At 73.7% G+C, this 56,681-nt stretch carries 50 protein-coding genes and 1 pseudogene (1 of these 51 running past the window's edge); 31 read left to right on the forward strand and 20 right to left on the reverse strand.

Annotation, left to right across the window (positions count from 1 at the left end; translation table 11 throughout):
- The first annotated feature begins 164 nt into the window (after positions 1-164).
- The gene (locus FHS37_RS11690; protein WP_229890126.1) at positions 165-1,505 is read left to right on the forward strand and encodes a hypothetical protein; all 1,341 of its coding nucleotides are present in this window, start codon (positions 165-167) and stop codon (positions 1,503-1,505) included.
- 86 nt (positions 1,506-1,591) lie between these two features.
- On the opposite strand, the gene FHS37_RS11695 is transcribed toward FHS37_RS11690, so the two are convergent.
- Together FHS37_RS11695 and FHS37_RS11700 are read right to left on the reverse strand one after the other, a co-directional pair.
- On the reverse strand, positions 1,592-2,926 hold the full coding sequence (locus FHS37_RS11695; RefSeq protein ID WP_184819849.1) for a PH domain-containing protein: 1,335 nt from the start codon (positions 2,924-2,926) through the stop codon (positions 1,592-1,594).
- Complete coding sequence (locus FHS37_RS11700) at positions 2,923-3,435, reverse strand: PH domain-containing protein (RefSeq protein WP_184819857.1); 513 nt, start codon at positions 3,433-3,435, stop codon at positions 2,923-2,925. The genes FHS37_RS11695 and FHS37_RS11700 overlap by 4 nt, the downstream gene beginning before the upstream one ends.
- 31 nt (positions 3,436-3,466) lie before the next feature.
- Here FHS37_RS11700 and FHS37_RS11705 point away from each other — a divergent pair, with 31 nt between their 5' ends.
- Positions 3,467-4,618, forward strand: coding sequence for an NADH-quinone oxidoreductase subunit D (locus tag FHS37_RS11705; protein WP_184819859.1), 1,152 nt, complete (start codon positions 3,467-3,469; stop codon positions 4,616-4,618).
- Between the two features lie 33 nt (positions 4,619-4,651).
- On the opposite strand, the gene FHS37_RS11710 is transcribed toward FHS37_RS11705, so the two are convergent.
- Positions 4,652-5,695 carry an SAM-dependent methyltransferase gene (locus FHS37_RS11710; protein WP_221499723.1) on the reverse strand — a complete coding sequence of 348 codons (1,044 nt, stop codon included), beginning with the start codon at positions 5,693-5,695 and terminating at the stop codon, positions 4,652-4,654.
- Between the two features lie 232 nt (positions 5,696-5,927).
- On the opposite strand from FHS37_RS11710, the gene FHS37_RS11715 reads away from it, so the two are divergent.
- From FHS37_RS11715 to FHS37_RS11725, 3 genes and pseudogenes are all read left to right on the forward strand, one after another.
- Positions 5,928-7,130, forward strand: coding sequence for a sensor histidine kinase (locus FHS37_RS11715; protein WP_184819861.1), 1,203 nt, complete (start codon positions 5,928-5,930; stop codon positions 7,128-7,130).
- Positions 7,131-7,179: 49 nt separating this feature from the next.
- Entirely contained in the window at positions 7,180-7,851 is a 672-nt protein-coding gene (locus tag FHS37_RS11720; protein ID WP_184819863.1) for a response regulator, read from the forward strand.
- Positions 7,852-7,889: 38 nt separating this feature from the next.
- Positions 7,890-8,528 (forward strand): annotated as a pseudogene (locus tag FHS37_RS11725) (ATP-binding protein); the annotation flags it as partial.
- A 31-nt stretch (positions 8,529-8,559) separates the two neighbouring features.
- Here the strand turns inward: FHS37_RS11725 and FHS37_RS11730 are convergent.
- Both FHS37_RS11730 and FHS37_RS11735 read right to left on the reverse strand, forming a co-directional pair.
- A complete protein-coding gene (locus FHS37_RS11730) occupies positions 8,560-9,666 on the reverse strand; it encodes a DUF5937 family protein (RefSeq protein WP_184819865.1) in 1,107 nt (368 codons plus the stop codon).
- A gap of 82 nt (positions 9,667-9,748) precedes the next feature.
- Positions 9,749-11,002 (reverse strand): threonine aldolase family protein, encoded by a 1,254-nt coding sequence (locus FHS37_RS11735; RefSeq protein ID WP_184819867.1) that lies wholly within the window; start codon positions 11,000-11,002, stop codon positions 9,749-9,751.
- 194 nt (positions 11,003-11,196) lie between these two features.
- Here FHS37_RS11735 and FHS37_RS11740 point away from each other — a divergent pair, with 194 nt between their 5' ends.
- From FHS37_RS11740 to FHS37_RS11785, 10 genes are all read left to right on the forward strand, one after another.
- Complete coding sequence (locus FHS37_RS11740; protein WP_184819869.1) at positions 11,197-12,123, forward strand: Rossmann-like and DUF2520 domain-containing protein; 927 nt, start codon at positions 11,197-11,199, stop codon at positions 12,121-12,123.
- 70 nt (positions 12,124-12,193) lie between these two features.
- Positions 12,194-13,192, forward strand: coding sequence for a pantoate--beta-alanine ligase (gene panC, locus FHS37_RS11745; RefSeq protein WP_184819871.1), 999 nt, complete (start codon positions 12,194-12,196; stop codon positions 13,190-13,192).
- 11 nt (positions 13,193-13,203) lie between these two features.
- Positions 13,204-14,958, forward strand: coding sequence for an L-aspartate oxidase (locus FHS37_RS11750; protein ID WP_184820060.1), 1,755 nt, complete (start codon positions 13,204-13,206; stop codon positions 14,956-14,958).
- Positions 14,959-14,963: 5 nt separating this feature from the next.
- Positions 14,964-15,938 (forward strand): carboxylating nicotinate-nucleotide diphosphorylase, encoded by a 975-nt coding sequence (nadC, locus tag FHS37_RS11755; RefSeq protein WP_184819873.1) that lies wholly within the window; start codon positions 14,964-14,966, stop codon positions 15,936-15,938.
- Positions 15,939-15,942: 4 nt separating this feature from the next.
- Positions 15,943-16,740: a type III pantothenate kinase gene (locus tag FHS37_RS11760; RefSeq protein ID WP_184819875.1), complete on the forward strand. Its 798-nt coding sequence runs from the start codon at positions 15,943-15,945 to the stop codon at positions 16,738-16,740.
- Between the two features lie 135 nt (positions 16,741-16,875).
- A complete protein-coding gene (locus tag FHS37_RS11765; protein ID WP_184820062.1) occupies positions 16,876-17,511 on the forward strand; it encodes a hypothetical protein in 636 nt (211 codons plus the stop codon).
- A gap of 42 nt (positions 17,512-17,553) precedes the next feature.
- Positions 17,554-17,730 (forward strand): hypothetical protein, encoded by a 177-nt coding sequence (locus FHS37_RS11770; protein WP_184819877.1) that lies wholly within the window; start codon positions 17,554-17,556, stop codon positions 17,728-17,730.
- A gap of 197 nt (positions 17,731-17,927) precedes the next feature.
- Positions 17,928-18,404 carry a BlaI/MecI/CopY family transcriptional regulator gene (locus FHS37_RS11775; RefSeq protein WP_221499599.1) on the forward strand — a complete coding sequence of 159 codons (477 nt, stop codon included), beginning with the start codon at positions 17,928-17,930 and terminating at the stop codon, positions 18,402-18,404.
- Between the two features lie 9 nt (positions 18,405-18,413).
- The gene (locus FHS37_RS11780) at positions 18,414-18,959 is read left to right on the forward strand and encodes an amino-acid N-acetyltransferase (RefSeq protein ID WP_184819881.1); all 546 of its coding nucleotides are present in this window, start codon (positions 18,414-18,416) and stop codon (positions 18,957-18,959) included.
- A gap of 222 nt (positions 18,960-19,181) precedes the next feature.
- Complete coding sequence (locus FHS37_RS11785) at positions 19,182-19,517, forward strand: histone-like nucleoid-structuring protein Lsr2 (RefSeq protein WP_184819883.1); 336 nt, start codon at positions 19,182-19,184, stop codon at positions 19,515-19,517.
- An 18-nt stretch (positions 19,518-19,535) separates the two neighbouring features.
- Here FHS37_RS11785 and FHS37_RS11790 read toward each other — a convergent pair whose 3' ends face one another.
- Positions 19,536-20,204, reverse strand: a complete 669-nt coding sequence (locus FHS37_RS11790; protein WP_184819885.1) for an SCO3374 family protein — start codon at positions 20,202-20,204, stop codon at positions 19,536-19,538.
- Positions 20,205-20,648: 444 nt separating this feature from the next.
- Here FHS37_RS11790 and FHS37_RS11795 point away from each other — a divergent pair, with 444 nt between their 5' ends.
- A complete protein-coding gene (locus FHS37_RS11795) occupies positions 20,649-23,174 on the forward strand; it encodes an ATP-dependent Clp protease ATP-binding subunit (protein WP_184819887.1) in 2,526 nt (841 codons plus the stop codon).
- A 59-nt stretch (positions 23,175-23,233) separates the two neighbouring features.
- On the opposite strand, the gene FHS37_RS11800 is transcribed toward FHS37_RS11795, so the two are convergent.
- Positions 23,234-26,323 (reverse strand): NACHT domain-containing protein, encoded by a 3,090-nt coding sequence (locus tag FHS37_RS11800; protein ID WP_184819888.1) that lies wholly within the window; start codon positions 26,321-26,323, stop codon positions 23,234-23,236.
- 67 nt (positions 26,324-26,390) lie between these two features.
- Positions 26,391-27,068 carry an HAD family acid phosphatase gene (locus FHS37_RS11805; protein WP_184819890.1) on the reverse strand — a complete coding sequence of 226 codons (678 nt, stop codon included), beginning with the start codon at positions 27,066-27,068 and terminating at the stop codon, positions 26,391-26,393.
- A gap of 562 nt (positions 27,069-27,630) precedes the next feature.
- Between FHS37_RS11805 and FHS37_RS11810 the strand changes: the two genes are divergently transcribed.
- Positions 27,631-28,374: a M23 family metallopeptidase gene (locus FHS37_RS11810; protein ID WP_184819892.1), complete on the forward strand. Its 744-nt coding sequence runs from the start codon at positions 27,631-27,633 to the stop codon at positions 28,372-28,374.
- Here FHS37_RS11810 and FHS37_RS11815 read toward each other — a convergent pair.
- Positions 28,371-28,958 (reverse strand): TetR/AcrR family transcriptional regulator, encoded by a 588-nt coding sequence (locus tag FHS37_RS11815; protein ID WP_229890262.1) that lies wholly within the window; start codon positions 28,956-28,958, stop codon positions 28,371-28,373. The genes FHS37_RS11810 and FHS37_RS11815 overlap by 4 nt on opposite strands.
- 145 nt (positions 28,959-29,103) lie before the next feature.
- Here FHS37_RS11815 and FHS37_RS11820 point away from each other — a divergent pair, with 145 nt between their 5' ends.
- Genes FHS37_RS11820 through FHS37_RS11830 form a run of 3 tightly spaced genes read left to right on the forward strand, consistent with a single transcriptional unit; the run spans position 29,104 to position 31,743 of the window.
- Entirely contained in the window at positions 29,104-30,696 is a 1,593-nt protein-coding gene (locus tag FHS37_RS11820; protein WP_184819896.1) for an MDR family MFS transporter, read from the forward strand.
- 58 nt (positions 30,697-30,754) lie between these two features.
- Positions 30,755-31,237, forward strand: coding sequence for a helix-turn-helix transcriptional regulator (locus FHS37_RS11825; protein WP_229890263.1), 483 nt, complete (start codon positions 30,755-30,757; stop codon positions 31,235-31,237).
- A gap of 59 nt (positions 31,238-31,296) precedes the next feature.
- A complete protein-coding gene (locus FHS37_RS11830; protein WP_184819898.1) occupies positions 31,297-31,743 on the forward strand; it encodes a VOC family protein in 447 nt (148 codons plus the stop codon).
- A gap of 4 nt (positions 31,744-31,747) precedes the next feature.
- On the opposite strand, the gene cseC is transcribed toward FHS37_RS11830, so the two are convergent.
- The 5 genes from cseC to FHS37_RS11855 form a co-directional block, all read right to left on the reverse strand.
- The gene (gene cseC, locus FHS37_RS11835; RefSeq protein WP_184820064.1) at positions 31,748-33,094 is read right to left on the reverse strand and encodes a two-component system sensor histidine kinase CseC; all 1,347 of its coding nucleotides are present in this window, start codon (positions 33,092-33,094) and stop codon (positions 31,748-31,750) included.
- 44 nt (positions 33,095-33,138) lie between these two features.
- Complete coding sequence (gene cseB / locus FHS37_RS11840) at positions 33,139-33,837, reverse strand: two-component system response regulator CseB (RefSeq protein ID WP_184819900.1); 699 nt, start codon at positions 33,835-33,837, stop codon at positions 33,139-33,141.
- 153 nt (positions 33,838-33,990) lie between these two features.
- On the reverse strand, positions 33,991-34,650 hold the full coding sequence (locus FHS37_RS11845; protein ID WP_184819902.1) for a hypothetical protein: 660 nt from the start codon (positions 34,648-34,650) through the stop codon (positions 33,991-33,993).
- Positions 34,638-35,177 carry a SigE family RNA polymerase sigma factor gene (locus tag FHS37_RS11850; protein ID WP_184819904.1) on the reverse strand — a complete coding sequence of 180 codons (540 nt, stop codon included), beginning with the start codon at positions 35,175-35,177 and terminating at the stop codon, positions 34,638-34,640. Before FHS37_RS11850 ends, FHS37_RS11845 begins: the two co-directional genes overlap by 13 nt.
- 281 nt (positions 35,178-35,458) lie before the next feature.
- Positions 35,459-36,394 carry an HhH-GPD family protein gene (locus tag FHS37_RS11855; RefSeq protein ID WP_184819906.1) on the reverse strand — a complete coding sequence of 312 codons (936 nt, stop codon included), beginning with the start codon at positions 36,392-36,394 and terminating at the stop codon, positions 35,459-35,461.
- A 147-nt stretch (positions 36,395-36,541) separates the two neighbouring features.
- Here FHS37_RS11855 and FHS37_RS11860 point away from each other — a divergent pair, with 147 nt between their 5' ends.
- Together FHS37_RS11860 and FHS37_RS11865 are read left to right on the forward strand one after the other, a co-directional pair.
- On the forward strand, positions 36,542-38,131 hold the full coding sequence (locus tag FHS37_RS11860) for a sensor histidine kinase (protein ID WP_184819908.1): 1,590 nt from the start codon (positions 36,542-36,544) through the stop codon (positions 38,129-38,131).
- Positions 38,128-38,793, forward strand: coding sequence for a response regulator transcription factor (locus FHS37_RS11865; RefSeq protein ID WP_184819910.1), 666 nt, complete (start codon positions 38,128-38,130; stop codon positions 38,791-38,793). The genes FHS37_RS11860 and FHS37_RS11865 overlap by 4 nt, the downstream gene beginning before the upstream one ends.
- 6 nt (positions 38,794-38,799) lie before the next feature.
- Here the strand turns inward: FHS37_RS11865 and FHS37_RS11870 are convergent, their stop codons facing one another.
- Positions 38,800-39,453 carry a phosphatase PAP2 family protein gene (locus FHS37_RS11870; RefSeq protein WP_184819912.1) on the reverse strand — a complete coding sequence of 218 codons (654 nt, stop codon included), beginning with the start codon at positions 39,451-39,453 and terminating at the stop codon, positions 38,800-38,802.
- A 175-nt stretch (positions 39,454-39,628) separates the two neighbouring features.
- Here FHS37_RS11870 and FHS37_RS11875 point away from each other — a divergent pair, with 175 nt between their 5' ends.
- A complete protein-coding gene (locus tag FHS37_RS11875) occupies positions 39,629-40,477 on the forward strand; it encodes a hypothetical protein (RefSeq protein ID WP_184819914.1) in 849 nt (282 codons plus the stop codon).
- A gap of 42 nt (positions 40,478-40,519) precedes the next feature.
- Here FHS37_RS11875 and disA read toward each other — a convergent pair whose 3' ends face one another.
- Together disA and radA are read right to left on the reverse strand one after the other, a co-directional pair.
- A complete protein-coding gene (gene disA / locus FHS37_RS11880; RefSeq protein WP_184819916.1) occupies positions 40,520-41,644 on the reverse strand; it encodes a DNA integrity scanning diadenylate cyclase DisA in 1,125 nt (374 codons plus the stop codon).
- A 115-nt stretch (positions 41,645-41,759) separates the two neighbouring features.
- Entirely contained in the window at positions 41,760-43,169 is a 1,410-nt protein-coding gene (gene radA, locus FHS37_RS11885) for a DNA repair protein RadA (protein ID WP_184819918.1), read from the reverse strand.
- A gap of 567 nt (positions 43,170-43,736) precedes the next feature.
- On the opposite strand from radA, the gene FHS37_RS11890 reads away from it, so the two are divergent.
- Entirely contained in the window at positions 43,737-45,479 is a 1,743-nt protein-coding gene (locus FHS37_RS11890; protein WP_184819920.1) for a BACON domain-containing protein, read from the forward strand.
- Between the two features lie 12 nt (positions 45,480-45,491).
- Here FHS37_RS11890 and FHS37_RS11895 read toward each other — a convergent pair whose 3' ends face one another.
- Entirely contained in the window at positions 45,492-46,355 is an 864-nt protein-coding gene (locus tag FHS37_RS11895; protein ID WP_184819922.1) for a DUF3109 family protein, read from the reverse strand.
- Between the two features lie 107 nt (positions 46,356-46,462).
- Between FHS37_RS11895 and FHS37_RS11900 the strand changes: the two genes are divergently transcribed.
- The 4 genes from FHS37_RS11900 (at position 46,463) to ilvD (ending at position 51,072) form a co-directional block, all read left to right on the forward strand.
- Entirely contained in the window at positions 46,463-47,431 is a 969-nt protein-coding gene (locus FHS37_RS11900; protein ID WP_184819924.1) for a Ppx/GppA family phosphatase, read from the forward strand.
- Between the two features lie 177 nt (positions 47,432-47,608).
- The gene (locus FHS37_RS11905; RefSeq protein ID WP_184819926.1) at positions 47,609-48,442 is read left to right on the forward strand and encodes a sugar phosphate isomerase/epimerase family protein; all 834 of its coding nucleotides are present in this window, start codon (positions 47,609-47,611) and stop codon (positions 48,440-48,442) included.
- A complete protein-coding gene (locus tag FHS37_RS11910) occupies positions 48,439-49,086 on the forward strand; it encodes a TetR/AcrR family transcriptional regulator (protein WP_184819928.1) in 648 nt (215 codons plus the stop codon). The genes FHS37_RS11905 and FHS37_RS11910 overlap by 4 nt, the downstream gene beginning before the upstream one ends.
- 132 nt (positions 49,087-49,218) lie before the next feature.
- Positions 49,219-51,072: a dihydroxy-acid dehydratase gene (gene ilvD, locus FHS37_RS11915; RefSeq protein WP_184819930.1), complete on the forward strand. Its 1,854-nt coding sequence runs from the start codon at positions 49,219-49,221 to the stop codon at positions 51,070-51,072.
- 12 nt (positions 51,073-51,084) lie between these two features.
- On the opposite strand, the gene FHS37_RS11920 is transcribed toward ilvD, so the two are convergent.
- Positions 51,085-53,235 carry a serine/threonine-protein kinase gene (locus FHS37_RS11920; protein WP_184819932.1) on the reverse strand — a complete coding sequence of 717 codons (2,151 nt, stop codon included), beginning with the start codon at positions 53,233-53,235 and terminating at the stop codon, positions 51,085-51,087.
- Positions 53,236-53,418: 183 nt separating this feature from the next.
- Between FHS37_RS11920 and FHS37_RS11925 the strand changes: the two genes are divergently transcribed.
- Entirely contained in the window at positions 53,419-53,745 is a 327-nt protein-coding gene (locus FHS37_RS11925) for an SH3 domain-containing protein (RefSeq protein WP_184819934.1), read from the forward strand.
- Positions 53,746-53,794: 49 nt separating this feature from the next.
- Here the strand turns inward: FHS37_RS11925 and FHS37_RS11930 are convergent, their stop codons facing one another.
- A complete protein-coding gene (locus tag FHS37_RS11930) occupies positions 53,795-55,276 on the reverse strand; it encodes an MFS transporter (protein WP_184819936.1) in 1,482 nt (493 codons plus the stop codon).
- Between the two features lie 61 nt (positions 55,277-55,337).
- On the opposite strand from FHS37_RS11930, the gene FHS37_RS11935 reads away from it, so the two are divergent.
- Both FHS37_RS11935 and FHS37_RS11940 read left to right on the forward strand, forming a co-directional pair.
- On the forward strand, positions 55,338-56,309 hold the full coding sequence (locus FHS37_RS11935; protein ID WP_184819938.1) for a helix-turn-helix transcriptional regulator: 972 nt from the start codon (positions 55,338-55,340) through the stop codon (positions 56,307-56,309).
- A 132-nt stretch (positions 56,310-56,441) separates the two neighbouring features.
- Positions 56,442-56,681 carry the beginning of an EamA/RhaT family transporter gene (locus tag FHS37_RS11940; protein WP_184819940.1) on the forward strand. Its footprint extends 264 nt past the window's final position, so the window shows 240 of its 504 coding nt (coding positions 1-240); the start codon lies at positions 56,442-56,444; its stop codon lies off the right edge, out of view.

The raw sequence follows: 56,681 nt of genomic DNA on the forward strand, positions 1-56,681 counted from the left end.
TCCGACGGTGTGTCTATTCACGTTCGGACCGAGTTCGCTGATGTCCTGTGAAACCCTCGGCGTGGCTTTGTTTTTACGGGGCGGGGCACCATCATTCGCCTACGCGCGGTAAGTTTCTGGCCATGCCACGTGGACGTCACCGTCATTCCCCTCCCCTGCACAGGATGCTGCCCCCGTCGGCGATCGCAGGCGTCTCCGTCGTCTGCGCCCTGGGGCCCTGGGTGTTCACGCAACCGATGGTGCTCCGTGTCCTGGCCCTGGCCGCCGCGGTCACGGCGGTCGTCGGCGCGGTCGTCATGCGGCACTGGGACACCCAGGCGGGCAAACGCGTCGCCGACCTGACGCGCGCGCGTGCGAGCGACGAGTGGCGCTTCGAGGAGCGGGTCGCCGAACTGGAGTCCGACCTCGAGGAGTCGCGCGAGCTGCGCATGAAGCTGGAGCAGCGGCTGCGCGCCAAGCGCGCGGAGCTCGCCGGACTGCGCAACGAGCACGCGGCGCTGCTGCGGCGGTACGCCGCGGCGGAGGCCGACCGGGCGAGCGTCCTGGAGGACCGCCGGGTGCTCGAGATCGAGGCCGCGGTTCCGGCCCGTGCGCTGCCGGCGGGGACGTCGGCGACCGAGCCCGGTGCGGGGTCCGCTCAGGAGCGGCCGGCGGAGACGCCCGCGGGGGCGGCGTCCGTGCCCGCGGCCAGGAACGGGAGCGGGACGGCGGCCGAGGACGGGACCGCCTCCGGGGAGGCGGCCGCGAGCGGGGACACCGGCACGGAGCCGAAGGCTCCGGCGGTCTTCTCGCCGGAGGGGTCCAAGCTGTTCCTGCGGGCCGGCGCGGCGCTGGCGCGGTTCGCCGCGGCCGGTGACACCGAAGCCTCCGGGAGCGCCGCGTCCTCCGGGCCGGCCGGGTCCTCGGACTCCGCCGCGTCCTCCGGGCCCGCCGGGTCCTCCGACTCCTCCGACGACGGTGCCGACCCCGTCATACCCGCGCAGACCGACGACGCCCCGAAGCGGGAGGGCTCCCCGAAGGGGTTCCGGACCCCCGAGGACGACGGTCCCGGGCCCCCGCGGAAGCGGAAGCCGGAGCAGACGCAGGAGGACGAGGCCGAGGGGCAGCCCGGGGCGGTCGGCGAGCACGAGCACACGACCGCCTCCCCAGCCCCGGCCGCCGCCCCGGACCGGTCCGGACGGCAGCCCTCCGGGCACTTCACCGTGCCGACCGCGGTGGCGGTCGTACCGCCGACCGCGCCCGTACGGCGCCCGGTGGCCGAGGGCGGTTTCGACTTCTTCGGCACGCAGAAGGGCACCGGACGGTCCGCCGTGGAGGCCGTGCAGAACGAGGACCTGGCCGACGTCGTCGGGCAGGAGGCGCTCGCGCTGCACAAGGCCGAGGCCGAGGCGGGGTTCAAGCCCGCCGACGAGGACGCGCGCGGAGTCGGACAGGTCATCGACCTGACGGTGCACGACGAGACGGAGCAGATCGACGTCCAGGGACTGCGCAGCGCGGTCTCCTGAGGCACCGGTCACCCCGACGGGGCCCCGCACGGACGACGTGCGGGGCCCCGTCGTCGTACCGCGCCGTGCCGCGCCACTCCGTGTCCCTATGCCATCCAGCGGTCCGGGCGGGCGTCCCGGCGGCTCGTGCGGGACCTCTCCGCCTGGGCCCGCAGCAGGTCAGCCGCCTCGCCGGCGTCCCTCAGACGGGCCGTCACCGACTTGTTCGCCCCGGTGTCCACGTGGACGTCGGCGACGCCCCGGGCCCGCTGCCAGGGCCCCTGCACCAGCCGTACGCTCTGCACCTTGGCGTGCGGCACCAGGGCCAGGCTCCGCCGCAGCAGCCCGTGGCGGGCGGCGAACACCGCGTCGGTGACGGCGAGTCCGTAGCCGCGCCACCAGAGCGGTACGCACCACCGCGCGCGCCGCGGCGGCCGGACGAGCGCCTCGCGCGGCGGCACGCTCACCCCGGGCAGCACCCGCGCGACGACCGACTCGGCGATCTCGCGCGGAGCGACCGGCAGCAACAGGGAGTTGGACGACCCCGCCACGTCCAGCTCCACGCGCACCCACCCCCGCCGCCGCCACAGCAGCGGCTCGACGACGCGCACGGTCTGCACCCGCCCCGGCGGCACCGTCTCGTGCGCCCGGTCCAGCAGTCCGTGGTCGATGCGCAGCCCGTCGGGCGACTCGCCCACGGTCCAGTCGTACTCGGTGACGAACCGGCCCACGCTGCTCGCGCCCGCCGCGCCGAGCAGCGGCACGGCGGCGGCGAGCACCGTCCACAGGCTGTGGGTGGCGGTCCACAGCAGCGGCAGCGCGACGGCGGCGACGACGAGCCACCCCCAGGTCGCGCCGGTCAGCACCAGGGCGACGGCGAGCACGCCCGGCGGTACCCGCAGCATCTGCCGGGACGGTGCCTCGCCGACCTCGTGCGCGGTCTCGGGCGCGAAACCGGCCGCCCGAGCGAGCAGTTCGGCGCGCAGCGCACGCGCCTCGTCGGCACCGAGGAAGGCGAGTTCGTCCTTCTTGTCGGTGCCTATGACGTCGAGCTTGAGTTTCGCCACGCCCGCGACCCGCGCGAGCAGCGGCTGGGTGACGTCGATGGCCTGGATCCGCTCCAGCCGGATGTGCGCGGTGCGCCGGAACAGCAGCCCGGTGCGGATGCGCAGTTCGCTGTCGGTCACCGCGAAGTGGGTGAACCACCACGTCAGGAAGCCGTAGAGGGCGGCGGCCGGGAGGAGCACGGCGAGACCGATCAGCAGGGTGGCGGGCGTCAGCCGGGTCAGCTGGCGCTGTGCCTGGTCGGGGTCGTGCAGGGCCCACCCGATCAGCACCGCGACGGGCGCCCACGCCCTCCTGAGCGGCGTGACGGGGTGCAGCCGCCGCTCGCCCGCGGGGCGCCGCCCGCGCACGTCCTCGTGGACGCCGGGGGCCGTCACAGTCCCGCCGATCGGGCCTCGCCCAGCTCGGTGAGCCGGTCGCGCAGCCGTTCCGCCTCGGCCGGGTCGAGGCCGGGGATGGTCGCGTCGGTCGCCGCGGCCGCCGTGTGCAGCTGCACGCTGGCCAGGCCGAAGTGCCGTTCGACCGGCCCGGAGGTGACCTCCACCAGCTGCATCCGCCCGTACGGCACGACCGTCTCCTGGCGCCACAGGACGCCCCGGCTGATCAGCAGGTCGTCGGCGCGCTCGGCGTACCGCCAGGAGCGCCAGTTGCGCTCCAGCAGCACCCAGCCCCAGCCCATGAGGGCCAGCGGCAGCACCGCGAAGGCGGCCCAGCCGGGCCCGGCCAGCAGTCCCGGGACCAGGGCGGCGGCCAGGGTCAGCAGCCCCAGCCACACCACCAGCATCAGCCGCCGCAACCGCAACAGCCCCGGGGGCAGGGCGATCCACACCGGTTCGCCGCTGTCCGTCCCCGTGGTCCCCGTGTCGTGCCCGCTCCCCGTCTCCATGGGGCCAGCGTACGTAGGGGAGACTGTGTCCATGACTCCTACGACGGAGACCATGGTCGGTATCGGCGGCGCCGCGGAGAGCACCGACATGGTGCTCAACATCGGGCCCCAGCACCCGTCCACGCACGGAGTGCTGCGCCTGAAGCTGGTCCTGGACGGCGAGCGCATCACCCGCGCGGAACCGGTGATCGGCTACATGCACCGGGGCGCGGAGAAGCTGTTCGAGGCGCGCGACTACCGCCAGATCATCATGCTGGCCAACCGCCACGACTGGCTGTCGGCCTTCTCCAACGAGCTGGGCGTGGTCCTCGCCGTGGAGCGGATGCTCGGCATGGAGGTCCCCGAGCGCGCGGTGTGGCTGCGCACGCTCCTCGCGGAGCTGAACCGGGTGCTCAACCACCTGATGTTCCTCGGCTCCTACCCGCTGGAGCTCGGCGGCATCACCCCGATCTTCTACGCCTTCCGGGAGCGCGAGGAGCTCCAGCACGTCATGGAGGAGGTCTCCGGCGGGCGGGTGCACTACATGTTCAACCGGGTGGGCGGCCTCAAGGAGGACCTTCCGGCCGGGTGGACGGCACGCGCGCGCGGCGCCGTCGCCGACGTCCGCTCCCGCATGGACCGCTTCGACGACCTGGTGCTCGGCAACGAGATCTTCCGGGGCCGCACGCGCGGCGTCGGCGTCCTGTCCCCGCAGGCGGTGCACGCGTACGGGGTGAGCGGGCCGATCGGGCGCGCCTCGGGCGTCGACTTCGACCTGCGCCGCGACGAGCCGTACCTCGCCTACGGCGAGCTGGGGGACGTCCTGAAGGTGGTGACCCGCGAGGAGGGCGACTGCCTCGCCCGCTTCGAGTGCCTCCTGGAGCAGACCCACAACGCCCTCGACCTCGCCGACGCCTGCCTCGACCGGCTCGCCGAGCTGCCCCCGGGCCCGGTCAACCAGCGGCTCCCGAAGGTCCTCAAGGCGCCCGAGGGACACACGTACGCGTGGACCGAGAACCCGCTCGGCATCAACGGCTACTACCTGGTCAGCAAGGGCGAGAAGACCCCGTACCGGCTGAAGCTGCGCTCGGCGTCCTACAACAACATCCAGGCGCTCACCGAGCTGCTGCCGGGGACGCTGGTCGCCGACATGGTGGCGATCCTGGGGTCGATGTTCTTCGTGGTGGGCGACATCGACAAGTGACCCCCCACCGGGAGCGGGTGACCCCCGCCGGGATCAGCCGGCGAGCACGTCCGGGATCCCCACCGGCTGCACCAGCCACCCGAAGTCGCCGAGCCCGCCCGGCGCGGTGAGTTCGGCGGCCTGGGAGGCGTCCGCGAGGGCGCGCACGTACCCGGCGGGGTCGGTGGACGCCAGCGCGAGCGGCGGGCGGTCGCCGGTGAGGTCCAGGGCGCGCAGGGCGTCCCGCTGGGACAGCAGACGGGTGCCGGGGAGCGCGCGGGCCGCGGCGCAGGCGTCCAGGGCGACGTGCGCGGTGATGTCGCACGACCCGTCCGGCACGGGCGTCGTCTCCCGCCCCTCCCGGAAGCCGGTGAGCGTCCCGAACGGCGGCCGCGCGCCGGCCGCGTGCGCGTAGTCGACGGCGACGGCGAGCCCGCGTGCGAGCGTCCCGGCCGCCGCGGCCCAGGCCCGGTCGCGGGGCAGCCCGATCTCCGCCCGCAGCCCTTCCCCGGCCCCCAGCGGCCACCACCGCGCCAGCCACCGCGCCCCGTCGCCCGCGACCGGTTCCCCGAGCCGTTCCGTCCCGTCCTCCCGCACCAGGACCAGCCGGGGCACGCCCGCCGGGTCCACCTCCACGACGTCCACGGGCACGTTGTCCAGCCACTCGTTGGCGAAGAGCAGCCCCGTGACGCGCTCCGGGGGCTCGGTCCGCCACTCGATCCGGTGATCGAGCCCGGCGGGGCGGTCGGCCAGCTCGACGGCGCGGGCACGCACGCGTGCCGCCACGTCGGCGGGCAGCGCGGCGAGCACACCGGTGACCAGTTCCCCCCGCCCGGCGGCCATGTCCACGAAGTCGAGCACCGCCGGCCGTCCCAGCGCCTCGTCGACCCGGCACAGCAGACGCGCCACGGCCCCCGCGAACAGCGGCGAGGCGTGCACGGAGGTGCGGAAGTGCCCGGCCGGCCCCTCGGGCCTGCGGTAGAAGCCGCCCGGCCCGTACAGCGCGGCGCGGGCCGCCGCGCGCCAGCCGCGCCACTCGCCCCGGTCGTCCTGACCGTCCCGGTCACCCGAGTCACCCCGGTCACTCGGGTCACTCAGGTCACCCCGGTCCCGGTCGAGCCGGTCGCCGTCCGCGGCCCCCTCCGTCACCGGTGCCACCCCCCTTCCGCCGCCGTCGTCACCGGCGTCACTCACCTGTCGTGCCGTTGTCACCGGCCCACATTAGGGGCCCGGACGCGCCGGGCCTCCACCTTGCGGAGTACACGTACCGACCGGGGATCGACCCTCCGGTTGACCCCTGCACGCATTTCGCTTCCCTACGCTGGGTTACGTGCAGCGCCTCTATGACTTCCTCCGCAGGCACCCGGCATGGGTCGACGGCTTCTGGGCCGTGGCCCTGTTCGGGATCTCGGTGCTGAGCGCGGTGCCCGCGGAGGCGGCCCGGGGAACCGAGCTGCCGGTCCTGACCGTGCCGGTCACCCTGTTGCTCTGCCTGGTCGTCGCGCTGCGCCGCCGGATGCCGGAGCGGATGCTGGTCCTCGCCCTCGTCGTGGGCGTGGCACAGCTGATCACGGACGTCGCGACGGTGCCCGCCGACTTCGCCCTGCTGGTGATCGTCTACACGGTCGCGGCGATCGGCGCCCGCTGGGCCTCCCGCCTCGCGCTGACCGCCGGCCTGTGCGCGGCCCCGCTCGCGCAGATGCGCTGGCCCAACAGCGACGTGGGCACGGCGGAGAACATCGCCGTGATGGTCTTCCAGACCGTGCCCTTCGCCCTCGCCTGGGTGCTCGGCGACTCCATCCGCACCCGCCGCGCCTACTTCGCGCAGCTGGAGGAGCGCGCCGCCCGGCTGGAGAGGGAGCGCGAGGCGCAGGCCAAGGTGGCGGTCGCCGCCGAACGCGCCCGGATAGCGCGCGAGCTGCACGACGTCGTCGCGCACAACGTGTCGGTGATGGTGGTGCAGGCCGACGGCGCCGCCTACGTCCTCGACGCCGCGCCCGACCAGGCGAAGAAGGCCCTGGAGACCATCTCCTCCACCGGCCGGCAGGCCCTCGCCGAGATGCGCCGCCTGCTCGGCGTGCTGCGCACCGGCGAGCACCAGGAGGCCGGGGAGTACGTGCCGCAGCCCGACGTGCGGCAGATCGAGGACCTCGTGGAGCAGTGCCGGACCTCCGGACTGCCCGTCGACTTCAAGGTCGAGGGCACCCCGCGCCCGCTGCCCAGCGGCGTCGAGCTCACCGCGTACCGCATCGTGCAGGAGGCGCTCACCAACACCCGCAAGCACGGCGGGCCCAACGCGGGCGCCAGCGTGCGCCTGGTGTACTTCGACGACGGGCTGGGCCTGCTGGTCGAGGACGACGGCAAGGGCGCCCCGCACGAGCTGTACGAGGAGGGCGGCTTCGACGGCCAGGGCCACGGACTGATCGGCATGCGCGAGCGGGTCGGTATGGTCGGCGGCACCCTGGACGCGGGCCCGCGCCCCGGCGGAGGATTCCGCATCAGTGCCCTGCTGCCGCTCAAACCGGCGCACTGACGTCTCCGTGCGCCCCGTGTTGACACCTGTAACGACGGAAGAGGACCCGATGACGATCCGCGTGATGCTCGTCGACGACCAGGTGCTGCTGCGCACCGGGTTCCGGATGGTGCTCGCCGCCCAGCCGGACATGGAGGTCGTGGCGGAGGCGGGCGACGGCGTCGAGGCCCTGGAGGTGCTGCGGTCCACCGCCGTCGACGTGGTGCTGATGGACGTCCGCATGCCCAAGCTCGACGGGGTGGAGACGACCCGCCGGATCTGCGCGGACACCGACCCGCCGAAGGTGCTGATCCTGACCACCTTCGACCTCGACGAGTACGCCTTCTCCGGGCTGAAGGCGGGCGCGTCCGGCTTCATGCTCAAGGACGTGCCGCCGGGCGAGCTGCTCGCCGCGATCCGCGCGGTGCACAGCGGCGACGCCGTGGTCGCTCCGTCCACCACCCGCCGGCTCCTGGACCGCTTCGCGCCGATGCTGCCGGGCACGGGCGGGCAGCCCCAGCACAAGGAGCTGGAACGGCTCACCGAGCGCGAGCGGGAGGTCATGGTGCTGGTCGCGCAGGGCCTGTCCAACGGTGAGATCGCGGCCCGGCTGGTGCTCTCCGAGGCGACGGTGAAGACGCACGTGGGCCGCATCCTGACCAAGCTGGGCCTGCGGGACCGGGTGCAGGTGGTGGTCCTCGCCTACGAGACCGGCCTGGTGCGGGCGGGCGGGCACGGCTGAACGGCCGCCCCCGCACCCCGCGCCGGTAGGGTGCGCCCATGCTGCTGTGGATCAACGGCCCCTTCGGGGGCGGTGATCCGCCTGGCAACAGACCGCACACGGGATACGGCGCCGGCTGTCCGGCAGCGTCGTCTGCGACCCGGAGCACCTCGGCCTCGGCCTCCACCGCATGCTCCCGCCCGGACTGCGCGGCGACTTCCAGGACCTGGCCTCCTGGCGGCGGGGTGTCGTCGAGGTCCTCGACCTGCCCTGACCGGGCACGACGGCGTGGTGATCGTCCCCATGACCGTCACCGACCCCGGCCACTTCGCGGAGACCGTCGGCCGCCTGCGCGAACTCGGTTCGGTCACGACGTACGCCACTTCACCCTCCTCGCCGGACGCGGGACCGTGCTGCGGCGGCTGCGCGAACGCGGTTTCGGGCACCTCCTGCGGTACGTCGGCGGGAAGGACGCGGGCCTGCGCCGGGAGAGCTGGGCCGTACGGCGGCTCGACCACTGCCCGGAGCGGCTGCGCGAGCCGGAGTTCGCCGAGCACCTGTGGACCGACCGCACGACCGTCCCGAGGACGGCGGACCGCATCGCCGTCCTGGCCGGCCTGACCCTGCGCCCCGACGACGAGGGCCCGCTGCGCACCCGGCTGCGGCAGGCGGGCGTCGGCGTCCGCCACATCCGCTTCGGCCGAGGAGCGGGCGCGGGAGCGGGCGCCCTCAGCGCAGGATCCCCTCCAGGAAGTCGCTGCCGAGCCGGGCCACGACCGTCACGTCCAGCTGGTGCAGCACGTACCGCCCGCGGCGCCGCGTGGTGACCAGGCCGGCCTTCTTGAGCACGCCCAGGTGCCGGGATATCTCCGGCGCCGTCACGCCGTGCGCCTGTGCCAGCTCGCCGGTGGTGTACGCGCTGCGGGCGAGATCGCGGCACAGGCGCATGCGGACCGGGTGGGACAGCGCCGTCATCCTCAGGGCCAGCTGCTCGACCGTCGGCGGGGCGGCGAGCTCGGGGGAGCCGACCGGGTAGTGCAGCACCGGCTGCCAGCCGTACCGGTGCAGGACCATCAGGTGCGGCCAGCCCAGGCTGGTGGGGATCAGCAGCAGTCCGCCGTCGGCCGTGGCCGTCCGGCCGTCGCCCAGCTTGTCGACGGTGATCCGGCCGGCGGTCTCGTCGAGCGTCACCGCAGGGGACACCGCGGCCAGCGCCCCGGCCAGCCCCTTGTGCCGCAGCAGGTCGGTCTTGTGGCGGGCGTCCGCGGCGAGCTGGTGGTGCAGCCGGGACCAGGTCTCGGCGAAGAACGCCTCGTCGCAGTCCCGGAGGAACTGCCGCAGCCAGGCCCGGATCCGCGGCGGGTCGGCCAGCAGCCGCTCGGTGAACCGCACCTGCTGCGGCCCCCGCGCGGCGGCCAGCTCCAGCGAACGCCGGCGCAGGCCCTCGTCGGCGAGCGGTCCCGGACCCGGCGTGCCGTAGGGGAACGCGCAGGTGAACTCCAGGGCCGCGGCCACGAACTGCTCGTCCGACAGCTTGTCCAGCAGGTCCAGCTCCTCGGCGAGCGTCCCGCCCGGGAGCGCGCCGCCGCCCGGGATGCCCGCACACGGCAGGAACAGGTCCGAGAACGTCGTCCGCCACAGGAAGTCGGCCTCGCACATCCGGTCCGCCAGATGCGGGTCCAGGCGCGCGGTCACGCCGGTCACCCAGCCCTGGAGGCCCGGATGGTGCCCCGGCTCGGACAGCGCGTGCAGCGCCATGCCGAGCTCGGCCAGGGGCGAGGGCACGACGACGGCCCCCTCCGGCCGCAGCCCCGCGATGTCGATGCTCACGCTCATGCCCACATGGTGCACCCCGCCGCCGACAACGCCGCCCCCGCCGCCCCTTCCCGTCCCGGGGACGCCCCGGGAGGGGCGACCGTCAGGCCCGGACGGACCGTTCCGCGGCTTCCCGGAGCAGCCGCCGCGCGAACTCCTCCGCCGCCGCCCGTACGTCGTCGGCCGTCCACTCCAGGCCCGCGGCCCGCACGTACACCTCCGTGAGGGCCAGCCCGGGCCCCTTCGGGTCCCAGTGGTTGGCGAACAGCACGGTCCCCGTCTCCTCGGCCGACCGGATCGCCGCCTCCGCGGCGACCTCGGCGTCGTACGGGAGCCACACCTGGAAGTCGTGCGTGTGCGGCACCTCGGGGTGGACGCGGGACCAGGGCAGCCCGCCCGCGGCGAGGCCCTCGCGCAGCGCGGCGGCCACCACGCGCGCGTGGGCGGCGTACTCCGGCAGCCGGGGCAGCTCCCGGTCCAGGCCGACGAGGGCCGACAGGGCGGTGGGGAACTGCTGGAAGACGTTGCCGCCGTACCGGTGCCGCCAGGCCCTCGCCTCCTCCACCAGGGTCGCCGGGCCGGCGAGCGCCGCCCCGCCGAAGGCGCCGAGGGACTTGTAGAACGACACGTAGACGCTGTCCGCGAGCCCCGCTATCTCCTCCAGGGACCGGCCGAAGTGCTCGGTGCACTCCCACAGGCGGGCCCCGTCGAAGTGGACGACCGCCTCACGCTCCCGCGCCGCCTCCACCACCTCGGTCAGCTCCTCCCAGGTGGGCAGGACGAAACCGGCGTCCCTGAGGGGCAGCTCCAGCATCAGCGCGCCGAAGGGCTCCTCGAAGTCGCGCACCTCCGCGGCCGTGGGCAGCCGGGGCTCGCTCGTCACCCGCACCGGACGCAACCCGCTGACCCGGCTGAACGCGTTCCGCTCGTACACCTCGGGGTGGCTCAGCGCGTGCAGGGCGACGGCCGGGTTCCCGGTGCGGCCCGCCCAGCAGCGCAGGGCCACCTGCTGGGCCATGGTGCCGGTCGGGAAGAACGCGGCGGCCTCCGTGCCGAGCAGTCCGGCGACCCGCCCCTCCAGGGCCTCGACGACGCCGTCGCCGTAGATGTCGGACATCTCGTCGAGGTCGTACACGCTCCCCGCCGCCTCCAGCAGGGCCAGCCGCTCCCTGAGCGGGGCGACGAAGCCGAGGCGCGCGAGCACGCGCGGGGCGCCGCGCCAGGCGGCGATCCTCCGTTCGCGCAGCGTCGGGCGCTTCCCGCCGCCGGCCTCCGGGCCGGGCGGCCGCTCGTCCCGTACCGTCGTGCCGCTCGTGTCGCTCGTGCTCTCCGCCGCATCGCTCATGGCCGCGATCATCCCGCGCCGCCGTCCGCGCGGGCACCCGCTTTTCGGCACGCGCGTGGGCCGCGTCCCCGCACGCGCGTGTGCCGCGACGACGCACGGAAACCCACAGCCTGTGGACAACCGACCGCGCCCGGAACCGATCGCGTTAACATGACGAGAAATCGTCCGGTACCCCGAGCGGACTGGAACGGGAAGGCCGCCGTCGCGTGAACACAACCCCACAGCCAGATCCCAGGGACCGCCCCGCGCGGCTCACCGTCGGCGTCGTCGGCGCCGGACGCGTGGGTCCCGCGCTGGCCGCGTCCCTCCAGCTCGCCGGGCACCGCCCGGTGGCCGTCTCCGCGGTCTCCGACGCCTCCCGCAGGCGCGCGGAGCAGATGCTCCCCGACGTGCCGGTGGTGCCGCCCGCCGAGGTCCTGGAGCGGTCCGAGCTGGTCCTGCTGACCGTCCCGGACGACGCCCTGCCCGACCTCGTCTCCGGGCTCGCCGACACCGGCGCGGTGCGGCCGGGGCAACTGCTCGTGCACACCTCCGGGCGGTACGGCGCGAGGGTGCTCGACCCCGCCCTGCGGGCCGGTGCGCTGCCGCTGGCCCTGCACCCCGCGATGACCTTCACCGGCACCCCCGTCGACGTGCAGCGCCTGGCCGGGTGCTCCTTCGGCGTCACCGCGCCCGAGGAGCTGCGGCTGGCCGCCGAGGCCCTCGTGATCGAGATGGGCGGCGAGCCGGAGTGGATCGCCGAGGAGAACCGCCCCCTGTACCACGCGGCCCTCGCCCTGGGCGCCAACCACCTGGTCACCCTCGTCGCCCAGTCCCTGGAGCTGCTGCGCACCGCCGGCGTCGAGGCCCCCGACCGGATGCTCGGCCCGCTGCTCGGCGCCGCCCTGGACAACGCCCTGCGCTCCGGCGACGCGGCCCTCACCGGCCCGGTCGCGCGCGGCGACGCGGGCACGGTCGCCGCGCACGTCACCGAGTTGCGCCGGCACGCCCCGCAGACCGTCGCCGGCTACCTGGCGATGGCCCGCGCGACCGCCGACCGGGCGCTCGCCCACGGACTGCTGAAGCCGGAACTGGCCGAGGACCTCCTCGGTGTGCTCGCCGCCGGCACCGACGGCCCGGGGGAGACCCGATGAGCACCCCCGGCCGCCCCACCACCCGCCCCAGCCGTACGACGACGCGCGCGTCCCGGAACGGAGTCGCCCGATGACCACCACCCTGCTGCGCACCGCCGGCGAACTGCACGCACGCGCGCGTACGGGCCGCCGCGCCGTCGTGATGACCATGGGCGCCCTGCACGAGGGCCACGCCACGCTGATCCGCACCGCACGCGAGATCGCGGGCCCCGGGGGCGAGGTCGTGGTCACCGTCTTCGTCAACCCGCTCCAGTTCGGCGCGGGCGAGGACCTCGACCGCTATCCGCGCACCCTGGACGCCGACCTCAAGCTCGCCGAGCAGTCGGGCGCCGACGCCGTCTTCGCCCCCGCCGTCGACGAGGTCTACCCGGGCGGCGAGCCCCAGGTCCGGATCAGCGCCGGCCCCATGGGCGAGCGGCTGGAGGGCGCCGCGCGCCCCGGCCACTTCGACGGCATGCTCACCGTCGTCGCCAAGCTGCTGCACCTCACCCGTCCCGACGTCGCCCTCTACGGCCAGAAGGACGCCCAGCAGCTCGCCCTGATCCGCCGGATGGTCCGCGACCTGAACTTCGGCGTGGAGATCGTCGGCGTCCCCACCGTCCGCGAGGAGGACGGGCTCGCCCTGTCCAGCCGCAACCGCTACCTCTCGTCCCGGGAGCGGCGCACCGCGCTCGCCCTGTCCCGGGCGCTGTTCGCGGGCCGCGACCGGCACGCCGCCCAGGAGGCGCTGCGCGCGCGGGCCCGCGAGGTGCCCACCTCGCGCGCGCGTGCGGAGGCGCTCAGCGCCATGGGGGAGTCCCGCGCGGCGGCCGACGCGCACGCCGTCGCGACGACCGCCGGCGGCCCGGCGGCCGTCCGCGCCGCCGCCCGCCTGGTCCTCGACGAGGCGGCCCGCCTCGACCCGCCCCTCACCCTGGACTACCTGGCCCTGGTCGACCCGTCCGACTTCACCGAGATCGGCGACGACTTCACCGGGGAGGCCGTCCTCGCCGTGGCCGCCCGCGTGGGCACCACCCGCCTGATCGACAACCTCCCCCTGACCTTCGGAACGTTCGGAGCCGCCTCGTGACCAGCACAGGCATACGCCCGCCCGTCGCCCACCACCCTCGGACGAGAGCGCTTCGCGCTCGCCCCCGTCTGCACGCGCCCGCACCCGGGTGGTCCATCTCGGCGGACGTGGTGGTCGTCGGCTCCGGCGTCGCCGGCCTCACCGCGGCCCTGCGCTGCGAGGCCGCCGGCCTGACCACCGTCGTCGTCACCAAGGCCCGGCTCGACGACGGCTCCACCCGCTGGGCCCAGGGCGGCATCGCCGCGGCCCTCGGTGAGGGCGACACCCCCGAGCAGCACCTGGACGACACCCTGGTCGCGGGCGCGGGCCTGTGCGACGAGGAGGCGGTCCGCATCCTCGTCACCGAGGGCCCCGACGCCGTGCGCCGTCTGATCGCCACCGGTGCGCAGTTCGACGAGTCCGCCGAGGGCGGCCTGGAGCTCACCCGCGAGGGCGGCCACCACCGCCGCCGCATCGCCCACGCGGGCGGCGACGCCACCGGTGCGGAGATCTCCCGCGCCCTGGTCGAGGCGGTCCGCGCGCGCGGGACGCGCACCATCGAGAACGCGCTCGTCCTGGACCTCCTCACGGACGCCGACGGCCGCACGGCCGGCGTGACCCTGCACGTCATGGGGGAGGGCCAGCACGACGGCGTGGGCGCCGTCCACGCCCCCGCGGTGGTCCTGGCCACCGGCGGCATGGGCCAGGTCTTCTCCGCGACCACGAACCCCTCCGTCTCCACGGGCGACGGCGTGGCCCTCGCCCTGCGCGCGGGCGCCGAGGTGAGCGACCTCGAGTTCGTCCAGTTCCACCCCACCGTCCTCTTCCTCGGGCCCGACGCGGAGGGCCAGCAGCCCCTGGTCTCCGAGGCGGTCCGCGGCGAGGGCGCCCACCTGGTGGACGCCGACGGCGTGCGCTTCATGCAGGGGCAGCACGAGCTGGCCGAACTCGCGCCCCGGGACATCGTCGCCAAGGGCATCATGCGCCGCATGCAGGAGCGGGGCGCCGAGCACATGTACCTCGACGCCCGCCACTTCGGCGCCGAGATGTGGGAGCACCGCTTCCCCACGATCCTCGCCGCCTGCCGCGCCCACGGCATCGACCCGGTCACCGAGCCCGTCCCGGTCGCCCCGGCCGCCCACTACGCCTCCGGCGGCGTCCGCACCGACTCCCACGGCCGCACCACCGTCCCCGGCCTGTACGCGTGCGGCGAGGTCGCCTGCACCGGCGTGCACGGCGCCAACCGCCTGGCCTCCAACTCCCTCCTGGAGGGCCTGGTCTACGCCGAGCGCATCGCCGCCGACATCGCGGAGAGCCGCACCGGGAACACCCTCCGCGCGCGCGTGCCGCAGCCGCTCCCGCAGTCCGACCGCCCGGAGCACCCCCTCCTCCCCCCGGAGGCCCGCTTCGCCATCCAGCGGATCATGACCGGGGGAGCCGGTGTCCTGCGCTCCGCCGCGTCCCTCTCCGAGGCCGCCGACCGGCTGCACCACCTGCACGCCGAGGCCCGCGACGCCCTCGACGAGAACGGCAAGACGGCCGAGCCCGGCGTCGACACCTGGGAGGCCACCAACCTCCTGTGCGTGGCCCGGGTCCTGGTCGCCGCCGCGCAGCGGCGCGAGGAGACCCGCGGCTGCCACTGGCGCGAGGACCGTCCCGAGCGCGACGACACGACCTGGCGCCGCCACATCGTCGTACGGCTGAATCCGGACCGCACGCTGGCGGTGCGCACCACCGACACCACAGACTTCCCCCCGACCCTCCCTCCCCGGCCCCAGGAGCAGTGACAGCAGTGACCACCCCCGACCTCCCCCTCGTCCCGTCCGGTGGCTGCGGCGACGGCTGCGCCTGCGGTGCGGACGACGAGACGTACCTGGAGTGCGGCCTCGACCCCGCGCTCGCCCAGCTCCTGGCCGACGCGGGCCTCGACCCGGTCGAGGTCGAGGACATCGCCAACGTGGCCCTCCAGGAGGACCTGGCCCACGGCGTGGACGTGACGACGGTCGCGACCATCCCGGAGGACGCCGTCGCCACCGCCGACCTCACCGCCCGGGAGGCGGGCACCGTGGCGGGCCTCAGGATCGCCGAGGCGGTCATGTCGGTCGTCTGCACGGAGGAGTTCGAGGTCGAGCGCCACGTGGAGGACGGCGACCGCGTGGAGGCGGGCCAGAAGCTCCTCTCCGTCACCGCCCGCACCCGCGACCTGCTCACCGCCGAGCGCAGCGCGCTCAACCTCCTGTGCCGCCTGTCGGGCATCGCGACGGCCACGCGCGCGTGGGCGGACGTCCTGGAGGGCACCGGGGCCAGGGTCCGCGACACCCGCAAGACCACGCCCGGCCTGCGCAGCCTCGAGAAGTTCGCCGTGCGCTGCGGCGGCGGCGTCAACCACCGCATGTCCCTCTCGGACGCGGCCCTGGTCAAGGACAACCACGTGGTGGCCGCCGGCGGCGTCGCCGAGGCCTTCCGCGCGGTCCGCGAACGCTTCCCCGACGTCCCGATCGAGGTCGAGGTCGACACCCTCCACCAGCTCCGCGAGGTCGTGGACGCCGGCGCCGACCTGATCCTGCTGGACAACTTCACGCCCGGCGAGTGCGAGGAGGCGGTGGCCCTCGTGAACGGCCGCGCCGCCCTGGAGGCCTCCGGCCGCCTCACCCTCGCCGATGCCAAGGCGTACGCCGACACGGGCGTCGACTACCTGGCCGTGGGTGCCCTGACCCACTCCTCGCCGATCCTCGACATCGGCCTCGACCTGCGCGAGGCGGAGTAGGGCCATGCTGCTGACGATCGACGTGGGCAACACGCACACCGTCCTGGGCCTCTTCGACGGCGACGACATCGTCGAGCACTGGCGCATCTCCACGGACGCGCGCCGCACCGCCGACGAGCTGGCGGTCCTCCTCCAGGGCCTGATGGGCATGCACCCGCTCCTCGGCGACGAGCTGGGCGACGGCATCGACGGCATCGCCATCTGCGCGACCGTCCCCTCCGTCCTGCACGAGCTCCGGGAGGTCACCCGCCGCTACTACGGCGACGTCCCCGCGGTCCTCGTCGAGCCGGGCGTCAAGACGGGCGTGCCGATCCTCACCGACAACCCCAAGGAGGTCGGCGCGGACCGCATCATCAACGCGGTCGCCGCGGTCGACCTCTACGGCGGACCGGCCGTCGTCGTCGACTTCGGCACCGCGACGACGTTCGACGCGGTCAGCGCGCGCGGGGAGTACGTCGGCGGCGTCATCGCCCCCGGCATCGAGATCTCCGTCGAGGCGCTCGGCGTCCGCGGCGCCCAGCTCCGCAAGATCGAGGTGGCGCGTCCCCGCAGCGTGATCGGCAAGAACACGGTCGAGGCGATGCAGTCCGGCATCATCTACGGCTTCGCCGGCCAGGTCGACGGCGTCGTCAACCGCATGGCCCGGGAACTCGCCGCCGACCCCGACGACGTGACGGTCATCGCCACGGGCGGTCTGGCCCCGATGGTCCTGGGCGAGTCCTCGGTCATCGACGAGCACGAGCCCTGGCTGACCCTGATCGGCCTGCGCCTGGTGTACGAGCGGAACGTGTCGCGGATGTAGCGGGTGCCCGACGCGGGCGCCCGCACCCCGGCCACCCGGGTGGCACCCCCGCGCCACACCCGTTCCCTGTGCACGTTTTGTCTGATTAGCGCGTACCGTCGCCGCATGCCCACGCCCTACGGATCCCGCGGCGGCATGGCGTTCGGCGTGGAGGAGCTGCGTGTGCTCCGCCGCGCCCTCGCCCTCGCCCTCCACCCCTCCGCCGCCTCGGTCGACGACGTCCAGGACTGCCTCCGCCTCGCCGATTCGCTCGACGAGGCGACGCGCGAGAGCGCCCGGCTGCGCGCCTTCCTCGTGGCCGACCTCGGCCGCTACCGCGCCGCCCTCCCCGGCACCGCCGCCGGCTACCTCACGCTCCTGGAGGAGGCGCTGGGCGCCGGGTACCGGCCCCAGCCCGACGACCTCGCCGCCCTCCGCGCCCTGCAGGGCAGCCCCACCGCCGCCGCCCTCCTGCACCGCTGCCGACTGCTCGCCGAACAGGACGTGCGCGCCCGCCTCTCCCGCCGTGCGGCGCGCGTGACCGCCCCCGCCGCCCTCTCCGCCGCCGTCCCCGCCTCCCGCACCCGCCTCCTCGCCCTCCCCGGGGGCCTGGCCGCCGCCACCGAGGACCCGCAGGAGAGGCCCGCGCAGCGGCCGGCCGCCCCCGAGCCCCGTCCCGCCCCCGCCCCCGGTGCGCCGAAGCCCGCCCGCCCCGTCCCCACCCCGGGCGAGGTCTTCCCCCGGCGCAAGCCCACCCCGCCCCCGTCCGGCCGGCAGCTGGCCGCGGGCTGACCCCCGCCCGCCCACCGGCCTCCCCCTGGCTACCCTGGATCCATGGACTACGTCTCCGCGCTGCTGCCCCCGGCCGTCATGGCCGCCTTCTTCATCGGCGTGATCCGAGTGATCGTGAAGACCCAGGGCGGCACCAACAAGGCCAAGGAGGACGCGGCCGTCGACGCGGCCTACGCCCGCATGGAGGGCGCCCAGCCCTCCCCCAGGACCGACGGCTGACCCCGTCGGCGGCCGGCGGCACCGACCGCGCCGCCGACCCCGGGCGTACGACTCCGGCGCACAGCGTCACACACGAGTCGTACGCCCTTTTCGTGCCCGTTCGCCGGTGGTGTGCCTGTCCGGCACGCCGTGGCCGGGATCTCCCACTATTGTTCTGAGTTGTGCCTCGCCCATTGGGAGAACTCGAAGACGCGGTCATGACGCGGGTGTGGAAGTGGAACCGCCCGGTGACCGTTCGGGAAGTCCTGGAAGATCTCCAGAAGGAACGGTCCATCGCGTACACCACGGTGATGACCGTTCTGGACAATCTCCATCAGAAGGGCTGGGTGCGCCGGGAGGCGGAAGGCCGGGCCTATCGATATGAGGCGGTCTCCACTCGCGCCGCATACGCCGCCGCGCTGATGAACGAAGCGTGGTCGCAGAGCGACAACGCCGCCGCCGCTCTCGTCGCCTTCTTCGGCATGATGAGCGAGGAACAGCGCCAGGCCCTGACGGATGCGGTGCGCATCGTCCGGCTCCCGGAAACCGCGCGACAACCGGAACCACCGGCCGGACCCCCCCGAGAAGCACAACCCGCCGAACCCCCGGAACCCCCGGAAGCCGGGGAAGCCGGGGACGCGGAGGAAGCCCGGGACGAGAACCCCGGCTCCGCAGAGGGCCGCCGCGGGCGATAGCGTCCGCTCATGTCAGCAGACAGCTCAGCAGACAGCCCCGAAGTCACCGCAAAAGCCCTCACCGTCCGGCGGGCCCGCACCAGCGACGTCCCGGCCGTGCGCCGTCTCCTCGACGCCTACGTCCGCGAGGGCATCCTGCTCGACAAAGCGATGGTGACGCTTTACGAGGACATCCAGGAGTTCTGGGTGGCGGAACGGGACGACAACGCCGAGGTCGTCGGCTGCGGCGCCCTGCACGTGATGTGGGAAGATCTCGCGGAAGTCCGCACCCTGGCCGTGAAGCCCGGCCTGAAGGGCTCCGGCGTCGGACACCAGTTGCTGGAGAAGTTGCTGCAGACCGCCCGCTGGCTCGGTGTTCGCCGTGTTTTCTGCCTGACCTTCGAAGTCGACTTCTTCGGCAAGCACGGCTTCGTGGAGATCGGCGAGACGCCCGTCGACACCGATGTGTACGCGGAGCTGCTGCGTTCCTATGACGAGGGCGTCGCGGAGTTCCTCGGTCTCGAACGAGTGAAACCGAACACCCTGGGCAACAGTCGGATGCTTCTGCATCTGTGATCGTCCGCGATTCCGCGCCGGACCCTTGCCCAGGTTCCCTATGTCCGAAACGCGCATGTTTCCGGACCGGAGGCGGGCAGTGGGTCCCCTCCAGGGGTTTGTGTTTTTCCGGCAAAAGCGGTTTGCTTTCCGACGTACTGCAGTAGTGCATATAACAGGGGACGGCGATACGGCGGACGCCGGCACACCCCGGCCCTGAAGTTATCGATGAAAGGAAATCCGGTGGCACAGAAGGTTCAGGTCCTTCTTGTCGACGACCTCGACGGCGGCGAGGCGGACGAGACCGTGACGTTCGCGTTGGACGGCAAGACGTACGAGATCGATCTCACCACCGCCAATGCGGACAAGCTCCGTGGCCTTCTCGAGCCTTACGTGAAGGGCGGTCGGCGTACCGGAGGCCGTGCTTCGGGCGGGCGCGGAAAGGCGCGTGCCTCTTCCGGCGGCAGCCAGGACACCGCGGCCATCCGCGCCTGGGCGAAGGAGAACGGTTACGAGGTCAACGACCGCGGCCGCGTCCCCGCGTCCATCCGCGAGGCCTACGAGAACGCCAACGCCTGACGGCGGCGCGAGCGGCGGCTACGCGCACGCGCGCCGCAGCCGGACCCGGTGGACCTGCGTCACCACCGTGTTCACCAGCCGCACGAGATCGGGGGTGCCGCCACGGCCCCCCGTCGTCGACAGCGTCGGCAGCGAGGCCTCGACCTCGCATCCCGGCTCGGGGGGCCGCAGCCACACGGCGGCCCCCTGCGAACCACCGTGACCGTGCCCCGGGGGAACCGGGGGAACCGGGGAAACCGCGGGAGCCGGGGAAGCCAGGGGAGCCGGGGGAAGCGGCCGGGGGGCGGGGACACCACGGCCGGGAGGCCGGGGGGCGTCCATGAGGCCGCCCGCGCCGACCGCGGCCAGGTCCAGCTCCAGCGAGCCCCACTCCAGCCAGTCCAGCAGCCCCGGCAGCTCCTCCGCGCTGCCCGCGGCCACCAGCAGCCGCATCCGGCCGCCCTGCACCGCCACCGGGAACCCCCGGCCGGCGGGCCCCAGACGCTCCAGCGCCGCGTGCCCCGCCTCGGCCGGCAGGTCCAGGACGTCGAAACGCTCCCCCACCACCAGGCGCACCGGAACCCCGGGCGCCGTCGGCCAGCCCAGTGCGTTCTCGTACCAGAGCCGGACCTCGTCGCCCGGCTCGGACGGCCGCCGGGCGGGCGGCCGGCCGGCGAGCGGGACCGGACCGGGGACGGTGCCAACCATGCCCGGCGCAACCGCCGGGAGACGCTCCGGGTTACGCTCAGGGTTACCTTGGGTGCCGCACCGTATCCGCAGAGTGTCGAACAGGGGGGCGTGCGGTGGTGCGCGGGGGCGCAAGGTTGTTCGCCCGTAGCGGAGGGAACCCGTGCACTCGGCATGGACTGTCCGTAGCAGCGGGTAAGACATCCCTAGTGGGAGGGGGCGACACGCAGGGCGGCACGTCTCCCGTTCGCCATGGGCGTACTGGCGATGGGGGTAACTGCCTGGCCTGCGGGAACATCGTCTCGCACCATCGGGTTGGAGCAGATGTCGGCGTGAGCGGGGTCAGGAGGCCATCGACGGTGTCGGCAGTTGGAATGAGCGGTCCCCGCTCGCGGGACTAAGCTGCGGAAGGACAGGGAGGGGAAGTTCCCCCCACTGCCTGACCGCTCTGAGGAGCGATTAACGATGTTCGAGAGGTTCACCGACCGCGCGCGGCGGGTTGTCGTCCTGGCTCAGGAAGAAGCCCGGATGCTCAACCACAACTACATCGGCACCGAGCACATCCTCCTGGGCCTGATCCACGAGGGTGAGGGTGTCGCCGCCAAGGCCCTTGAGAGCCTCGGGATTTCGCTCGAGGCGGTCCGCCAGCAGGTGGAGGAGATCATCGGCCAGGGCCAGCAGGCGCCGTCCGGCCACATCCCCTTCACCCCCCGTGCCAAGAAGGTCCTGGAGCTGTCGCTCCGCGAGGCGCTTCAGCTGGGCCACAACTACATCGGCACGGAGCACATCCTGCTCGGCCTGATCCGTGAGGGCGAGGGCGTCGCCGCCCAGGTCCTGGTCAAGCTGGGCGCTGATCTGAACCGCGTGCGGCAGCAGGTGATCCAGCTGCTCTCCGGTTACCAGGGCAAGGAGACCGCCGCCGCCGGCGGTCCTGCCGAGGGCACCCCCTCCACGTCCCTGGTCCTCGACCAGTTCGGCCGGAACCTCACCCAGGCCGCTCGTGAGTCCAAGCTCGACCCGGTCATCGGGCGCGAGAAGGAGATCGAGCGGGTCATGCAGGTGCTGTCCCGCCGTACCAAGAACAACCCGGTGCTGATCGGTGAGCCCGGCGTCGGCAAGACCGCCGTCGTCGAGGGCCTCGCCCAGGCCATCGTCAAGGGCGAGGTGCCCGAGACCCTCAAGGACAAGCACCTCTACACCCTGGACCTCGGTGCCCTGGTCGCCGGCTCCCGCTACCGCGGTGACTTCGAGGAGCGCCTGAAGAAGGTGCTCAAGGAGATCCGCACCCGCGGCGACATCATCCTGTTCATCGACGAGCTGCACACGCTGGTCGGCGCGGGTGCCGCCGAGGGCGCCATCGACGCGGCGAGCATCCTCAAGCCGATGCTGGCCCGCGGCGAGCTGCAGACCATCGGTGCGACCACGCTGGACGAGTACCGCAAGCACCTGGAGAAGGACGCGGCCCTGGAGCGCCGCTTCCAGCCGATCCAGGTCGCCGAGCCGTCCCTGCCGCACACGATCGAGATCCTCAAGGGCCTGCGCGACCGGTACGAGGCGCACCACCGCGTCTCCATCACGGACGAGGCCCTGGTCCAGGCCGCCACCCTGGCCGACCGGTACATCTCGGACCGCTTCCTGCCGGACAAGGCGATCGACCTGATCGACGAGGCCGGTTCCCGGATGCGCATCCGCCGGATGACCGCGCCGCCGGACCTGCGCGAGTTCGACGAGAAGATCGCCGGGGTCCGCCGGGACAAGGAGTCCGCGATCGACTCGCAGGACTTCGAGAAGGCCGCCTCCCTGCGCGACAAGGAGAAGCAGCTCCTGGCCGCCAAGGCGAAGCGGGAGAAGGAGTGGAAGGCCGGCGACATGGACGTCGTCGCCGAGGTCGACGGCGAGCTGATCGCCGAGGTCCTCGCGACCGCCACCGGCATCCCGGTCTTCAAGCTCACGGAGGAGGAGTCCAGCCGTCTGCTCCGCATGGAGGACGAGCTGCACAAGCGGGTCATCGGCCAGGACGACGCCGTCAAGGCGCTGTCCAAGGCGATCCGCCGCACCCGTGCGGGTCTGAAGGACCCGAAGCGTCCGGGTGGCTCGTTCATCTTCGCCGGTCCGTCCGGTGTCGGTAAGACGGAGCTGTCCAAGGCGCTGGCGGAGTTCCTCTTCGGTGACGAGGACGCGCTGATCTCCCTCGACATGTCGGAGTTCAGCGAGAAGCACACGGTCTCGCGCCTCTTCGGTTCGCCCCCCGGTTACGTGGGCTACGAGGAGGGCGGCCAGCTGACGGAGAAGGTGCGCCGCAAGCCGTTCTCGGTCGTCCTCTTCGACGAGGTCGAGAAGGCCCACCCGGACATCTTCAACTCGCTGCTGCAGATCCTGGAGGACGGTCGTCTGACCGACTCCCAGGGCCGGGTCGTGGACTTCAAGAACACGGTCATCATCATGACGACCAACCTCGGCACCCGGGACATCTCCAAGGGCTTCAACCTGGGCTTCGCCGCCGCGGGCGACACGAAGACCAACTACGAGCGCATGAAGAACAAGGTCTCGGACGAGCTGAAGCAGCACTTCCGGCCCGAGTTCCTCAACCGCGTCGACGACGTGGTGGTCTTCCCGCAGCTCACCCAGGGCGACATCCTGCGGATCGTCGACCTGATGATCGGCAAGGTGGACGAGCGCCTGAAGGACCGGGACATGGGCATCGAGCTCTCCCAGTCCGCCAAGGAGCTGCTGTCCAAGAAGGGCTACGACCCCGTGCTGGGCGCCCGGCCGCTGCGCCGGACCATCCAGCGCGAGATCGAGGACTCGCTGTCGGAGAAGATCCTCTTCGGCGAGCTGCGTCCCGGTCACATCGTGGTCGTGGACACCGAGGGCGAGGGCGAGTCCCAGACCTTCACCTTCCGCGGCGAGGAGAAGTCGGCCCTGCCCGACGTCCCGCCGATCGAGCAGGCGGCCGGCGGGACCGGTCCGAACCTGAGCAAGGACGCGTAAGCGTCCCGGTCAGCGAGAAGGGGCCGGTGCCTTTCGGGGCACCGGCCCCTTCGGCGTGCTCAGGACAGGGCGAAGGGGCGACCGCGGCTGACGGTGACCTCGACGCCGGCGAACTGCGCGGAGTACCGGGCCGCGTCCACCGGGGTGGTGGCCCCCGCGGGAAACAGCCGGACGCCGCGCACCCCGGGGCAGAGCCGGGACAACGCCGACAGGTCCGTGTCTTCCCGCAGGCCGGTCACGTTCAGCTCCTCCACCGCGGGGAGCGCCGGTGCGGCCCCGGTGATCCCGGCGGCGAGGCGGGCATCGACGGTGAGCGAGGTGAGCGCGGGCAGTGCGGCCAGCTCGGCCCAGTCCCCGGGGGCGAGACGGCCGTCGCCCAGACCGACGTGGGTCAGCGTCGCCCAGTGGCTCAGGCCCCTCAGGTCCGCGAGCCGCGCCCGTTCGTACAGGTGGAGGTAGGTCAGCGGTGCGCCGTGGGGCAGCGCTGCCAGGCCGGGTGCCAGGGGGGTGGCCAGCGAGAGGCTGCGCAGGGTGTGGAGGCGGTCGAGCCCGGACAGGTCACTGAGGTCGTCCAGCAGCAGGTTGTCCACCTCCAGCTCCGCCAGCGCGGACAGATCGCGGACCGCGGGGCAGTCCACGAGGTTCAGCTGCCGGAGCGAGCCCAGTTCCCGCAGGGGGCCCAGGTCCTCCAGCAGGGTGTTGTCCAACAGACCCAGCCGCTCCACGCCCGCGGGGAGGGCACGCACGAGGTCCCGGGGCTCGTGGTCGCCCCACACCGACAGCCGCTTGCGCGGACCGATCCGGCTCAGGGCCCGCAGGGCCTCCGGTGAGGAGACGCGGACGAAGAAGTCGTCGCTGTCGACCCGGGCCAGCACCTCGTCGGCGTACAGCCCGGGGTCGAAGCGGTCCCAGGCGAGCATGAGGCTGATCCGGACCCGTTCCGCGGGATGCTCCGCGTACCGGGCCAGCACCGGGACCGCCGCCTCGGAGCCGACCAGGGCGGCGGTCGCCGTCACCGCCTCGGCCTCCTCGTCCGACAGGCCGTCCGGCCCCGGCAGCAGCTCCAGCACCAGAGGCCCCGCCTCCGCCAGATCCCGGGCCTCCTCGGTGGTCCGGGGCGGCAGGAGCGAGGACGCCAGGTCCTCGACCCGGTGACGCACCGCCGGGTCGAGCTCCGTGGCGTGCTCCAGGCAGGCCATGGCCAGCAGCCGGGCCCGCTTGCCGGGGCGGGAGGTCAGCAGGCCGAGCAGCTCGGCCCGCTCCCGGGGCCTGGCCTGGGCCACCGCCATGCGGATCACGTCCGACCACTGGTCGTCGTCGGCGTGCTCGGCGAGCAGGCCCAGGTCCCCCGCCTCCACGGCCGCCCGGGCGCCGAGGAAGTCCTGGAACGTGCGGTGGACGAAGTGGAGGGTGTCCGGGGTGGGGGCGAGGAGCAGGCCCGTGCGGATCAGGAAGTGGTCGAGCACCGCTGCCGCGTCGCCGAGGCGGGAGACCGCCGGGACCGCCGGGAGGATCTCCGCGACGATGTGCTCCGCGCGGGAGCGGTCCATCTCCGTGCGGCCGTTGCGGATGAGCCAGTACGCCAGCCGCTGGAGGAGCTGCAGCTGGGGCTCCTCGCCCGGCTCCGGGCCGGCCATGTCGCGCTCGCGGTCGCGCCGGACGAGCAGCATCGACAGGGCGGCCTCGTACAGCTCCTTGCGCCCGTGCGGGAGGTAGCCGCGCCGGTCGCGGTGCAGGGCGCAGATCAGCCCGCACATCAGCGGATTGGTGGCCAGCCTGCCGAGGTCCGGCTTGGTGCGTACGGCCTGGAGGAGCTGTTCCTCGTACGAGGCGAGCTGCGCGTCCTCCTCCGCGACGCCGGTCGCGGCGGCGCGGTGCCAGCGCCGGACGAAGGAGGTGACGTCCGCCGTGCTCATCGCGGAGAGGACCAGCTCGGTGAACCCGTCGGCGGCCAGCCAGTCCTCCCGTACGGCCGAGGGCCGGGAGGTGACGAGCCAGCCGTTGCCGGGGTACGACGCCAGGAGGTCGGTCAGCCAGCTCCGCGCGCGCTCGCGCTCCGCCTCCGGTACCTCGTCGAGGCCGTCCACCAGCACCAGCCCCCGCCCGGCGGCCAGGACGCGGTCCTCCCAGCCCTCCGGCTGCGCTCCGGCCAGCGGGCTGCCGGTCGCGGCGAGGAAGGACGCGGGGGCCGGGAGCCGCTCGCCGTGCCGGGTGAGGGTGCGCAGCGGCAGGACGAAGGGCACCTTGCCGGTGAGGTGGGCCATCGTCTCCGTGGCGCCGGTCGCGGCGGAGACGGCGAGCCACTGGATCAGCGTCGTCTTGCCCGAACCGGCGACGCCCCGCAGCAGCACCCGCTCGTGGTCGGCCAGCGCCTGGTCGGTGGGCCGGGAGACCTGGGCGGGAGGCTCCACGTCGAAGGGCGGGGAACCCCGCTCGCCCTCGCGTCCGGTGGCCTCCAGGCTCAGGTAGGCGGCGTCGAGCGGCCACTGGCGGGGGGAGTGGGCGAGGTCGATGCCGTAGATGGTGAGCGTGCCGTGCTTCCTCGCGAGGTGGGCGAGGTAGCGGCGTTCGAAGGCCGCGTCCGCGGCGGCGGGTCGGGGCACGCGGGTGAGCAGGTCGTCGACCTGCGCGATCAGCTCGGCCTGGGCCCGGGTCTGGTGCACCAGGGTGCGGGCCACGAAGGTGGAGCGGCGGCTGAAGAACTCCAGGACGTGCAGGCAGGCCCACTGCGTCGCCGAGTCGAGGAAGACGGACGCGTCCGCGGTGAGGCCGTCCGGCGGCGGGGCCCGGTGGCGCAGCCGCCGGGCGAGTCCGCGACTGCCCAGCCGTACGGCCTGGACGTCGTCCATGTCCAGGTCTCCGAGGGCGAGCAGCCGACGGGCCAGGGCGTCGGTGACGGCCGTTTCCTCGTCGGGCGGGAACGGCCGTTCGCCCGGGGAGGCCATGGCCTCCGCGACCAGCCTGCCGGCGAGCCTGCGCACCTCCTTCTCGCCCAGGGTGCGCTTCTCGCCCCGGAAGGAGACCAGGTCCGTCAGCCGGACGGGTTTGTCCACGAGCCCGGCACCGGGCCCGTCCGGCACGAAGAGCTTGCGCACCAGCGGGCCGATCAGGCTGGACGCCAGCCTTCCGCCCAGGACCGCGGGCTCCAACCGCCTCACCCCCGTGAACGCGTGTGAGCGTGAACGGGGGTGAGACTACCCGGGGCGGGTCCACCGATCAGGACAGTTGCCCGTCGTAGTCCGGCAGCTTGAAGGTCTTCTCGGCGTGGCCGCCCGACAGGTCGGTGGGGCTGTTGCCGATGTTGGCGATGATCGTGTAGCCCTTCGACTCGATGGCGACGCGCTGGGCCGTCTTGTAGTCGGCCACGTTCTTGAAGAGGTCGAGGAACCCGCGCACGTAGAGCCCGGAGGACTCGTAGCCCGCACGGTCGAGGTTGTACGCGGTGGGCGCGTGGATGATGCCCGGGCGGGCGGTCACGAAGAACAGGGCGACGCCGCGCTCCTGGGCGTACTCGGCGACCTCCAGGACCGGTTCGTTGGCGGGCTGCGGGAAGCTGAAGCCGAAGTCCGTCTCCAGCGCGGTGTTGTCGATGTCGAGGACGATCGCCTGCTTCTCGCCCGGCCTCGGGCTCGCGATCCGCTGCTTCAGGTAGGGCAGCGCCTGGTCCATGACCGCCTGGCAGTCCTTCTGCCAGGTGTCGTAGTCGACGTCGGCCGCGGCGGACGCCGTGACGGCCGCCGCGGACACGGGGGCGGGGGCCGGGGCGGGCGACGCCGTGACGGCGCCCGCGGGCGCGACCGTCATGGTGAGCACGGCGCCGGTGACGGCGGCGGTGCCGAGGGCCCGCTTCCAGGTGCGCCCGGCCTGTCTGGTCTGTCCGGTCTGTTCGGTCATGGGGGGTGGCGTCCTCTCATGCCTGCGCGGATGCCTGACGGCACAAAGTTGTCGCGTGCATGCTCGCCCGGGCAAGTGGCGGGACGGCAACGATTGGGTTACCGGGCAGTAGTCAGTCGGTTCCCCTCCGTGTCGCGAGCCCTCCGGACGGTGTGCTCCCGGCCACGCCCGGGGGCGATCGAACCCTCCCGGGGGGAGGGGCGCACCGGGCGGCCACGGCGTAGTCCGGGTCACATTTCCCCGCCTCCCGCCAGGGGTCGCCGGTGATGTGCCGCACAGGACGTGCGTCACGTACTACCCGGAATAGGGGAGAGGGCGAGAACTAAGAAATCGGACATATCGTTCCGGTCGGGTGGGTTCAATCCAGCCCTCTGACCTGCTTTGTCCCAAATAGCTGATCTGTCGTGACCCGTTAAGTTTTGGGATGAAGTACTAGGCATGGTCGTAGATCACACCTTTGCGCACCTATCGCCGGTCGGGTTACCAATGTGGAGCCCGCCCGGTGAACGCCAGTGCGCCAGCCGGACGGGCGTCCCCGTGATCCCGTCCCCATGAGGTTCGAATGTCCCCGCGTGTCACGTCCCGCTCCTCCCGTCCGACCGCCCTCCGTACCCGTGCGGCCGTGCTGGCCGCCGGCCTCGGCGCCTCGGTCGCACTGGGAGCCGGGGTCGCGGCCGCCGTCGACACCACGGCGGCCTCCAGCGCCACCGGCGCGACCACCGCCGCGCACGCCGTCGAGGCGCAGGCCGCCGCCCAGGCCAAGGCCGCGAAGGCCCAGGCCGCCGAGATCAAGAAGGCCGCCGAGGCGAGGAAGGCGGCTCAGGCCGCGAAGGCCGCCAAGGCGGCCGAGGTCAAGAAGGCCGCGCAGGCCGCCGCCGCGAAGCAGGCGTCCTGGGTCGACCCGGTGAAGAACTACCGTCTCTCCGCGAGCTTCGCCCAGAACGGCGGCATGTGGGCGTCCAAGCACAGCGGCCAGGACTACGCCGTCCCGACCGGCACCCCGGTCGTGGCCGCGCACGGCGGCACCGTCGTCAAGGCCGGCCCCAACGGCGCCGGCGACGGCCCCGCCTACGGCAACGCCGTCGTGATCAAGCACGGCAACGGCGTGTACTCCCAGTACGCCCACCTGTCGCAGGTCAACGTCCAGGCCGGCCAGGTCGTCAAGACCGGCCAGAAGATCGCCCTGTCCGGCAACACCGGCAACTCCAGCGGCCCGCACCTGCACTTCGAGATCCGCACCACCCCGAACTACGGCTCCGCGATCGACCCGGCCGCCTTCCTGCGCTCCAAGGGCGTGACCGTCTAAGGGGCCTCGTCCCGCCCCCGGTGCGCCCGGGTCACCAGTTCGGTGGCGACCTCGAGAACGGCCTCCCGCCTCTTCTCGGGGTCGCCCTCCATGTCCTGGAGCACGGACATCCCGGCGTGCAGCGTGAACAGCGCGCTCGCACAGCGGACCTGGTCGACCAGGTCCGCTTCGGGGTCCACGAGGATGTCCCGCAGGCCGAGCGCCCGGCTCTTGAACATCTCGCCGACCCGCAGCTCCCGGACCGTCGCCTGGTTGTCGTGCATGAAGCGGAAGAGCGGGGCGGCGTCCGCCAGGGCGTCGCTGTAGCGGCGGACGATCTCCTGCTTGGTCTCCAGGGTGTGCGGCTGGTGCCGGCCCCACTCGATGAGGTCCTCGATCGGCCGGGCGAGGTCCTCGAAGATGCTGACCAGGATCTCTTCCTTGGTCCTGAAGTGGTAGTACAGCGCGGCCTTGGTGACCTCCAGGCGCTCGGCGATCTCGCGCAGGGAGGTCTTCTCGTACCCCTGCTCGGCGAAGAGTTCGAGCGCCACGTCCTGGATGCGCTGGCGGGTGTCCCCGCGGCGCCGCTGCTTGCTGCCGTCCATCGTGCCGCCCATCCTCCTACGCCGGCGCCTTCCGAAAAACTTACTTGACGCCCGGCTAGTTACGCGTCTACTTTCCCGAGGGCAGTGAGCTTGCCGGTCGGCAAGTAAGTGCCGAAGCGCAGCGGGAACTGGGGGAGTGGGAGCGATGGCGGACGCGCCGACGGCCGGTGCCGTCGAGACGGGCACCGGGAAACGGCCGAGGAGCGTGCGCGTCGTCCTGCTCGCGCTCATGATCGCGATGATGCTCGCGATGCTGGACAACATGATCATCGGTACGGCGATGCCGACGATCGTCGGAGAGCTGGGCGGGCTGGAGCACCTGTCGTGGGTGGTGACCGCCTACACCCTCGCCACCGCCGCCTCCACCCCGCTGTGGGGCAAGATCGGCGACATGTACGGCCGCAAGGGCTCGTTCATGACGTCGATCGTGATCTTCCTGATCGGCTCCGCGCTCAGCGGCATGGCCCAGGACATGGGCCAGCTCATCGGCTTCCGGGCCGTGCAGGGCCTGGGCGCCGGCGGTCTGATGGTCGGCGTCATGGCGATCATCGGCGACCTGATACCGCCCAGGGAGCGCGGCAGGTACCAGGGCATGATGGCCGGCGTCATGGCGCTGGCCATGATCGGCGGCCCGCTGGTCGGCGGCACCATCACCGACCACTGGGGCTGGCGCTGGGCCTTCTACATCAACCTGCCGCTCGGCGCGGTCGCGCTGGTCGCCGTCAGCGCCGTGCTGCACCTGCCGAAGAAGCGCGCCCGGGCCCGCATCGACTACTTCGGCGCCGTCCTGCTCACGGTCGGCATCACCGCGATCGTGCTGGTCACCACGTGGGGCGGCACGGAGTACGCCTGGACCTCGGTGCGGATCATGGAGCTGACCGGCATCGGCGTCGCCGCGCTGGTCGGTTTCGTGTTCTGGCAGACCAGGGCCGCCGAGCCGGTCGTGCCGCTGCACATCTTCCGCAGCCGCAACTTCGCGCTGATGTCCGTGATCGGCTTCGTCGTCGGCTTCGTGATGTTCGGCGCCACCCTCTTCCTGCCGCTGTACCAGCAGGCGGTGCAGGGGGCCTCCGCGACCAACTCCGGACTGCTGCTCCTGCCCATGCTGGGCGCGATGCTCGTCACGTCGATGGTCGCGGGCCGGGTGACCACGGACACCGGCCGCTACAAGGTGTTCCCGGTCGCGGGCAGCGCGCTGATGGTCGTGGGGCTCTACCTGCTGTCGCTGATGGACACGGACACCTCGCGGCTCACCTCCGGCGTGTACATGGCCGTCGTGGGCCTCGGCATGGGCTGCCTGATGCAGATCACCATGCTGGTGGCGCAGAACAGCGTGGAGATGAAGGACATGGGCGTGGCCTCCTCGTCCACCACGCTCTTCCGCACCCTCGGTGCCTCCTTCGGCGTCGCGATCATGGGTGCCCTGTTCAACCACCGCGTCCAGGACGTCATGGCCGAGCGGGCCGGCGGGCTGGGCGCCAGGGCGACCGAGCAGTCCGCGCAACTGGACGCCGACACGCTGGCCGAGCTCCCGGACGCCCTGCGGGAGGCGTACCAGCACGCGGTGTCCTCCGGCACCCACGGGGCGTTCCTGCTGGGCGCCGCGGTGGCGGTGGTCGCGCTGACGGCGGCGGTGTTCGTCAAGGAGGTGCCGCTGAAGGGAGCGGGGCCGAAGACGGACGGTGCCGCCCCGGCCGACGGCGACGCGGTGAAGGTGGCGGCGGCCGAGCCGGTCTGACCCGCACGGCGAAGGGCACGGGGGCCCGGTGTCAGACCCCCGTGCCACCATCGGCCGCATGGACAAGGCGCGGCAGCTGCGGCTGGCCAAGGACGCGATGGACCGGGACTGGGCGGACCCGGACCTCGACCTGGACGCGGTCGCCGCGCACGCCGGGTACTCTCGCTACCACTTCCTGCGTGCCTTCAAGGAGGCGTACGGCGAGACGCCCGGCCAGTACCTGACGCACCGCCGCATCGAGCGCGCCGAGGACCTGTTGCGCACCGCCGGCCTCTCCGTGACGGAGATCTGCCACCTGGTCGGCTTCAGCAGTCCGGGCACCTTCTCGGCGCGGTTCAAGACCTGGACCGGCCTCACCCCCAGCGAGTACCGCGCCCGGCACGTGGGCCGGGGCGCCGCCCTGATCCCGGGCTGCTACGCCATGCTCTGGGCCGGTGGCTTCAGACCGGCGCCCGGCAGGACGGCACAACCACGGGCGCAGGCGTCGGCCCGGGCGCGACCCCAGGCGTCGGCACAGCGCAATTCCGGAGAAGCAGGCTGACGGCGCCGCCGCCTACGGTGACAGGGCAGTGCAGGAACGGCCGCGAACAGGAGCACGTCATGATCAACGGCCTCGCCATCTCCACCGTCTGGGTCCTCGACCAGGACCGGGCGAAGGAGTTCTACACCGAGAAGCTGGGCCTGGAGGTCCGCACCGACATGACCATGGGCGAGGGCGGCATGCGCTGGCTCACCGTCGGCTCGCCGAACCAGCCCGACGTCGAGCTGACCCTGATGGTGCCCGGCGGTCCGGCCATGGACCCCGAGTCCGCCGGGATGATCAGGAAGCTGGTCGCCAAGGGCGCGCTCGGCGCGGGCGTGCTGACCACCGACGACATCCACGGCGACTACGCCAAGCTCAGGGAGCGCGGGGTGGAGTTCCTCCAGGAGCCGCAGGAGCGCCCGTACGGCGTCGAGGCGCTGTTCCGCGACGACTCCGGCAACTGGTTCTCCTTCACGCAGCGCCGCGAGGGCGGCCTCGACATGGACGAGGACTGGTCCTGCTGACCCGTCACTGGGGCAGCATCGGATAGCTCCCCGTGTTCGTCGGCGCGTGCTCCGGCAGCCACAGCACGGCGACCGCGCCCTCGGCCGGTACGTCGTCCGGCGCCCCCGCCGGCCGTACGTTGCGGAAGGTCAGCCGGGCGCCCAGCACCCGGGCCTGACCCGCCGCGATGGTCAGGCCCAAGCCGTGTCCGCGGCCGGCCCGGTCCTTGCTGCCGGTGCGGAAGCGGCTCGGCCCCTCGGCGAGCAGGTCCGCGGGGAAGCCGGGCCCGTGGTCGCGGACCCGGATCACCCGGCCCTCGACGGTGACCTCGATGGGCGGCCTGCCGTGCCGGGCGGCGTTGGCGAGCAGGTTGAACAGCACGCGCTCCAGGCGCCGCGGGTCGGTGGTGACCTCCGACTCGTGCACCACGTGCACCGTGACGTCCGGATCCTTCGCCGTGACCCGACGGGTGACGAACTCGCCCAGCAGGATGTCCTGCAGCTCCGCGCGCTCGGAGGCGCCGTCCAGCCGGGCCACCTCCAGGACGTCCTCGACGAGGGTGCGCATGGCCTTGGCCCGGTCCAGCACCAGCTCCGTCGGCCGGCCCGGCGGCAGCAGTTCGGCGGCGGTCAGCAGTCCGGTCACCGGGGTGCGCAGCTCGTGCGCGATGTCGGCGGTGACCCGGCGTTCGGCCTCCAGCCGCTGGCGCAGCGCGTCCGCCATGGCGTCCACCGCGCTGGCCAGGTCGTCGGTCTCGTCCCGGACCACCCCGCCGATGGCCTCCCGCACCCGGACGTCCGTCTCGCCCCGTGCGACCCGGTTGGCCGCGCTGGCCGCCTTGCGCAGCCGGCGCGACAGATGGCCGCCGATCAGCACCCCGAGCGCGCTGCCGCCCAGGACGGCCGCGATCGAGCCGATCACCAGGGCCTGGTCGAGGTCCTTGAGGATGTCCGAGCTGCGGTCGGTGAAACCGGAGTGCAGGGACATCACGTGCCCGTTCTTCAGCGGCACCGCCGCCCAGATGTCCGGTGCCCCGCCCGGCCGGTCGGCCACGTAGGTCGCCCGTCGGCCCGCCTCGACCTTCTTCCGGAGCTCCTCGGGCAGCTCCGGATCGTCGATCTTGGTGTTGGGGAAGTTCAGCCGTCCGGACAGCTCGTAGTTGCGCTGGGCGATCATGATCCGCTCGTCGGCGAGGTCGCGCGCGTTGTCCAGCATCGACACCCGGGCCGCGTTGTGCACGACCAGGCTCAGCGCGACCGCCACCAGCGCGCCGACCAGCGCGATGGCCGCGCTGAGCTTCCACCGCAGGCCCGCCCCGATGCCCGCCCGGTCGGTGCAGGCCGCCGTCAGGCGCCGGAAGTGCCCCCGCATCCCCCGCACCCCGCGCACCTCCCGCATCCCCCGCATCCGCTCGTTCAGGCCTTCAGTTTGTAGCCGAAGCCGCGGACCGTCTCGATCCGGTCCTGGCCGATCTTCGTGCGCAGCCGCTGCACGTGGACGTCGACGACCCGGGTGTCACCGCCCCAGCCGTACTCCCACACGCGTTCGAGCAGCCGGTCGCGGGAGAGGACGGTGCCCGGCGCCGAGGAGAACTCCAGCAGCAGCCGCATCTCGGTCGGCGTCAGCGCCACCGGCGCCCCCGCCCTGCGCACCTCCATGCCCCCGGTGTCGATCTCCAGTTCGCCGAAGGCCAGCACGCCCCCGTCGTCCGCGGCGGCCGACGCGTCCCGGCCGCCGTTCGCCCGGCCGAAGCGGCGCAGCACCGCGCGGATCCGGGCGACCAGGACGGCACCGTCGAACGGCTTGGTCACGTAGTCGTCGGCGCCCGCCTCCAGGCCCAGCACGACGTCGATGGAGTCGGCGCGCGCCGACAGCATGATCACCGGGACCATCGACTCGTCGCGGATGCGCCGGCACAGGCTGACCCCGTCGAGACCGGGGACCATGACGTCGAGCAGGGCGATGTCGGGGCGGTTCGCCCGGAACGCCTCCAGGCCGGACAGTCCGTCGGGCATCGCGGTGACCGCGAAGCCGTCCCGCTCCAGGGCGAGCTGGGTGGCCTCGCGGATGACGTCGTCGTCCTCGACGAACAGGACGTGGGTCTGGTCTGCCATCCCGGTGCTCTCAGTTCTCGTTTCGGTCTCGGGTCCGTGCGGGCGCTCCTGCCCCGCCCACACGACGGACGCGGGGGCCGTGCGGCGGGTTCACCCGTTCATCGGTCCGGGCGGCCCGCCGGTTCACGCCGGTTTCACGCCGTGAGCCGTGTCTCAGCCGTCGGGCGCCGGCTTCGGCTCCTGGCCGGCCACCTGACCGTAGTCGTTGTGCGTGCGGTACTCCTCGGTGAACCGGCCCGCGGTCCAGCGGTACGTGATCACGTTCTCGCCGGACGGGCTCGACACCGGGTCGCCCCGGTCGTACACCTGCTTGGTCACCACCAGGTCCCCGCGGTCGATCTCCGCGTACACCGGGGGCTCCTCGGCCGTGAACACGTTCGTGTACGCACCGCCCTCGCCGCGGTACACGTACGAGCCGATGCCCACCGCGTCCCCGCAGGTCAGCACGTTGACGACGATGTCGTCGGCGGTCCCTCCGGTGAGGTCGCCGTAGCTCACGTCGACGGCGTACTCGTCGGCGACGCACGGCTTGAGCTCCCTCTTGACCTCGGCGGAGACCGCCGGGTCGGCCTTGATCAGCCGGACCGCGTCCACCTGGTCGGGAACCGTGGCCGGCACCCGTGACACCGGTGCGGGCGCGGCGGCGCTCGCCACCGGGTCCGCGTGGGCCGGCCCCTCGTCCCGCGCGCCGGTGCCGCCCGTGCCGCAGCCGGCGGCGAAGAGGCCCGCGGCGGCGAGCACGGCCGTCGCCGCGGTCGCCGCCCGGGTGGTGGTCCGGATCTCCGTGTGCCCCGCGCCGGTCAGGCCGCGCAACGCTCCCGCTCCTCACGCTCCAGCGCGCGTGCGTCCAGATCGCGCGACTGGAGCTCCTCGCGGAGCCGGGCCAGCGCCCGGTGCAGCGTGCTCTTGACCGTTCCGGCCGACATGCCGAGGGCGGCGGCCGTCTCCTCCGTGGACATCTGCTCCCAGTGTCGCAGCACCACCACACTGCGCTGCTTCGGGGCGAGCACCTTCAGTATGTCCATCAGCAGGGCGCGGTCGGCGTGCTGCTCGGTGGCGTCGTCCACGCAGGCCTCCGGGAGCTGCTCGGTCGGCACCTCCTCCAGCTTGCGGGCGCGCCACCACTCGGTCCGTGTGTTGATCATGACACGGCGCAGGTAGGCGTCGGCCAGCCGCTTGTCCTCGATGGTCTCCCAGCGGCCGTACGTCCGGGCCAGCGCGGTCTGCAGCAGGTCCTGCGCGTCGACGGGGTCCGGGACCAGGCGGCGGGCGCTGCGCAGCAGCGCGTCCTGCCGGGTGCGGACGTACTCCTCGAACTCGAGCACCTCGCCCTGCGCCATGGTGAACCGCCTTCCGCTCCCCGTTCCGGCCCGCACGCGCGGGTCGGCTGCACTGCCTGTGATCCGTGGTCGTCGTGCCCTCTCCGGGCATGCGAACGAAGGTACGGAGGCGTTGTCACGGCACTGTGCGAAGAACCCTGCGGGCAACCTGCGGCTGTCCGTCGGTTGTGTAACGGAAGTAGGAACGGGGTAAGGCGGTGGGGTGGTTCGGGCGGTTGCGGGGTGATCCGTCCGGTCGGGCCGGGGCGCGGAGGCCCGTGCCCGTGTGCGCCGGCTGTGGGTCAGCTCAGCGGCAGCCGGTACAGACCACCCGGCAGCGGTTCCACCAGACCGTCGGCGACGAGACCGTCCAGGGCCCGGGCCCGCTGCACCGGCTCGTGCCACACCCGGTCCAGGGCGGCCTGCGGCACCGGTCCGTGCGTCTCCCGCAGGACGGCCAGCAGCCGCCCGCGGACCTGCCGGTCCGTCCCCGCGTACGTCTGGCCCCGGCGCGGCGGGCCGTCGTGGGCCGGCTTGCCCGCCAGGCGCCAGGCGCACTGCGCGGCGATCGGACAGCGGTGGCACGACTCGTTCTTCGCCGTGCACACCAGCGCCCCGAGCTCCATGGATGCGGCGGCCCACCGCGCGGCGGTCGACGGCTCCTCGGGCAGCAGCGCGCGGGCCAGCCGGCGCTCGGCGGCGGTGGTGGCGTTCGGCGGGTACTGCACCCCGGTGACCGCGCGGGCGAACACCCGGCGGACGTTGGTGTCCAGCACCGCGTGCCGCTGCCCGTACGCGAACGACGCCACGGCCGCCGCCGTGTACTCGCCGATGCCGGGCAGCGCCAGCAGCTGGGCGTGGTCGGTCGGCACGTCACCGCCGTGCCGTTCCGTTATGGCGACGGCGGCGCCGTGCAGCCGCAGGGCGCGGCGCGGGTAACCGAGCCGGCCCCAGGCGCGGACGGCCTCGCCGGGCGCCTCCGCGGCGAGGTCGGCGGGGCGCGGCCAGCGGGCCAGCCACTGCTCGTAGACGGGCAGGACCCGGTTCACCGGGGTCTGCTGGAGCATGAACTCGCTGACCATCACCCCCCACGCACCGGCCTCGGGGCGCCGCCACGGCAGGTCCCGGGCGTGCTCGTCGAACCAGTCGATGACGGGGGAGTGCAGCGGCTCACCGGGAGCACGCTCGGACGCGGAATCGGCGGCGTTGCCGTACGGGGGCTTCGTGGGAACAGTCATGACCTGTCGATCCTGCCACGCCCGGCCCCGCCCGCGGGGGGACCGCCACGGTGGAGGGAGGGGGAATGGTCCGGGCCACCGGAGGGTGACGGGCACCTGACGATCGGCAGCAGTGGCGACCCGACGGCCGCTTGTAGCGTCGACGGCATGGAACGTGCTCGCCTCGCCGCGCTCGGCCGGGGCTGCCTGCTCTGGGCGGCCCTCGCCGGCCCGGCGCTCGCCGCGGACCGGCTCGGGCTGAACGGGCCGCGGCCGCTCTGGCAGCAGCTGGCCGGACCGGCCCTGCTCGCCGTCGCCACCGCCGCGTCCCGGCGCCGGCCCCTGGTCGCCTTCGGCCTGACGGCCGCCCTGGGCCTGGCCTTCGCACCCGCCCTGTTCAGCGTCTCCCACGGTCCGGCGCTCGGCGTGTTCGCGCTGCTGCTCGGGCTGCGCGCGGGCCGCACCGCACCCGCGGCGCTGTGCTTCACCGCCGTCGGGTGCGTCGGCACCGTGCGGATCGCGCTCGCCGGGACCGACCCGGTCCCCGAGTGGCTGGTCCTGACCGGCACCCTCCTGTTCGGCTGTGTCTTCCCCTGGCTCGGCGGGCGCTACTGGCGGCAGAGCCGCCAGCTGGCCGAGGCGGGCTGGCTGCGGGCGGCGCGCCTGGAGGAGGAGCAGCGCCTCACCGAGGAGCGCGCCCGGCTGCGGGAGCGGGCCCGGATCGCCCAGGACATGCACGACTCCCTGGGCCACGAGCTGAGCCTGATCGCCCTGCGCGCGGGCGCCCTCCAGGTCGCCCCCGACCTCGCCGGCCACCACCGGGCCGCCGCGGCGGACCTGCGCGCGGCGGCCGCAGACGCCACCGACCGGCTGCACCGCATCATCGGCGTCCTGCGGGAGGACGACGAACCCGTGCCGCTGTCCCCGGCCGGCGAGAACGTCGAGCAACTCGTCGCCCGCGCGGCCGAGTCCGGGCTGCCGGTGCGCTGGGAACCCGGCGGGCGGAACGCGGCCGTACGGCCCGGCGGGGTCGCCGAGCGGCTGCTGCACCGGGTGACCAGGGAGGCGCTGACCAACGCGGCACGGCACGCACCGGGCGCGCCCGTCACCGTGGCGCTGACGGGGGACGACGTCCGAGGAGCGACCGTCAGCATCACCAACGGGCGGGCCACCCGCGGGAGTTCCCCGTCCCCGGGGAACGGCTCGGGCCTGTCCGGGCTGCGCGCCGCCGTCACCGCGGTCGGCGGCACCTTCGAGGCGGGCCCGCACGCCGACGGCTACCGGGTCCGGGCCCGCGTCCCGGCGCGGGCGTCCGCGGCGGCCGCGCCCCCGCACCCGCCCTCCGCCCCCTTCACCCGTGCCCGCCGCCGCGTCGCCGCCGGCCTCGGTGCCGCCGCCTGCGCGGGCGCCGTCCTGGTCGGTTCGGCCTTCGGCTGGTACGCGTACACCGAGACGCACTCGGTCCTGGAGCCCGCCGCGTACGCGGGACTGCGCCTGGGCACACCGGCCGGCGAGGTGGCACGGGTGCTGCCGGACCGGGACGTCAGGGACCCGCCCGCGGAGCGCGCGCCCGCGCCGCCCGAGGGCGCCGACTGCCGCTACTACCGCGCGAGCGGCGAACTCTTCGTCTCCGTCGACCACTTCCGGCTCTGCTTCGACGACGAGGGGCGCCTGGTCGCCAAGGACGTGATCCCGCGCGTCGGCCTGTCCGGCGGAGGGCGGGAAGGACGCGAGGAACACGAGGAGTTCGCACGATGATCAGGGTCCTGCTGGCCGACGACGAGGCGATGGTGCGCGCCGGGGTGCGCGCCATCCTGGGGAGCAGCGGCGAGACGGAGGTCGTCGCCGAGGCGGCCGACGGGCGCGAGGCCGTCGAGCTGGCCCGGGCGCACCGCCCCGACGTGGCCCTGCTCGACATCCGCATGCCCCGCCTGGACGGGCTCGCGGCGGCCGAGGAGATCGTCCGCACCGTCCCCGGCACGGCCGTCGCGATGCTCACCACCTTCTCCGAACGCGCCTACGTGGCCCGCGCACTGGGCGGCGGCGCCACCGGCTTCCTGCTCAAGTCCGGTGACCCCTACGAACTCATCGCCGGCGTACGGGCGGTGGCGGACGGCGCGGCCTTCCTGTCGCCCAAGGTGGCCCGGTACGTCATCGAGGGCCTCGGCGGCGCCGACGGCACCGGCCGGCTCGCCCGGGAGGCCCGGGCCCGCGCGCGCGTGGCGGTGCTCAGTCCGCGCGAGCGCGAGGTGCTCGGCCTGGTCGGGGCCGGACTGTCCAACCCGGAGATAGCCGCCCGACTGCACCTCGTCGAGGGCACGGTGAAGGCGTACGTCAGCGCGGTCCTCGACCGGCTCGGTGTGCGCAACCGCGTACAGGCGGCGATCGTCGCCCACGAGGCGGGGCTGGTCGCGACGTGAGCCCGCTCAGCGTCGCCGGTGCGTCGCGTACGGCGCCGCGCGGTGGGCGGCCGGCCGCGGACCCGGCCCGGTGAGCCAACGCACGGCGGGCACCGGCGAGACGCGCATCGACGTGGTGAGCCGGACCGCCGGGCGCGTGGCCAGCCGTACGGCCGCGAAGGCGACGACCGCGCCGAGGAGCAGCCCCACGACCACGTCGTGCGGGTAGTGCACGCCGACGAACACCCGGGAGAAGGCCATGAGCAGGGCCAGCGGCGCGGTCAGCCAGACGAGCGCCCGCCGGACCAGGACCAGGGCGAGGGCCGAGGCGCCCGCGATCGTGGCGTGGTTGCTGGGGAACGACCAGTCGCCGTGCGGCGGGCACTCGGCCAGGGACGGGACGGCGCCGGCGACCGCCCGGCACGGACGCTCCTGGGTGACAACGGACTTCAGCACCTCGCTGCACACGTACGCCCCAGCCGTGGCCAGAGGTGCAAGGACCGCGATCGCGAACGCGCGGTGGTCGGCGCGCCGGGCCCGCCACCAGCCGAGGACGAACAGCGCGACGAAGACCAGGAGTCCGGCCTCCGTTCCGATCTCGGCCGTGTGCCGCACCCATGACGGGGTGTCGTGCGCGAAGTCGGTGATGTCGCGGTAGAGCCCGCTGTCCACGAAGTCCATGGTCACGGACCGTAGGCGAGGGGGCGGGACGGTCACACCCCGCGATCGTCGGGTGCCGTACCTGACGAAAGACAGGGGCGGCAGGGCGGTTACCGGGATGATGATCCGGAAAAGTTGTGAGTCTTGGCGGCGGGTGGGACAAGCGAACGCACCGATCTCTCGTACAGTTTGCGCCGTGGGATCTCTGCGCAATCCGGTCGGGCCGCTTCCCTCCTCCATCTACTGGCGAAGGAGGGTCGTACTGCTGGCCGTACTGGCCCTGTTGGCGCTGCTGGTCACCTGGGTGGTCACCGCGGGCGGCGGGGGCGGCGACGGCGGCGGGAACGGGGCCAACGGCAAGAATCCCGCGCCGTCCATCACTCCGGGACCGTCGGGTTCCGGACCGGCGATCAGTCAGGCCCCGGGCGGGCGCGACGAGCCGGGTTCCGGCGGGTCCGGCGGGTCAGGCGGCTCGTCGTCCGGGAGCGGGGACGACGGGGCGGGCGGCGACCCCGCGGACTCCGGTGGCGCCGGCGGCTCGGGCGGCGGTGCGGGCGGCGGTGCGGGCGGCGGCTCCGAGGGCGGTACGTCGTCCGGGGTCGGCGCGGGTGACGCGCTGCCGGCCGGATCCGGGTCCGGACTTCCCAACTGCACGGCGAGCGCGGTCAAGTTGAGCCTGCGCAGTGCCCGCAACGCCTACGACCCCGGTCTGACGCCCACGTTCCTGCTGACCGCGCGGAACGTGTCCGACGGTGACTGCAAGGTCGATCTCGGGCCGGACAACACGGTGTTGACGGTCACTCAGGCGAGCGGCGACGACCCGTACTGGGCGTCGGACGACTGCCCCGAGGGCGCACGGAGCCTGGTGTTCCGGGTACCGGCCGGCGAGAGCATCACGTACACCGTGAAGTGGGACCGCAAGCCGAGCGCCCCGCAGTGCGCGACGCCGCCGGCGGGGTCGGCCGGCGCGGGGACGTACCTGGTGGAGGCCAAGGCGCCGGGGTTCGCGAAGCTGCAGACGTCGTTCGTGCTGGAGAAGGACTGAGCGGGTGCCGGGCGCCGGCACCCACTGACGCGCGGGAGGGGCTCAGACGTACCGCTCGAGGATCGAGCTCTCCGCCAGCCTCGACAGGCCCTCGCGGACGCTGCGCGCCCGGGCCTCGCCGACGCCGTCCACCGTCTGGAGGTCGTCCACGCTGGCGGCGAGCAGCTTCTGCAGTCCGCCGAAGTGCTCCACCAGGCGGTCGATGATCGCGCCGGGCAGCCGCGGCACCTTGGCCAGCAGCCGGAAGCCGCGCGGTGACACCGCCGAGTCCAGGGTCTCGGGGGAGCCGGTGTAGCCCAGGGCGCGGGCCACGGTCGGCAGTTCCAGGAGTTCCGCGTGGGTGAGCGCGTCCAGCTCGTGCAGGGCCTCGTCGACCGTGCGGGAGCGCTTGGCGGTGGGCTCGGGGACGTAGTCCCGGACGACGAGCTCGCGCTCCGGCTCCACGCCCGCGATCAACTCGTCGAGCTGGAGGGCGAGGAGACGGCCGTCGGTGCCCAGTTCGACCACGTACTCGGCGATCTCGGTGGCGATGCGGCGCACCATCTCCAGCCGCTGCGCGACCGCCGAGACGTCCCGGACGGTCACCAGGTCCTCGATCTCCAGCGCCGACAGCGTGCCCGCGACCTCGTCGAGGCGGAGCTTGTAGCGCTCCAGCGTGGCGAGGGCCTGGTTGGCGCGGGACAGGATCGCCGCCGAGTCCTCCAGGACCCGGCGGTGGCCGTCGACGTAGAGCGCGATCAGGCGCATCGACTGGGAGACCGAGACGACCGGGAAGCCGACCTGCTTGGAGACCCGGTCGGCGGTGCGGTGCCGGGTGCCGGTCTCCTCGGTCGGGATCGTCGGGTCCGGCACGAGCTGGACGCCCGCCCGCAGGATCTTGGACAGGTCGGACGACAGCACGATGCCGCCGTCCAGCTTGCACAGCTCGCGCAGCCGGGTCGCGGTGAACTCGACGTCCAGCACGAAGCCGCCGCTGCACAGCGACTCGACGGTCTTGTCGGAACCGAGCACGATCAGACCGCCGGTGTTGCCGCGGAGCACGCGCTCCAGGCCGTCACGCAGGGTGGTGCCGGGTGCCACGGCGCTCAGCGAGGCGCGCATCAGGCCATCGGAGCCGGCACTCCCACCGGACTTTCCGGGAGCCGCTGCCCGGTCGTTGGCTGCCACTGCACTCCTCCGGTCGCAGGTTCTGGGGCGCCCCCGTTCAGGGCTCCCGACCTGATCCGAACGAGAGACCCTCACCGCACTCGGTTCGTACGGACGGGCGAGACCTGGGCAAAGTCTACCGGCGGTCCTCCTCCTCCCGTGGGGCCTCTCGGCGACGGGAGCGCGGAAGGACGCGCAGCGCGTCCCCTATGTCCGCGACTTCCAGGACCTTCATCCCCGGCGGGGTCTTGCCCGGGTCACCCGGTACCAGGGCGTGTGTGAAGCCCAGGCGGTGCGCTTCGGCGAGCCTGCGCTGGACGCCCGTGACCCGTCTCACCTCGCCGGCCAGGCCGACCTCGCCGATCGCGACCAGGTTCTTCGGCAACGGTGTGTCGCTCGCCGCCGAGGCCAGGGCGAGCGCGACGGCCAGGTCCGCGGCGGGCTCCGAGAGCTTCACCCCGCCGACCGTCGCGGAGTAGATGTCCCGTTTGCCCAGGGCGCTGATGCGGCCGCGCTGTTCCAGCACCGCCAGCATCATCGACACGCGCGAGGTCTCCAGGCCGGACGTGGTGCGCCGGGGGGAGGGGATCTGCGAGTCGACCGTGAGCGCCTGCACTTCGGCGACCAGGGGGCGGCGGCCCTCCAGGGTGACGGTCAGGCAGGTGCCCGGGACCGGCTCGTCGCGGCGGGTCAGGAAGAGTCCGCTCGGGTCCGCGAGGCCCGTGATGCCCTCGTCGTGCAGTTCGAAGCAGCCGACCTCGTCGGTGGTGCCGTAGCGGTTCTTGACGCCGCGCACCAGGCGCAGGCGCGCGTGCCGGTCGCCCTCGAAGTGCAGGACGACGTCCACCAGGTGCTCCAGCAGGCGCGGACCGGCGATCGCGCCGTCCTTCGTGACGTGCCCCACGAGGAGCGTGGACATGCCGCGCTCCTTGGAGGCCCGGATCAGCGCGCCGGCCACCTCGCGGACCTGGGCCATGCCGCCCGGGGCGCCGTCGATCTCCGGGGACGCCACCGTCTGCACCGAGTCCAGGATCAGCAGGGACGGCTTGACCGCGTCCAGGTGGCCGAGGACGGCGGACAGGTCCGTCTCGGCGGCGAGGTACAGGTGGTCGTCGATGGCGTGGATGCGGTCGGCGCGCAGCCGGACCTGGCTCGCCGACTCCTCGCCGGTGACGTAGAGCGTGCGGTGCTCGTCGCTCGCCGACTTGGCCGCCACGTCGAGCAGCAGGGTGGACTTGCCGACGCCGGGCTCGCCCGCGACGAGCACCACGGCCCCGGGGACCAGTCCGCCGCCGAGCACCCGGTCCAGCTCGGGCACCCCGGTGGAGCGGGCGGTGGCCTGGCGGCCGTCGACCTGGCCGATGGGCAGGGCGGAGGTGGTGACCCGCCCCGGGGCCGTCGTACGGACCGCGGGCGCGCCGTACTCCTCGATCGTCCCCCAGGCCTGGCACTCGGGGCAGCGGCCGAGCCACTTGGCCGTCTGCCAGCCGCACTCGGTGCAGCGGTAGGACGGGCGGTCCTTGGAGGTCTTGGTACGGGCAGCCATGCGAAAAAGGTAACGGCCGGAACTGACAACGCGCCCCGGGCACCCCGCACCCCCGGTCGCCACCCGCGTCCCACCGCGCCCCGCACGGACCGCGCCCCGCCGCCCGCCCGGCGCCCGTGCGACCCCTCGGGTCCGGGCCACGGGCACCGGGCGGGCGGGAACGGCGGCACCCGGCGACGGAGACGTGTCGGGGGAGGACGGGCCGTCTCCGGGCGACACCGGCCACCGCACCGGCGGGCGCCCCGTGCCACCGCCGCCGGCCGGTGCCCGTGCGGTCGCTCCGGGCAGGGGTCCGGCTGCCGGGCGGCCGGCGTCGGGGGAGGGGCCGGTGCCGGGAGAGGGGAGGCGGCGTCCGGAGACGGACCCGTGCCCGGAGGGAAGGGCTGTCGGCGGGGGACGGGGCGGTGGTCCCGGGCGGTGCCGTTCGTGGGGCCGGGCCGGGCGGTTCCGCGCCCGGTTCGGTCAGCGAAAGGTTCCTGTCCTCGTTTGAGGGATCGTTTCACCCGTACGGATTAAAAGTGCGCAGGGCTCCGGGAGAGGCCGCTCCGAGCCGCCTACGGTCGCCGGATGACGAGCAGTGGCCCGGAGACCCCGACCCGTATGACCGGCGCGCACCGGGCGCACCGGGAGGTGCGTGACCGTGGGGCCGCGCGCACGCTGGCGCAGCGGCCGCCCGCGCGCCACGAACCGTACCTGGACGGTCTGTTCACCTACTGCCTGTCCGTGCTGTGCGACCACGACGAGGCGGTCGCCGCCCTGGCCGACGTCCTCGTGCTCGCGGAGCGCCGCGGCCGGCACGTCCCGGACGCGCCCGAGGAGTGCCGGGCCTGGCTGTACGCGCTGGCCCGCTGGGCCTGTCTGCGCAAGCTGGCGGAGGCCAAGCAGAAACGTCAGGCCACCCACGCCGCGGGCCGCGCCGACCGGCGGCGGAAGGCCCGGACCGCCACCGCCCCGGCCGTCTCCGAGGAGGTCCGGGAGCAGCGCCGGCGCGAACTGGCACTGCTGGCCTGGCCGGAGGCCGCCGGCACCACCCCGGAGCAGCGCGAGGCGCTGGAACTCGCCGTACGCCACCATCTCGCCGCCCCCGAGCTCGCCGCCGTGCTCGGCATGCAGCCGGCCGCCGCCCGCGAACTGCTCGCCTCCGCGGCCTGCGAGGTCGAACGCACCCGCGCGGCGCTCGCCGTCGTCGAGACCGGGGCCTGCCCCGGCGTGGCGCATCTCACCGGCGACCACCAGCTCGTGCTCGGCACCGCCCTGCGCCGGGAGCTCGTCCGGCACGTCGACGACTGCCCGCGCTGCCGCCGCACCGCCGAGCGGGCCGTCCCCGGCCGCTGGCCCGGCACCAGCGTCACGCCGGACGCGCTGCCCGTCCTGCCGGTGCCGGGTGCGGCCCTGCACGCCGCCATGGCCCACCACCCGCGCGGGCGTGCCGCCGCGCCCCGCTTCGACCGGCGCGGCTTCCCGGTGGACCCCAAGGACCGCGTCGCCCGCAGGGACCGCCTGCGCGCGCGTGCCGTCACGACGACGGTCGTCGCCACCGTGGTCGCCGCGCCCGTGCTCGCCCTGTGGGCCGCCTACCGGGGCACCCCCGTCGGGGAGGCCCAGGACGGCCGCTCGGCCTCCGCACGGGAGGACGGCGGTCCCGTCGACCTCGACGGCGAAGGGGCGGGCGGCTACGAGAACGCCGGCAACGCCAGCACCCGGCCCGGCCCCCGGTTCGACAAGGACGGCAGGGCGGACGTGTCCGTGGAGGTCGTCGGCGTCGCCCGCGACGGGCGCGAGGGTGCCGCCGCGCTGGGCGTCACGGCCGGTCACACCGGCGACACCACGCTGATCACCCTCACCGCGACGGGCTCCGAGCCGGTCCGCTGGTCCGCGTCCACGGGAGCGTCCTGGCTCTACCTGAGCCGGTCGTCGGGAACGCTCGCCCCCGGCGAGTCCTCGACGATCAAGGTGTACGTCGACCAGCTCCGCGAGCCGTCGGGGCACTGGAAGGCGACCGTGGCGGTCTCACCCGCCGGCGCGGTCGTCACCATCGGCGGCTACGGCACCGCCCCCGGTCCCGGCGGCGGCCCGCACCCCGGGCACCCCGGAGGCCCGGGCACCGAGCCCCCCGGCACCCCGAGCGGCCCTCCCCCGTCGTCGCCCGGCCCGGACCCGGCGCCCACCACGCCGGCGCCCCCGGAGCCCACGCCGAGCGATCCTCCGCCCGCGCCCGGCCCGGAACCCACGCCCGGCGGGACCGCCCCGGCCGACCCGGCGGGCCCGCCGTCTGCGCCCGCGGACGGCGGCGACCCGGCCCCGTCGTAGGCCGCGGAGGGGTCAGGCGGGGTCCGCCGGATGCGGGGCCAGCAGGGGCAGTTGCGCGGCCAGCCGCTCCTCGCACAGCTCGACCAGACGGTCGTAGCCGGCCTTGCCCATCAGCTCGGTCAGCTCCGCCCGGTAGGAGACGTACACCGGTTCCCCGGCGCCGTGCGCCGAGGTCGCCGAGGTGCACCACCAGTGCAGGTCGTGGCCGCCCGGACCCCAGCCGCGGCGGTCGTACTCGCCGATCGACACCTGCAGCACGCGCGTGTCGTCGGGCCGGTCGATCCAGTCGTAGGTCCGCCGGATCGGCAGCTGCCAGCACACGTCCGGCTTGGTCTCCAGCGGCTCGCGGCCCTCCCTGAGGGCGAGGATGTGCAGCGAGCAGCCCATGCCGCCCGCGAAACCCGGCCGGTTCTGGAAGATGCACGAGCCCTGGAAGGGCCGGGTCTGGCGGTCGCCGTCCTCGTCCTCGGAGACCCAGCCGTTCCTCGTGCCCTCCTCGTGGTGCTGCCAGATGTCCGGTGTGAGCCTCGCCACATGTCCGGCGACCCGCTTCTCGTCGTCCTCGTCCGAGAAGTGGGCACCCAGGGTGCAGCACCCGTCGTCCGCGCGGCCCGCCTGGATGCCCTGGCAGCCACTGCCGAAGATGCAGTTCCAGCGAGAGGTCAGCCATGTCAGATCGCAGCGGAAGACCTGCTCGTCGTCCGCCGGATCAGGAAACTCCACCCACGCACGGGCGAAGTCGAGGCCCTTCTCGTCGTCCGCCGGCGGCTTCCCCGGCGTCTTCGGTGCGGTCACCCGCGAAGAACCTGCGTCCGGTTCGACCTTCTTGGCCTTCTCGTCCGTCTTCGCGTCCTTCGCCTTTTTCGTCTTTGGCACCCGTCCAGGGTAAGTCGCCCGCGTCTCCGCCCGGGACCGGCCCGTGCGTCGCGGAGGTTGCGCCGAAGGCGGCAGCACACCGCGCTGCGGGCAGTAGCGTTCCGTACATGAGACTCGGTGTCCTCGACGTGGGTTCGAACACGGTGCACCTGCTGGTGGTCGACGCGCACCCCGGCGCGTGCCCGCTGCCCGCGCACTCGCACAAGGCCGAACTGCGCCTCGCCCAGCTCCTGGACGGCAGCGGGGCCATCGGCCCGGACGGGATCGACCGACTGGTCTCGGTCCTCCACGAGGCGCTCCGGGCCGCCGAGGACAAAGGGGTCGAGGAACTGCTGCCGTTCGCGACCTCCGCGGTGCGCGACGCGGACAACGCCGACGACGTCCTCAGCCGCGTGCGCGAGGAGACCGGGGTCGAGCTGCAGGTCCTCAGCGGCGAGGAGGAGGCCCGGCTCACCTTCCTCGCCGCCCGCCGCTGGTTCGGCTGGTCGGCCGGGAAGCTGCTCGTCCTCGACATCGGCGGCGGCTCCCTGGAGATCGCCTACGGCATGGACGAGGAGCCCGACGCCGCCGTGTCGCTGCCGCTGGGCGCCGGCCGCCTCACCGCCGGCTGGCTGCCCGGCGACCCGCCGGAGGCGGAGGACCTCCGCGCGCTGCGCCGCCACGTCCGCACCGAGATCGCCCGCACGGTCGGCGAGTTCAGCCGCCTCGGGGCGCCCGACCACGTGGTGGCCACCTCCAAGACCTTCAAGCAGCTCGCCCGGATCGCCGGTGCGCCCGGCTCCGCCGAGGGCCCGTACGTCCAGCGCGAGCTGAAGCGGGAGTCCCTGGAGGGCTGGGTGCCCCGGCTCGCCGCCATGACCGCCGCGGAGCGCGCCGAACTGCCCGGCGTCTCCGAGGGCCGCGCGGGCCAGCTGCTCGCCGGGGCCCTGGTCGCGGAGGGCGCGATGGACCTGTTCGGCGTGGAACGCCTGGAGATCTGCCCGTGGGCGCTCCGCGAGGGCGTCATCCTGCGCCGCCTGGACCACATGGGGCCGGGGCGGCCGTACGCCGCGGCGCCGAAGGCGGGGGACGGTTAGCTCGATCACACGGCCCCCGGGCGGACGGACCGCCCGGAGGACGGACGGGCGGGCCCCGTCCCGCGGTCTGCCCTGCGGACACGCGGCTCCGGCGGCGACGGGGAGCCCTGGCCGAAGCCGGTCGCCCGGCGCCCGCCCGCCGCCCGTCCGCCGAACGCACCCCGTACCCTGTCCCTCGTGGCAGAACCAGCGGTGCGCATCCCGGATGCGAAGGTCGCTCTGTCGACGGCCTCCGTCTATCCGGAGTCGACGGCGACGGCCTTCGAGATCGCCGCACGCCTCGGGTACGACGGCGTCGAGGTCATGGTGTGGACCGACCCGGTCAGCCAGGACGTCGAGGCGCTGCGCCGGCTCAGCGACTACCACCGCATCCCCATCCTGGCCGTGCACGCCCCCTGCCTGCTCATCACGCAGCGCGTGTGGTCCACCGACCCCTGGACCAAGCTCCAGCGGGCCCGGGCCGCGGCCGAGAAGCTCGGCGCCGGCACCGTCGTCGTCCACCCGCCCTTCCGCTGGCAGCGGCAGTACGCCCGCGACTTCGTGGACGGGATCTGGCGGATGGCGAACGAGACGGACGTGCGGTTCGCCGTCGAGAACATGTACCCCTGGCGCTACCGGGACCGCGAGATGCTGGCGTACGCCCCCGACTGGGACGTCACCAAGGAGGACTACCGCCACTTCACGATCGACCTCAGCCACGCCTCGACCGCCCGCACCGACACCCTGCAGATGATCGACCGCATGGGCGACCGCCTCGGCCACGTCCACCTCGCCGACGGCAAGGGCTCGGCCAAGGACGAGCACCTCGTGCCCGGCCGGGGCGACCAGCCCTGCGCCGAGGTGCTGGAGCGCCTCGCGCTCGGCGGCTTCGACGGCCACGTCGTCATCGAGGTCAACACCCGCCGCGCCATGTCGAGCGCGGAGCGCGAGGCCGACCTGGCCGAGGCGCTGGCGTTCACCCGCCTGCACCTGGCCTCCGCCTCCTCCGCGGCCCGGGCGCCGCGGCGATGACCGGCGTCGCCGCGAGCGACGGCCCGGACGCGTCCGCGCGGCCGAACGGCACCCCCCGGCGCCGCGGCCGCCCCCCGCGCACGGAGTCGGCCGGCACCCGCGACCGCATCCTCGCCGCGGCCCGCGAGGAGTTCTCCGAGCGCGGGTACGAGAAGACGTCCGTACGGGGCATCGCCAAGTCGGCCGGGGTCGACTCCGCGCTGGTGCACCACTACTTCGGCACCAAGGAGCAGGTGTTCGAGGCGGCCGTCGAGGTCGCCTTCGCACCCGCCCTCAAGGCCCGGGACACGGTGCTCGACGGCCCGCTCGACGAGGTGGGCGAGCGGATGACCCGGATGATCCTCGGTCTCTGGGAGAACCCGGTCACCCGGGCCCCGCTGCTCGCGATCGTCCGCTCCGCCGTGAACAACGAGACCGCGGCCGGCGTCTTCCGCCGGCTGATCGCCTCGCAGCTGCTGCGCCGCATCGCGGGACAGCTCGACCTGCCGGACGCGGAGCTGCGCGCGGAGCTCGCCGCCGCGCAACTGGTCGGGATCGCGATGATCCGGTACGTGATCAAGGTGGAGCCGCTGGCGTCGGCGGATCCGGAGGAGATCGTCAGACGGGTGGCACCGGTGGTGCAGGGGCACCTCACCCGCCCCTGACACCTCCGCGGACCGAGACATGCGTCCCGCATTCCGGACACCTCGTCCCGCCCTCTGGATGACCGGCGTACGCTCGGTGCAGTCAGAACTCTCTGGCCGACACTCCCCGAAGGTCTGAAGGAGCGAGCGACGATGCCCGAGCTGAGGTCCCGCACAGTCACCCACGGCCGCAACATGGCGGGCGCCCGCGCCCTGATGCGCGCTTCCGGTGTACCGGGTGCGGACATCGGCCGCAAGCCGGTCATCGCCGTCGCCAACAGCTTCACGGAGTTCGTCCCCGGCCACACCCACCTCGCACCGGTCGGCCGGATCGTCAGCGAGGCCGTCAAGGAGGCCGGCGGCATCCCGCGCGAGTTCAACACGATCGCCGTCGACGACGGCATCGCGATGGGCCACGGCGGCATGCTCTACTCGCTGCCCTCCCGCGACCTGATCGCGGACAGCGTGGAGTACATGGTCGAGGCCCACCGCGCCGACGCCCTGATCTGCATCTCCAACTGCGACAAGATCACCCCGGGCATGCTCAACGCGGCCCTGCGCCTGAACATCCCCACGGTCTTCGTCTCCGGCGGTCCGATGGAGTCCGGCCGGGCCACCCTGGTCGACGGCACGGTGCGCACGCTGGACCTGGTCGACGCCATGGTCGAGGCCGCCAACGACAAGGTCTCCGACGCGGACGTCCTCCGCATCGAGGAGAACGCCTGTCCGACCTGCGGCTCCTGCTCCGGCATGTTCACCGCCAACTCGATGAACTGCCTGACCGAGGCCATGGGACTCTCCCTCCCCGGCAACGGCTCGGTGCTCGCCACCCACACCGCCCGCAAGGCGCTCTACGAGAACGCCGCCCGCACGGTGATGGACCTCACCCGCCGCTACTACGAGCAGGACGACGACTCGGTCCTGCCCCGCTCCATCGCCACCTTCCGGGCCTTCGAGAACGCGATGGCCCTGGACATCGCCATGGGCGGCTCGACCAACACGATCCTGCACCTGCTGGCCGCCGCCCAGGAGGCGGAGGTCCCCTTCGGCCTCACCGAGATCGACGCCCTCTCGCGCCGCGTGCCGTGCCTCGCGAAGGTCGCCCCCAACGTCGCCAAGGACCGCACGTACTACATGGAGGACGTGCACCGCGCCGGCGGCATCCCCGCCCTCCTCGGCGAGCTGCACCGGGCCGGCCTGCTCAACGAGGACGTCCACGCCGTCCACAGCCCGTCCCTGGCCGACTGGCTGAAGACCTGGGACATCCGCGGCGGCTCCCCGTCGGCGGAGGCGGTGGAGCTGTGGCACGCGGCCCCGGGGTGCGTGCGCTCGGCCGAGGCCTTCTCCCAGTCCGAGCGCTGGGACACCCTCGACGAGGACGCCGAGGGCGGCTGCATCCGCTCCGCCGAGCACGCCTACTCCAAGGACGGCGGCCTGGCGGTCCTGCGCGGCAACCTCGCGGTCGACGGCTGCGTCGTGAAGACGGCCGGCGTCGACGAGTCCATCTGGACCTTCGAGGGCCCGGCGGTCGTCTGCGAGTCGCAGGACGAGGCCGTCGAGAAGATCCTCACCAAGCAGGTCAAGGAGGGCGACGTCGTCGTCATCCGCTACGAGGGCCCCAAGGGCGGCCCCGGCATGCAGGAGATGCTCTACCCGACGTCGTACCTGAAGAGCCGCGGCCTGGGCAAGGCCTGTGCCCTGGTCACCGACGGCCGCTTCTCCGGCGGCACCTCCGGCCTGTCCATCGGCCACGCCTCCCCCGAGGCGGCCTCCGGCGGCACCATCGCCCTGGTCGAGGACGGCGACCGCATCCGCATCGACATCCCGAACCGCTCGATCGAGCTGCTGGTCGACGACGCCGAGCTCGCCCGCCGTGAGCAGGCCCTCGACGGCCGCTACGCCCCGAAGAACCGCGAGCGCAGGGTCTCCGCGGCCCTGAAGGCGTACGCGGCGATGGCGACGAGCGCGGACAAGGGCGCGGTGCGGGACGTGAGCAAGCTGGGCTGACGCCCGGCGGGGTCACCAGTCCGCCGGGTCGCCCCCCGCCACGCCGAACACGGTCCCGTCGGGCGCACCGGCGTAGACGTGACCGCCCGCGAGCACCGGCGTGGGCAGCGAGGCGGGCACCCGGTCGGATGCGGCGCCGAGCCGCGGCCGGGTCTGCCCGAGGAGCTTCCCCTCGCGGGCGTCGACGCCCAGCAGCCGCCCGTCGGGAGCGGTGACGTACACGTGCCGCCCGTCGGAGACGGGCACCGAGCCCCGGCTCACGCCCGTCTCCAGCCGCCACCGCTGCTTCCCCGCCGCCACGTCGACGGCCACCAGCGAACCGCCCGCGCCCATGAGGTACACGGTGTCCCCGTGGACGCCGGCCTCCGCCTGCGCGACCGGCACGGGCAGCGTCACCCGGCGGGTGTCCCCGGTGCCGGGCGCGTAGCGGAGCACGGCCTTCGCGTCCCCGTACACGTCGCCGCCGGCGACGAGGTACACGGCCCCGTCCGCCGCCCCCACGGGCGTCAGGGACCCCTCCAGCTCCGCGTCCCACCGCACGTCGCCCGTCGCCGGGTCCACCGCGGTGACGCGGGTCCCGCTGCCGTCCGCGGACGGACTCGTCGCGTACGCCGACGGTTTCCCGGCCTCCCCGGCGAACGCGGAGAAGTACGGCACGGCCTGCCCCGGGATCCGGCGGGACCACATGGTCTCGCCGGAGGCGCTGTCCACACCCGTGACCGTCCCGTCGGAGCGGGTCAGCAGGAGCATGTCGCCGACCGTCCGCATCCCGTCGTACTCGGGCGGGTCCTCCTGCCACACCGGCTCGCCCGTGGCCGGATCAAGCGCCTCCAGGGCGCCGATCAGGTCGGGGGAGGGCTGGACGAGGCCGCCCGACACGACCGGCGGTCCGCTCCGCGTCGTCCCCGCGACCTCGTGCCGCCACAGGGTGCGGCCGTCGGCCGGGTCGAGGGCGGAGACCAGGCCGGGCAGCGCGCACAGCAACCGCCGCGCCCCGTACGAGCACTGGGGCATGCCGCCGTGCTCCGAGGCCGCCTCCCACGCGCCGAAGCCGCCCGGCGCGCTCTGCGCGGCGGCGGTCCTCCGCGCCGGTTCCGTGCCGCCGGACACCTGGACCGCCGTCAGCCCGCCGAGCACGGCGAGGCAGAGCGCCCCGGCCACCAGAGCGGCCCGCCCGCCGAGACGCCGAGCGGGCCGCTCCCGGGGACCGTCCTGCGGGGACTCCGGCGCGGTCTCCTCCGGTGTCTCCCGCGCCTCCCGCGCCTCCTGCGCCTCCTGCGCCTCCTGCGTCTCGGGCGTCCGCGGCGCCGGTGCGAACACCTGCGTGTCGTACGCCGCCGCCACCGACCGCAGCTCCCGCATCAGCTCGTCCGGCGTGGGCCGGGCGTCGGGCTCCTTGGCGAGACACCGCAGCACCAGCGGCGCGAGCGACTCCGGTACGCCGGTCAGGTCGGGTTCGTCGTGCACGACCTGGTAGGCGACGAGGTACGGGCTGTCGGAGTCGAACGGACCGCGTCCCGTCGTCGCGTGCACCATGAGTGACCCGAGTGCGAACACGTCGGCCGCGGGGCCCACTTCCCGGGGCCGCCGGAACTGCTCGGGCGCCATGAACGGCGGCGTGCCGATCAGCTTCCCCGTCTCGGTCCGCAGTTCGCTGTCCTTCGGCCGGGAGATGCCGAAGTCGATGACCTTCGGCCCGTCCTCGGCGAGCAGCACGTTGCTCGGCTTCAGGTCCCGGTGCACGACCCCGACCCGGTGGATGTCGCGCAGTGCCTCCGCGAGCCCGGCCATCAGCCGACGCGACTGGTCCGGGTCCATGGGCCCGTTCCGCTTCACCTGCTCGGAGAGCGTCGGGCCGGGGATGTACAAGGTGGCCATCCAGGGCCGCCCGCTCTCCGGGTCGGCGTCGACGACCGGCGCCGTGAACGCCCCGCTCACCCGCCGCGCCGCGGCCACCTCCTGCCGGAAACGCCCTCTGAACTCGGGGTCCACGGCGTACCGGGCGTGCACGACCTTCACCGCGACCCGCATCCCGGAGGTGCTCCGGGCCAGATGCACGACGCCCATGCCACCCGAACCCAGGCAGGTCTCCAGACGGTAGTGACCGGAGTACTCCGGAAGTTCCGCTTCCGCGCCCGCTCCGGCGTTCCGCTGCGACGCCATGGAACCACCCCCGTGCTGTTCGTCCGCGCGCGCGACGCTCGGAGCCTAGTCGATGGCGCGTGGGGGACCGAGGCGGCCCGCCCGCCTCCGCGTGCGAGTCGCGAACTGGTGTTTCATGTCTTGTTCCAGGGGAATCAACGTGGCCCCACGACAGTCGTGGGGCGCAACGGGGGAGGTTTTCTCATGTCTGTCGACCAGACCCGGGACATCGCGGGCGAGGACGAGAAGGCGGCCGCGCGGGCCGTCACCACGGTGGCCGCGTCCGCGGCCTCCTACCCGGTGGCGCCGGGCCACCGGCTGAACGTCCGCAGCGGCCCCGGCACCGGCTACTCCGTCGTACGGGTCCTGCCCGAGGGCGCCAGTGTCCGGATCAACTGCCAGACGCCGGGCACCTGGGTGTCGGGCCCGTACGGCACCTCGAACATCTGGGACAACATCGGCAGCGGCCAGTACGTCTCCGACGCGTACATCCGCACCGGCAGCGACGGGTACGTCGCCCCCCGCTGCTAGTGACGTCCCTGCACCGGCAAGGCGCCGGCGCAGGGAGCCCGGCACGGACTCACCGGTCGGCGTCCCCGGCCGCGGTCCTGGGGAGAGCGAGCATCACGAGTGCCGTCACGACGTAGAGCACCGCGGAGACGGCGAGGACGATGCCGAGCGCGTGACCGTGGTCGGCCCGTCCCGGTGTGCCGGTCGCCGATCCGCTGACGGCGGTGAAGAAGACCGTGCCGAGAACGGCGATGCCGAGGGCGCCGCCGATCTGGTTGACGGTGGAGAGCACCCCGCCCGCGGCGCCCGCGTTGCGGGCGGGGACACCGGCGAGGACGACGTTGACGAGGACGGGGGCGGCAAGACCGAGCCCGAGGCCGCCGATGAGAAGGGCGGGGGCGAGCTGCCAGTAGCCGGGATCGTCGCCGCCCCTGACGACCGCCCACAGGACGACCTGGGACGCGGCGACGGTGAGCGAGCCGGCGATCAGCAGGGCCCTCCCGGCCTCGGCGGCGAGAACGACTCCGAGCCCCGAGGTGATGATCGAGCCGAACGCGTAGGGGAGGATCACCAGGCCGGTCTCCCACGCGGTGCGACCGGTGCCGACCTGGAGGTAGACCGACAGCGTGAGGAAGAACGGCCCCAGGCCGCCGAAGAAGAGCACGGACGCGCTCAGGCCGGTCACGAAGGCACGGACGCGGAGCAGAGCCGGATCGAGGACGGGTTCGCCCCCGCGTCCGGTCAGGCGGCGCTCGTGGACGAGGAAGAGCACCAGCACGACGATTCCGGCGGCCAGGAGGGCGTGACTGGCCGCGGTCCATCCCCAGGCACCGGTCTGGATGATCGGCAACAGCAGGAGCAGGATGCCCGAGGCCGCGAGCAGCGCGCCCAGGAGGTCCAGGCGCGCGGTCGAGGCGGAGCGGGACTCCGGCAGGACCTTCGCGCCGGTGACGAGCGCCAGGACCGAGACGGGCACGTTGATCCAGAAGATCGTGCGCCACCCCAGTCCGAACAGGTCGGCTTCGACGAGCAGCCCGCCCAACAGCGGCCCGGCGACCGAGGCGAGACCCTGGACGGCCCCGTAGGCGCCGAACGCCTTGGCGCGCTCGCCGGGAGCGAACGACGCCCGGATGATCCCGAACACCTGCGGGACCATGACGCCCGCGGCCAGCCCCTGCGCGGCGCGCATGCCGATGAGCGTTCCCGGACCGGCGGCCAGCGCGCAGAGCGCGGAGGTGAGCGTGAACCCGCCCAGCCCGATCATGAACAGGCGCTTGCGGCCGTACCGGTCACCGAGTCGCCCGCCGGTGACCAGGCCCGCGCCCAGGGCCAGGACGTAGGCGGCGATCATCCACTGGATCTGGGCGTCGTCGGCCCCCAGGTCCCGGGCCATCGCCGGGGCCGCGACGGTGACGATCGTCGCGTCGAGGAGGTCCAGGAAGGAGCCCAGGAGCACCACCAGGAGCGCCGCGCCCGCGCCCGGGCCGGAGACGAGTGCTGAGGAGGCGGCGGGTGCGCGCGCCCCCTCCTGACGGATCTTCGAATCGGTCATGAAGGCCACGTTGACAGCTATAGTTGCCACCGAGTGACCGCTATGGGCGAGGGGGCGAGCGATGGCCGCCACCTCCGCGCGGACGCTCAAGCTGCTGTCGGTCCTCGGGACCGGCGCGACCCTGACCGCCGAGGAGCTCGCCACCAGACTCGGGGCGTCCGTGCGGACCGTACGGCGCGACATCGACACGCTCAGGGAGCTCGGGTACGACATCGAGGCGGTGCGCGGGGTGGGCGGGGGCTACCGGCTCGGTCGCGCCACCCGGTTGCCGCCGGTCGTCTTCGACGAGGACCAGGCCGTCGCGGCGGCCGTCGCGCTCCAGACCGTCCCCGCCGTCCTGTCCGGCATCCGCGGGAACGCGGCCCGCGCCCTCACCACGCTGCGGCAGGCGATGCCCGCCCGCAGCCGTGTCCACGCCGAGGCGTTCACCGTCTCCGCGGCGCGCAACTACTGGGAGTTCCCCGCGGCGCCCATCGACGCCGAGGCCGTCGGCGTCATCGGTGACGCGATCCACCGACGGCACGTCCTCCGGGCGGACCACACCGGCGAGGACGGGCCGACGACGCTCACGCTGGAACCGCACCACCTCGTCGTGTGGGCGGCACGGTGGTACCTCGTCGCGTTCGAACCGGACGCGGACCGATGGCGCGCGATGCGCGTCGACCGCCTCGAACCGCGCATGCCCACGGGGAGGACCTTCGACCGCCGCGACGTCCCGCACGGCGATCCGGTCGCATTCGTCATGAGCACGCACGACCGCGGTGACACCCCGGCGGACTGGCCGTGCCGCGGGTCGGCGCTCGTCGCGCTGCCTGCGCCCGTGGTCGCCCGGTTCGCCCCCGGCGGATCGACGGTCGAGCACGTCACCGACTCCAGCTGCCGGCTCACGCTCGGCGCGTGGTCGTGGGCCGGCCTGGCGGGCCTGCTCCTGACGTTCGACGCCGACGTCACGGACATCGAGCCGGCCGAGGTCAGGCAGGCGCTGCGCTCCTTGCGCACCCGCATCGACGAAGGACTCGGACACACCGGGTGAGCCCACCGGGACGTGCCGGGCCGGGGACTCCCGCCCCAGCCGGGGCGGCGCATCGCGTGCGCGGGGGGCCGGAAGGCGCCGGCGCAGCAGGGGGCTCCCGGGCGCACGCGGGGGAGGAGTCACAATCGACCCGTGAGCGCAGCAGAGAACGACACGAACGTCCCGGACACTCCCACCGGTCCCCGCCCCGAGCCCATCCGCTTCTTCGGCACCACCTGGGTCGACCACTCCGGCGGCTACGCCGCCCGCCGCGTCGGCGTCGCCGTCGGCTCCCTCGCCGCCGCGGCCGCCTCCTGCCTCGTCCTGCGCATCGCCTACCAGGGCCTCCGGATCGCCGACATCGGCAGCTTCGTCACGGTCCTCACGGTCGTG

This window comes from Streptomyces griseomycini, from assembly GCF_014203535.1.
Classification (GTDB): domain Bacteria; phylum Actinomycetota; class Actinomycetes; order Streptomycetales; family Streptomycetaceae; genus Streptomyces; species Streptomyces griseomycini.

Excerpts from the sequence above, each read along its gene's own strand:
- FHS37_RS11690 (WP_229890126.1), top strand. The coding sequence starts at position 165 with ATGCTGCCCCCGTCGGCGATCGCAGGCGTCTCCGTCGTCTGCGCCCTG.
- FHS37_RS11700 (WP_184819857.1), bottom strand. The coding sequence starts at position 3,435 with ATGGAGACGGGGAGCGGGCACGACACGGGGACCACGGGGACGGACAGC.
- FHS37_RS11705 (WP_184819859.1), top strand. The coding sequence starts at position 3,467 with ATGACTCCTACGACGGAGACCATGGTCGGTATCGGCGGCGCCGCGGAG.
- FHS37_RS11720 (WP_184819863.1), top strand. The coding sequence starts at position 7,180 with ATGACGATCCGCGTGATGCTCGTCGACGACCAGGTGCTGCTGCGCACC.
- FHS37_RS11730 (WP_184819865.1), bottom strand. The coding sequence starts at position 9,666 with ATGAGCGTGAGCATCGACATCGCGGGGCTGCGGCCGGAGGGGGCCGTC.
- FHS37_RS11735 (WP_184819867.1), bottom strand. The coding sequence starts at position 11,002 with ATGATCGCGGCCATGAGCGATGCGGCGGAGAGCACGAGCGACACGAGC.
- panC (WP_184819871.1), top strand. The coding sequence starts at position 12,194 with ATGACCACCACCCTGCTGCGCACCGCCGGCGAACTGCACGCACGCGCG.
- FHS37_RS11760 (WP_184819875.1), top strand. The coding sequence starts at position 15,943 with ATGCTGCTGACGATCGACGTGGGCAACACGCACACCGTCCTGGGCCTC.
- FHS37_RS11765 (WP_184820062.1), top strand. The coding sequence starts at position 16,876 with ATGGCGTTCGGCGTGGAGGAGCTGCGTGTGCTCCGCCGCGCCCTCGCC.
- FHS37_RS11770 (WP_184819877.1), top strand. The coding sequence starts at position 17,554 with ATGGACTACGTCTCCGCGCTGCTGCCCCCGGCCGTCATGGCCGCCTTC.
- FHS37_RS11775 (WP_221499599.1), top strand. The coding sequence starts at position 17,928 with ATGACGCGGGTGTGGAAGTGGAACCGCCCGGTGACCGTTCGGGAAGTC.
- FHS37_RS11780 (WP_184819881.1), top strand. The coding sequence starts at position 18,414 with ATGTCAGCAGACAGCTCAGCAGACAGCCCCGAAGTCACCGCAAAAGCC.
- FHS37_RS11790 (WP_184819885.1), bottom strand. The coding sequence starts at position 20,204 with ATGGTTGGCACCGTCCCCGGTCCGGTCCCGCTCGCCGGCCGGCCGCCC.
- FHS37_RS11795 (WP_184819887.1), top strand. The coding sequence starts at position 20,649 with ATGTTCGAGAGGTTCACCGACCGCGCGCGGCGGGTTGTCGTCCTGGCT.
- FHS37_RS11805 (WP_184819890.1), bottom strand. The coding sequence starts at position 27,068 with ATGACCGAACAGACCGGACAGACCAGACAGGCCGGGCGCACCTGGAAG.
- FHS37_RS11810 (WP_184819892.1), top strand. The coding sequence starts at position 27,631 with ATGTCCCCGCGTGTCACGTCCCGCTCCTCCCGTCCGACCGCCCTCCGT.
- FHS37_RS11815 (WP_229890262.1), bottom strand. The coding sequence starts at position 28,958 with ATGGACGGCAGCAAGCAGCGGCGCCGCGGGGACACCCGCCAGCGCATC.
- FHS37_RS11820 (WP_184819896.1), top strand. The coding sequence starts at position 29,104 with ATGGCGGACGCGCCGACGGCCGGTGCCGTCGAGACGGGCACCGGGAAA.
- FHS37_RS11825 (WP_229890263.1), top strand. The coding sequence starts at position 30,755 with ATGGACAAGGCGCGGCAGCTGCGGCTGGCCAAGGACGCGATGGACCGG.
- FHS37_RS11830 (WP_184819898.1), top strand. The coding sequence starts at position 31,297 with ATGATCAACGGCCTCGCCATCTCCACCGTCTGGGTCCTCGACCAGGAC.
- cseC (WP_184820064.1), bottom strand. The coding sequence starts at position 33,094 with ATGCGGGGGCACTTCCGGCGCCTGACGGCGGCCTGCACCGACCGGGCG.
- cseB (WP_184819900.1), bottom strand. The coding sequence starts at position 33,837 with ATGGCAGACCAGACCCACGTCCTGTTCGTCGAGGACGACGACGTCATC.
- FHS37_RS11850 (WP_184819904.1), bottom strand. The coding sequence starts at position 35,177 with ATGGCGCAGGGCGAGGTGCTCGAGTTCGAGGAGTACGTCCGCACCCGG.
- FHS37_RS11855 (WP_184819906.1), bottom strand. The coding sequence starts at position 36,394 with ATGACTGTTCCCACGAAGCCCCCGTACGGCAACGCCGCCGATTCCGCG.
- FHS37_RS11860 (WP_184819908.1), top strand. The coding sequence starts at position 36,542 with ATGGAACGTGCTCGCCTCGCCGCGCTCGGCCGGGGCTGCCTGCTCTGG.
- FHS37_RS11865 (WP_184819910.1), top strand. The coding sequence starts at position 38,128 with ATGATCAGGGTCCTGCTGGCCGACGACGAGGCGATGGTGCGCGCCGGG.
- FHS37_RS11870 (WP_184819912.1), bottom strand. The coding sequence starts at position 39,453 with ATGGACTTCGTGGACAGCGGGCTCTACCGCGACATCACCGACTTCGCG.
- radA (WP_184819918.1), bottom strand. The coding sequence starts at position 43,169 with ATGGCTGCCCGTACCAAGACCTCCAAGGACCGCCCGTCCTACCGCTGC.
- FHS37_RS11890 (WP_184819920.1), top strand. The coding sequence starts at position 43,737 with ATGACGAGCAGTGGCCCGGAGACCCCGACCCGTATGACCGGCGCGCAC.
- FHS37_RS11900 (WP_184819924.1), top strand. The coding sequence starts at position 46,463 with ATGAGACTCGGTGTCCTCGACGTGGGTTCGAACACGGTGCACCTGCTG.
- FHS37_RS11910 (WP_184819928.1), top strand. The coding sequence starts at position 48,439 with ATGACCGGCGTCGCCGCGAGCGACGGCCCGGACGCGTCCGCGCGGCCG.
- ilvD (WP_184819930.1), top strand. The coding sequence starts at position 49,219 with ATGCCCGAGCTGAGGTCCCGCACAGTCACCCACGGCCGCAACATGGCG.
- FHS37_RS11920 (WP_184819932.1), bottom strand. The coding sequence starts at position 53,235 with ATGGCGTCGCAGCGGAACGCCGGAGCGGGCGCGGAAGCGGAACTTCCG.
- FHS37_RS11925 (WP_184819934.1), top strand. The coding sequence starts at position 53,419 with ATGTCTGTCGACCAGACCCGGGACATCGCGGGCGAGGACGAGAAGGCG.
- FHS37_RS11930 (WP_184819936.1), bottom strand. The coding sequence starts at position 55,276 with ATGACCGATTCGAAGATCCGTCAGGAGGGGGCGCGCGCACCCGCCGCC.
- FHS37_RS11935 (WP_184819938.1), top strand. The coding sequence starts at position 55,338 with ATGGCCGCCACCTCCGCGCGGACGCTCAAGCTGCTGTCGGTCCTCGGG.